Raw genomic sequence first — 48,095 nt, 5'->3', positions numbered from 1 at the left:
TGGAGCGGGAGACGAGTCTCGAACTCGCGACCTCAACCTTGGCAAGGTTGCGCTCTACCAACTGAGCTACTCCCGCATGAACCTGCGCTTTACTGCTTCACAACGCCCTGCTGACTGCTTGCCGCAAAACGCTGCTTCAAAATCTGGAGCGGGAGACGAGTCTCGAACTCGCGACCTCAACCTTGGCAAGGTTGCGCTCTACCAACTGAGCTACTCCCGCGTTTTGCTTCTACTGCTTCCTAGTGTTTCGCGCTGTTTAGTAGCGCGTGCACCGGAGAAACGAGATTATGTAGAAGCCGCCGAACCGTGTCAACTCTTTTTGTACGAGAGATTGAAAATTCTACTGACGCATCGTGCGGACACTGCGCATCAACCTCTGCGTCACGCCATCCCACCGCGCTCGCGGATCTGCGGCCACGCAAGCTTCATGTAGTACAGCATCGACCAGATCGTGAGGAATGCGGCGAGATAGATGAGCCACAAACCCCACACGCGCGTGTCGATCGACAACACGCCGAGCGATAGCGGACCATAGAACAGCAGCATCGGAATCGCTGTCATCTGGCAGGCCGTCTTGAACTTGCCGAGCGAATTCACCGCGACGCTCTTCGATGCGCCGATCTGCGCCATCCATTCACGCAGCGCCGAAATCGCGATCTCGCGGCCGACGATCACAAGCGCGATCGCCGAATCCAGGCGCGACAACTGGACCAGCACGAGCAAGGCGGCTGTCACCATCAGCTTGTCGGCGACGGGATCGAGGAACGCGCCGAACGCCGACGTCTGGTTCCACTTACGCGCGAGAAAGCCGTCGAACCAGTCGGTCAGCGCGGCGAGGATGAATATCGTCGCTGCGGCCAGATTGCGGTGCGCGGGACTTAGCATCATGTCCGGCAAATAGAACACGCCCACGACGAGCGGAATCAACACTATCCGCAGCCACGTCAGGAAGATCGGGAAATTAAACGGCATGGGCAGGCGCTACGTTCTGAGATAAGAGATGCAATTGTGCCGCTTCACCGGGCGAGCCACAAGCAAGGCTCGGGCGCACGGCGCGGCGGCGTACGCAGACACGGACGCGTTCAATGCAACTGTCGATAAATCTGCTCGGCGAGCGCGCGCGAAATGCCCTCGACGCTCGCGAGATCGTCGATACTCGCCGCCACCACGCCGCGCAAGCCGCCAAAGCGCGCCAGCAGCCGCTGACGCCGCTTCGCGCCGACGCCTTCCAGTTCTTCGAGCCGCGACGTCTGGCGCGTCTTGCCGCGCTTCGCGCGCATGCCCGTGATCGCGAAACGGTGCGCTTCGTCGCGGATCTGCGCAACCAGCATCAGCGCCGCGCTTTCCTTGCCGAGTTCGAGCGACGAGCGACCGTCCGCGAACACGAGCGTCTCGAGACCAACCTTGCGCCCTTCGCCCTTCGCGACACCGACCAGCATGCCGAGGTCCAGCCCGAGTTCGTTGAATACCTGGCGCGCGATCTCGACCTGCCCTTTGCCGCCGTCGATCAGTACGATGTTCGGCAGCTGCCCGCCCGCGGCAACGGGTTCCGCGCCTTCCGGCGCGATGGCCGGATCGGCGGCGGCTTCGGGTTGCAGCTCGGCTGCTTCGTCGTTCGCGTTTGCCGCGGCCTGCGCGACCATCTTCTCGTAGCGGCGCGTGAGCACCTGACGCATCGCCGCGTAGTCGTCGCCGGGCGTGATGCCCGTGATGTTGTAACGCCGGTACTCGGACGACTGCATCTTGTGATGGTGATAGACGACGCACGACGCCTGCGTCGCTTCGCCCATCGTATGGCTGATGTCGAAGCATTCGATGCGCAGATGCGCCAGGTCTTCGCATTCGAGCGACAACGTGTCGGCGAGCGCGCGCGTACGCGATTGCTGCGAGCCTTGCTCCGACAATAGCCGCGCGAGCGCGATCTTCGCGTTCTGCTCGGCCATCGCGAGCCAGGCGCGCTTCTGGCCTTGCGGCTGGCGCAACAGCGTGACCTTGTGCCCGGCCTGCTCGATCAGCAGATCGACGAGTTCGCGGCTCGCGGGGGCGTGGCTGACCACGAGCACGGGCGGCACGCGATTGCCCAGATAGTGCTGGGCAATAAACGCTTCGAGCACTTCCGATTCGATGCCGGGCATGCGGCGCGGCTTCTTGCCGACGGCGGTGTCGGTATCTGCATCTGCGCCGCTAGCGACTTCTAGCTCTTCGCTGCCTTCCTCCGGCGAGTTTTCGTCCGGGTCTTCGTCCGAGTCTTCACCGATACTCACGACTTCATCAGACTCCTCGCCCAGCTCCGCCTCGACGCCGATCACTGTCGCGGGCTCGGCCCGGACGATTTCATCGCCATCGTCGAGACCGCCCTCTTCGGCTGTCAACGCGCTTTCGACGTGCGTCGGAAAGTACGCCTTGTCGCCGAGATGCCGGCCGCCGCGCACCATCGCGAGGTTCACGCACACGCGCCCGCCAAGCGCGACGACGGCCAGAATATCGACGTCACTCTCGCCGCCCACTTCGATGGCCTGCTGATGCAGCACTGTCGACAGCGAACTCATCTGATTGCGCACGGCCGCTGCCTGCTCGAACTTCAGTTCGCTGGCAAACGCGTGCATCTTCTGCTCGAGTTCCTTCATCACCTCCGACTGCCGTCCGAGCAGGAAGCGCGACGCGTTCGACACATCGCGTGCATAGTCCTCTTCGCTGATCGCGGCGACGCACGGCGCCGTGCATCGTCCGATCTGATGCAGCAAACACGGCCGCGTGCGATTGTTGAACACCGAGTCCTCGCACGTGCGCAACTGGAACACGCGCTGCAGGATCTGAATGCTCTCCCGCACAGCCCACGCGCTCGGGAACGGTCCGAAATACTGATTCTTCTTGTCGACCGAACCGCGGTAGTACGCCATGCGCGGGAACTGATGACCCGTCAGCTTCAGATACGGATATGACTTGTCGTCGCGAAACAGGATGTTGTAGCGCGGCGCCAAAGCCTTGATCAGATTGTTCTCGAGCAACAGCGCTTCGGCTTCGGACCGCGTGACCGTCGTTTCGATCTTTGCGATCCGCGTGACCATCATCGCGATACGCGGTGACAGCAGCGTCTTGGTGAAGTAGCTCGACACGCGCTTCTTCAGGTCGCGCGCCTTGCCCACGTACAGCACCGCGCCCTGCGCATCGTAGTAGCGATAGACGCCCGGCATGTGCGGCAACTGGCGCAGCACCTTCTTCGGGTCGAAGTCTTCGGCGACGGCTTCGGCCGCGCCGGGTTTCACGGCGGCACCGGCTGCGGGAGAGGAATCGGATCGGGTCATGCAGAATCGGGTTGGACGCCGCATACGGACGGCGTGTCATGTGGGTGATGTGCTTTAGAATCGCCAGTTTAGAACATTCCGTCCACGCCCGAACCCAGGCGGCGCCATCATGTCTTCCGCTCCCACTCAAGCGTTGCAGCCGTCGACGATCGCGTGCGACATTTTCTGCGCAGTGATCGACAACTTCGGCGACATCGGCGTCTGCTGGCGGCTCGCGCGGCAACTCGCGAGCGAACATGGCTGGCAGGTGCGTCTGTTCGTCGACGATCTGCACGCGTTTCACAAGCTCAACGCATCCGTCGATGTGCAAAGCGCGCGGCAGACGGTGGACGGCATCGTCGTCGAGCACTGGCACGAGCCGGCGCACGCGGGCGATACGCTGCAGGTCGCCAACGTCGTGATCGAGGCGTTCGCGTGCGAACTGCCGCACGTGTACGTGGAAGCGATGGCGCGGCGCGAGCCCGTGCCCGTCTGGTTCAATCTCGAGTATCTGAGCGGCGAGGACTGGGTCGCGGATTTTCATTTGCGGCCGTCGCCGCATCCCCGTCACGCGTTGAACAAGACATTTTTCTTCCCGGGGCTCGGCGAGGGCACGGGCGGCGTGCTGAAGGAACGCGATCTCGACGCGCGCCGCGCGGCGTTCGAATCGTCAGCCGACGCGCGCGCCGCCTGGTGGCAAACGAAGACAGGCAGCGCGCCGCCGTCCAGCGAGGCCACCGTCGTCTCGCTGTTCGCGTATGAGAACCCTGCCGTCGACAGCCTGCTCGAGCAGTGGCGCGACGCCGAACGCGAAATCGTGCTGCTCGTGCCCGAAGGCCGTATTTCGGGGGCAGTCGCGCGGTTCTTCAGCCTGCCGGCGTTCGCGGCGGGCACGCATCGAGCGCGCGGCAGCCTGCGTGCGCACGCGCTCGCATTCACCGACCAGCCCGGCTATGACGAACTGCTGTGGGCGAGCGATATCAATTTCGTGCGCGGCGAGGATTCATTCGTACGCGCGCAATGGGCCGCGCGGCCGTTCGTCTGGCACATCTACCCGCAGGCCGATGACGCCCATCTGCCGAAGCTCGACGCCGCCCTCGCGCACTACGCGCACGGCCTTCCCGCCACCGCCCGCGCCGCGCTCGGCCGTTTCTGGCATGCCTGGAACGGCAACGGCACGCCCGACTGGGCCGATCTGCAACGCCACCGTCGGCTGCTCGACGCGCGCGCAGCCGACTGGGCCCGCGAACTCGCGTCGATCGGCGATCTCGCCGGAAATCTCGCCGGATTCGCAAAAAGTCAGTTAAAATAAGCGGTTATCCAACGGCCGACGACGCAAGCGCGGCACGGCGGCCAGACGGCGGCGGACCGAGAGTCTGTCTTCACGGCTGTGTCGGTCAGTGTCACACGCGTACGCGCCCGCTTCGGGTAAAAGAAGCAGACGGACGAAGCACGGAACAAGGCGTCAGGGAATATCGGCGCCGTTCCGGCAAGCACCGGCCCCGCTCACCGCGCACTCCTGCTCGATCCGCCTTCAGGCCGCTCAAAAGGGTGGTCAACCGGGGGTTGTCAAGCGCGCGTCGGCGCCGAACCCGCTTACGCCGTATGCCGTTGAGCAAAAAGTTGAAGCACCTTATTTCGTACAGGACAGTTTTATGAAGATCGCTCAAGAACTCCGCACCGGCAACGTGGTGATGATCGGCACCGACGCGATGGTCGTGCAGAAGGCCGAATACAACAAGTCGGGCCGCAATGCCGCCGTCGTCAAGATGAAGTTCAAGAACCTGCTGACGGGCGCGGGCATGGAAACCGTGTACAAGGCGGACGACAAATTCGACGTCGTCGTGCTGGACCGCAAGGAAGTCACGTACTCGTACTTCGCCGACCCGATGTACGTGTTCATGGACGCCGACTACAACCAGTACGAAGTCGAAGCCGAAATGATGGGCGACGCGCTGAACTACCTCGAAGACGGCATGGCTTGCGAAGTCGTGTTCTACAACGAGAAGGCAATCTCGGTCGAACTGCCCACCACGCTGGTCCGTGAAATCATCTACACGGAACCGGCTGTCAAGGGCGACACGTCGTCGGGCAAGGTGCTCAAGACGGCCAAGCTGAACACCGGCTTCGAACTGCAAGTGCCGCTCTTCTGCAACATCGGCGACAAGATCGAAATCGACACGCGTACCAACGAATACCGCAGCCGCGCATAAATTTGAATAGCGCCGCATTGCATTCGTCTTAAGCCCTGAGTCGACTCAGGGTTTTTGAATTTTGAAAGCGCCCTCCGGGGCGCTTTTTCTTTTTTTCGCGACCGTGTATGGTAGTGGAAAACTTTACCGGCCAGTCATGCAATTTTGCCAGGCCGGCTCGCATGGCCACTGTTTCTAGCCCACGCTGGCTCGCTTTTGCAGGCTTAGCCGGTTTGGCACGCATTCTGCTTATCGAATAGTTCAGGCCTTTTAAGGCTTTCGCGCATCGGAAAATACGGGAGGTGTGTCATGAACAACGATATCGCTGAAGGCAAGTGGAAACAGATGATCGGCAAGGCGAAAACCGCGTGGGGCGAACTTACGGACGACGAACTGACCAAGGCAGAAGGCCGCGCCGACAAGCTGGCGGGTCTGATCCAGGAGCGCTATGGCAAGACCCGCGACGAAGCCGAGCTCGAAGTGCGACGTTTTTTCGACAGCAACCGGCCCTTCTGATCGGGGTCGCGTCCAGCCCGCCACGCCTACCGGGAGCATTGGCCGCTCAAGCTCACTCATAAAGCAGCGCCCGTGCGTGCGGCACCGCCTACGGCGAGCCGCGTGCGTCGGGCATCCGTCCATCTGAAAAGTTGCGCTCGTTATGCCACATGCCCTGATTGTCGAAGACGATCCTAATAGCCTGTCAGGCCTGTCCGCGATTCTCGCCGCCGACGGTTTTTCAGTCGACACCGCGATCACGCTCTCCGAAGCACGCGCAGCCCTGACACGCTTCATCCCCGACGTCGTGCTGGTCGACCTGAATCTACCCGACGGCGGCGGCCTCGATTTGCTCCAGCATCTGCCCGCGCAGCCGCCCGGCGGCGCGTTGCCCGTGATCGTGATGACAGGCAATGCGACGGTCGAAAGCGCGATCGAAGGCTTGCGCCACGGCATCTGGGACTACCTGCTCAAGCCCGTCAACATTCCGCGCCTGCGCAGCCTGCTGGCGCGCATCCCGCGTCCCTACGAACTCACAGAGGAAGTGCAGGCGCTACGCGCCAGGCTGCGCCGCATGGGCCGGTTTGGACCGATGATCGGTCGCAGCGGCGCGATCCAGCATATCTACGATTCGATCGAACACGTTGCGCCGACGGAAGCGGCCGTGCTGATTTCGGGCGAAGCGGGCACCGGCAAGGAAGTCGCCGCGCGCACGCTGCACGAGATGAGCCGGCGCCGCAAAGGCCCGTTCGTCGTGCTCGACTGCCGCTCGGCACAAGCGGTCGCGGGCGGCCGGCCGCTCGACAGTCTGCTGTTCGGCCATGAACGCGGCGCGTTCGGCGGCGCGGAGCAACGCGAGCCCGGACTTTTCGAACAGGCGAGCGGCGGCACGCTCTTCATCGACGAAATCACGATGCTGCCGCGCGCGCAGCAGGAAGCGCTGCTGAGCGCACTCGATTCGCAAACCTTCATGCGCGTCGGCGGCACGAATCAGGTGGCGACCGACTTCCGCCTGATCGCATCGACGCGCAAGGTGCCGCGCTCGGCCGTTGCCGAGGGCACGCTGCACCAGGATCTCGGCCTGCGTCTCGAAGCGGCCGCGCTGTCGCTGCCGCCGCTGCGCGAGCGCGGCGACGATCCAGCGCTGTTCGCGCAGGCGCTCGTCGACGAGTTGAACGACGAGGCCAACGCGCGCGGCGTCGCGGATGCGACGAAGCTGGTCGGGCCGAGTTTCGTGCGCGAATGTCTTGCGTATGAATGGCCGGGTAACGTGCGCGAGTTGCAGGACCGCGTGCGGCGCGCGTATCACGCCTCCGGCGACGTGCTGGAGACGCTGCGCGCCGACGAAGGCAACGGCGCGGGCGGGCGCGATCTGAACGGCGGCCGGGTGCAGGTCACTGTCGGCACGCCGCTCGCCGACGTCGAGGAAATGCTGATTCGCGCGACACTCGATGCCGTCGGCGGGACGCGGCATCGCGCGGCGTCACTGCTCGGCATCAGTCCAAAGACGCTGTACAACAAGCTGCAGCGCATGCGCCTGAACTGAAGTCGCGCGTCACGAAAGCAAAAGGACGGGTTCCGACTGGCCCCGTCCTTTTTCATTTCGACCGCACGAGGCGAATCAGCGCGCGAACGCCTCGCGCAACAACGCCTGTGCCTGCCGATACTGCGGCTCGTCCAGCAGCGCCGTCCACGATAGCGCGTCGCCGCGCGGCCGCATCCGTTCCAGACGCTGCCTCGATTCCTCCGACGGCATGAAGCTCAGCGCGTCGAGCACCTTGCCCGCCTCGTCGGGCTGATTGCAGATCAGCACCATATCGACGCCTGCTTCGAGCGCGGCGGTCGCGGCTTGCGTCAGCGTGCCGCCCTGGCGTGCGGCTTCCATCGACAGATCGTCGCTGAAAATCGCGCCCTCGAACCCGAGCCGGGTGCGCAGGATGTCCTGAATCCACACGCGCGAAAAACCCGCCGGTTTGCTGTCGACCTTCGGATAGATCACATGCCCCGGCAGCACCGACGCGAGTGACAGCCCGAGCCAGTCATATGGCGTGACGTCTTCACCGAGAATCTCGTCGAGCGTCCGTTCGTCGACGGGCACGGTAACGTGCGAATCCGCCGAAGCAAACCCGTGCCCCGGAAAATGCTTGCCGCAGTTCGCCATGCCCGCCAGCGCGAGGCCGTGATTGAGGCTCTTCGCGAGCATCGTCACGACGCGCGGATCGCGATGGAACGCGCGGTCGCCGATCACCTGCGAGTGGCCGTAGTTCAGATCGAGCACGGGCGTGAAGCTCATGTCGATACCGCACGCGCGCAGCTCGGACGCCAGCACATAGCCGACGGCCGTCGTCACCTTGGTCGCGCGCAGCACGTCGTCGTCCCACAGCGCGCCGAGCTTGCCCATGGCGGGCAGCACCGTGAAGCCGTCGGTGCGAAAACGCTGCACGCGGCCGCCTTCGTGATCGACGGCGATCAGCAGATCGTCGCGTATGTTGCGGATCGCGTCTGTCAGCGCGACGAGTTGCGCACGGCTTTCGAAGTGGCGCGCGAACAGGATCACGCCGCCCGTCATCGGATGCGCGAGGCGGCGCTCGTCGTCGGCATTCAAGGTCTTGCCGACGACGTCGAGCATCACCGGGCCAGGAGTCAGTTTCATCGGGTTCGTGAAGGAAAAGGAAGAACGCGGTGCAGTGTTCGCGCCGCGTCGAAAGAAATCAGACGGAAGGATCAGCCGTCTCGGCAATCACGAACGACACCGCGTAATCGCGCTCGTCGGACAACGTCACCTGGGACGTGATCCCGCGCTCGGCGAGCCAGTCGGCGAGTTCACCCGACGCGACGCACATCGGACGGCCGCTCGGTTCGTTCAGCGTCTGCAACGCGCGCCATGTCATCGGCCAGCGCATGCCGAGTCCGATCGCTTTCGAGAACGCTTCCTTGACGGAGAAGCGCGTCGCGAGAAACGCGAGGCCGCGCACTTGCGAGCGTGCATTGCGGGCGTGATAGATGCGCAGTTCCTCAGGGCCGAGCACTTTCTCGGCGAAGCGGCCGTTGGTGCGCTCCATTACCGCCGCTACGCGGCTTACCTGAACGACGTCGGTGCCAATGCCGTAGATCGCCATACGTGTACCGTCGCTATCCGTTATGTATGTTGCTTGACCTGCTGAGTCAGGCACGAGCCGCGAGACGCGCGGCGACCATGATCGCCTTCATCTCGCGCACTGCATTGTCCCAGCCCGCGAAGATCGCATGCGCGACGATTGCGTGGCCGATGTTCAGTTCGACGATGCCTTCGATCGCCGCGATCTGCTGGACGTTCGTGTAATGCAGGCCATGACCCGCGTTGACCTTCAGCCCCAGCGACGCGCCGAACTCGACGCCGCGCACGATGCGCTCGTACTCGCGCTGCTGTTCGCTCGCGTCGTGCACTTCCGCGTAAGCGCCCGTGTGCAGTTCGATCACGGGCGCGCCCGCTTCGTGCGCGGCGCGAATCTGCGCTTCGTCGGCATCGATGAAGAGCGATACGCGCGAGCCCGCGTCAGCCAACTGCCTGCATGCGGCACGCACCGACTCGAAATGGCCGACCACGTCGAGGCCGCCTTCCGTCGTCAGTTCCTGACGCTTTTCCGGCACGAGACACACGTCGTGCGGCTGCACCTCGCATGCGATGTCGAGCATCTCTTGCGTCACGGCGCATTCGAGGTTCATGCGCGTCTTCAGTTGCGAGCGTAGCGCGCGCACGTCGGCATCGACGATATGACGGCGGTCTTCGCGCAGATGCAGCGTGATCGCATCGGCCCCCGCTTCTTCAGCCTGCAACGCGGCGCGGATCGGGTCGGGATAGGACGTGCCGCGCACGTTGCGCAGCGTGGCGACGTGATCGATGTTCACGCCGAGGTCGATCACAGTCGGAGAAGTCAGAAAGAAACTCATAGATTCTGCAGGTCGATCAGGATCTGGCGGGTCGCGAGCGGCGCGCCGCCGAGATAGGTGTTGAGCAAAAAGCGCATCAGCGTCTTGCTTTGCGCGACGGTCTGCGCTCGATGGTAATCGTCCTGCTCCATGTCGAGCAAGGTCTGCCCGCTGATCACGGGCCAGTTCGAAGGATACTCGCTGGATGCTTCGCGTACGCCGCGCTCGGGATCGAACACATAGCGGCCTTCAGGCACCACGGCCTTGCGCGCCACCGTGCGGTTGAGCGACATCGCGTAGCCGGTTTCGCGCAGCAGCACGCGCTCGAACGAACGCAGCACCTGCACGGGCGGCTCATCGTGCGCGAGGCGCGTCAGCGTGACGACGTAATGATGAAAGAGTTGCGGATGCGGATCTTCGCGTGCGAGAAACTTGACGAGCAATTCGTTCACGTAGAAGCCGCACAACAGCGCGTCGCCGGCGAGCGGCAACATGCCGCCGACCCACTCAGCGCCCGTCAAAGTGCGCATTTCCGACTTGCCGGACCATGCGAGCGACAACGGCTGGAAGGTCTGCAACACGCCGCGCAACGCGGAATGAGGACGCTTCGCGCCCTTCGCGACGAGCGCGACACGGCCGTGATCGCGCGACAACACGTCGACAATCAGGCTCGTCTCGCGATACGGATAGCTATGCAGCACGAACGCGGGCTGCTCGGAGATACGGAAGTCGGAAGCGGGCGCACGCGGCACGCGCGACGAACGACGCGCGGAGGTCTTGCGCAGCGCGGCTTCGGCGTGATCGCCACCTTCACCGAAGTCATCGCCGTCCTGGCGCGGCGCGCTGCGCTTCGTCGAACGTGCGGGGCGCGCCGGCTTTGCGCGTGGCGGCGGCGCGAACGAGGCCGGCTGCTCGTGGTGAGCGGAGGCGTCCTCGGGATCGGCGTCGGGGTGAGTGTCGTTCGGCGGCGTCATCCACGCGTCAGATTGGGTGTCCAGTGCGCCGTCATTCGTAACCATAGGCGCGGAGTCCGGCTTCATTGTCCGCCCAGCCACTCTTCACCTTGATGAACGTCTCGAGATACACGGGGCCGTCGAACAGCTTCTCCATGTCGAGGCGCGCCTCCGTGCTGATCTGCTTCAGCTTCGCACCCTTCTGGCCAATGATCATCGCCTTGTGCATATCGCGCTCGACCAGGATCGTCGCGAAAATGCGGCGCAGACGCCCTTCCGTCTCGAACTTGTCGATCAGCACCGTGCTCGTGTACGGCAGTTCGTCGCCCGTCCAGCGGAACACTTTCTCGCGCAGGATTTCCGCCGCGAGGAAGCGTTCGCTGCGATCGGTCAGATCGTCTTCGCCGTAGATGGGCTGGCCTTCGGGCAGATAGGGCTTGACCGTCGCCAGCAGGCGCTTGATGTCGTCAGGGTTCTTGGCTGACAGCGGCACGATTTCCTTGAACTCGCGCAGCGCGCTCATTTGCTGCATGAACGGGAACAGCGAATCCTTGTCGCTCACGCGGTCGAGCTTGTTCGCGATGAGCAGCGTCGGCGCGGATTTCGGGATCAGGTCCAGCACTTTCTGGTCGTCGGGACCGAAGCGGCCTGCTTCGATGACGAACAACACGGCGTCGACGGACGACAGCGTCGACGTCACCGCGCGATTCAGCGAGCGGTTCAGCGCGCTGCTGTGACGCGTCTGGAAGCCGGGCGTGTCGACGAACACGTACTGCGCGTCGTCGATCGTGTTGATGCCCGTGATGCGATGGCGGGTCGTCTGCGCCTTGCGCGACGTAATGCTGACCTTCTGGCCGACCAGCGCATTCATCAGCGTCGACTTGCCGACGTTCGGGCGGCCGACGATTGCGACCATGCCGCAGCGAAAACCAGTGGGAGTGGGAGCGTTCATATTCGTACTACGGCAGGTTCGTGTGGACGCGCGTCAGATCGAGTGCGTCCACGTCGTATAGCGTTCAATGACCGGTATCGGCCACGCGGGTGTGCACCGCGCCGGCGACACCGGGTTCGAGATCGCCCGCGCTCGCGCCGGGCGCGGCCTCGCGGGCGCGCGATGCGGCTTTGTCCGCGCCGCGCGTGTTGGTGTCGGGCTTGTCGGCAGGCTTTTCCGCGGGCTTGTAGGCGGGTTTGTCCGACGCCTTGTCAGCCGATTTTTCGACAGGCTTCTCAGGTGGTTTTTCCGCGGCACGCGCCGGTGGATCGAACTTGTCCTGGCTTTGGCGCTCTGCTGGACGCTCGGCGAGTTTCAGCACCGCTTCGGGCTTGTCTGCCGAACGCGCGGCGCGCTCACCCTTTTCGCCACGCTCGGATTCCTGGCTGTACTCGACATGCGCCGCGCGTATGACCGCGAGCGGCGCCGCAACCGCCGCCTGTCCGGCCGACGGTACTTCCGGCGTCACCGGCTTTGCCTCGGCCCGCGATGCCCGATCGGACCTGCGCGTATCGGGCGCACGCAGATCGAGCGCCGCCTGAACGCCCGTCACGCCCGGCACGATTTCCGTCTCGGCGTGCTTGGCCGCACGCGAACTCTTCGAGCGCTTCGGCTTGGCCACCATGGCGGGCGCCGCCGCCATCACCTCGTCGAGCGCTTTTTTCGCCGCGGCCTGCTCGGCAGCACGGCGGCTCGCGCCTGAACCGGAGACCTTCACGTCCAGCTTGGGCACCGTGCACTCGACTTCGAACTGCTGATTGTGCGCCGCACCATGGGTAGCGACGACGGTGTAAGTTGGCAGCGGAATCTTGTGCCCCTGCAGATACTCTTGCAGCAAGGTCTTCGCATCCTTGCCGAGCGTGCGCGGGTCGATGTGATCGAGAATCGGCACGTACAGGCGCTTGATGACCGTCTGTGCCGCCTCGAACCCGCTGTCGAGAAAGATCGCGCCCAGAATGGCTTCCAGGGTGTCCGCGAGAATGGATGGGCGGCGGAAACCGCCGCTGCGCAATTCGCCTTCGCCGAGCCGCAGGCTTTCGGAAATATTCAGGGCCTGAGCAATCTCGTACAACGACTGTTGCTTGACCAGATTGGCGCGAACGCGGGACAGATCACCCTCGTCCAGTTTCCCGAAACGTTGGAACAAAAGCGCAGCCACCGCGCAGTTCAGAACGGAGTCGCCGAGAAATTCCAGCCGCTCGTTATGCGTGGCACTGTGACTGCGGTGAGTTAAAGCCTGACGCAACAATTCCGCATTGCGAAATTCGTAGCGCAAACGGCTTTCCAACGGAGATAGGGGCATGTGCAGAGTATAACGCGGGCGCATCACGGGGCGGAGAGTGTCAGCCTCGCAGCCCCGGCGCCGAAAAAGCGTGTTGTAGCGACGTTACCGCGCGTTGTTAAAGTAGCGTGATAACACGTCGCGCGCGATGCGCGACATGTTGCGCGGGTTCAGTGCGCATCGTCGTGCGATGCGCGAGTGGCGATCAATGGAAGCCGCCGATGCGCTTCAAATTGCTGAAGTTCATCCAGATGAAGAACGCACGACCGACGATGTTCTTGTCCGGCGCGAAGCCCCAGTAACGGCTGTCGGCGCTGTTGTCGCGGTTGTCGCCCATCATGAAGTAGTTGCCCGGCGGCACCTTGCACGTGACACCGCGCGCGTCGTACTTGCAGTTATCGCGATAAGGGAAGTCTTCCGCGCCGACGATGAATGGCGGCACGGCCGGGTTATTGAGAATGCGGTTCTTGCGCCCATCCAGGTCTTCTTCGAATTGCTTCGCATAGCCGATGCGCTCTTCATCGAAGTAATCGGGCAGCGGTGTTTCGGGCACAGGCTTGCCGTTGATCGTGAGTTGCTTGTCTTCGTACGAGACGACGTCGCCAGGCAGGCCGATCACGCGCTTGATGTAGTCGACCGATTCGTCCTTCGGGTAGCGGAACACCACGACATCGCCACGTTGCAGCGGACGGCCTTCCGTGATTTTCGTATTCGTGATGGGCAGGCGGATGCCGTAGTCGAACTTGTTGACGAGGATGAAGTCGCCCACAAGCAGCGTCGGCACCATCGAACCCGACGGAATCTTGAACGGCTCGACGACGAACGAACGCACGACGAATACGACGAGAATCACCGGGAAAAAACTCGCCGTGTATTCGAGCCACCACGGCTGGCGCAGCTTTTCGTCACGCAGACGCGCGCGCGTGGCGGGCGCGTTCTCATCGGCGAAGCGTTCGCCTATGCGTGCCTGCTGATTGTCGAACTCGGCGACGGCTGCTTCCGCCGCCCGGCGCCGTTTTGGCAGAAAAACCAGTTTGTCCGCGACCCATGCCACGCCCGTAATGATCACGAGCACAAAAAGAATCAGCGCAAAATTCATAGGGTTCCAGTTCTTAGTCTTATTTGTCTTCGACGCGCAGAATTGCGAGGAAAGCTTCTTGCGGAATTTCGACGGAGCCCACCTGCTTCATCCGCTTCTTACCTTCCTTCTGCTTTTCCAACAACTTCTTCTTACGCGTAATATCGCCGCCGTAGCACTTTGCCAGAACGTTCTTACGAAGTGCTTTGATGTTCTCGCGCGCAATGATGTGCGCACCGATGGTCGCCTGAATGGCGACGTCATACATCTGACGCGGAATGATTTCACGCATCTTCGCAGCGACTTCGCGGCCGCGATACTGGCTCTGCGAACGGTGAACGATCACCGACAACGCGTCGACCTTGTCGCCGTTGATCAGCATGTCGACCTTCACGACGTCCGACGCGCGATACTCCTTGAACTCGTAGTCCATCGACGCGTAGCCGCGCGACACCGACTTCAGCCGGTCGAAGAAGTCGAGCACGATTTCGCCCATCGGGATTTCGTACGTCAGCTGCACCTGGCGGCCGTGGTACTGCATGTTGATCTGCGAACCGCGCTTTTGCGTGCACAGCGTGATCACCGAGCCGACATAGTCTTGCGGCATGTACAGGTTCACAGTGACGATCGGCTCGCGCACTTCTTCGATCTTCGACGGGTCCGGCATCTTCGCCGGATTCTCGACCGTCAGGATCGTACCGTCGCGCTGCACGACTTCATAGACGACGGTCGGCGCGGTTGTGATCAGGTCCATGTCGAACTCGCGCTCGAGCCGTTCCTGGACGATCTCCATGTGCAACAGACCGAGGAAGCCGCAACGGAAACCGAAGCCGAGCGCCTGAGACACTTCCGGCTCGTACATCAGCGATGCGTCGTTGAGCTTGAGCTTTTCCAGCGATTCGCGCAGTGCGTCGTACTGGTTGGCTTCAACGGGGTAGAGACCGGCGAACACCTGCGGCTTCACTTCCTTGAAGCCGGGCAGCGGTTCGGCCGCCGGACGCTTGACGATGGTGACGGTATCGCCCACCTTCGCCGCCGTCAGTTCCTTGATGCCGGCGATGATGAAACCCACCTGCCCCGCCGACAGCTCTTCCAGATTTTTCGACTTAGGCGTGAACACGCCGACGTGCTCGACGGGATATTCGGCGCCCGTCGCCATCATGCGAATCTTGTCTTTCGGACGCAGCGTGCCGTTGACGATGCGCACCAGCATCACGACGCCGACGTAGTTGTCGAACCACGAGTCGATGATCAGCGCCTGCAGCGGCTCGTCCGCGCTGCCCTTCGGCGGCGGCACTTTCGCGATCAGCGCTTCGAGCACATCCTGCACGCCCAGGCCCGTCTTGGCGCTGCAATGCGTGGCGTCGGTTGCGTCGATACCGATCACGTCTTCGATCTCGGTGATCGCGTTCTCGGGGTTCGCAGCCGGCAGGTCGATCTTGTTCAGCACGGGCACGACTTCGACGCCCAGTTCGATGGCCGTGTAGCAGTTGGCTACCGTCTGCGCCTCGACGCCCTGACTCGCGTCGACGACCAGCAGCGCGCCTTCACACGCGGACAGCGAGCGGCTGACCTCGTACGAGAAGTCGACGTGCCCTGGCGTGTCGATCATGTTCAGGTTGTACACCTTGCCGTCGCGCGCGCGGTACGACAGCGCGGCCGTTTGTGCCTTGATGGTGATGCCACGCTCGCGTTCGAGGTCCATCGAGTCGAGGACCTGCGCTTCCATCTCACGGTCCGACAGACCGCCGCAAAGCTGGATGATGCGATCGGCGAGCGTCGACTTGCCATGGTCGATGTGCGCAATGATCGAGAAGTTACGAATATGATCCATTCAGTGCCGATCAAGCGAAAAAGGCGCGCTCTGACGATAGCGGAGCACGCCTTGTAAGTAAGTGAAAAACCTATCTATTTTAGCCGAAAAGGGGGTCGGCGGGCGGGACTTACCGGCAGCGGGCGTTATTCGTGCTATCTGGGTGCCCGCTTTCGCCCTGCGGGTTCTCGAAAGCGCACGGCTGCGTTCAACGCGGCGGCGTGGCGTCATGCCCCGCCAGCGCCGCACGAACCCGCGCTTCGTCGAGATGGTAATGACACAGCTCGACACCCTCGTGAACCAGCACGGGAACCCAATCGTTGTAACGCGCTTCAAGCGAAGGATCGGCATCGATGTCGATCACTTCGAGCCGCGCGCCGAACTCGGCCAGCAAAGGCGCGAGCGCGGTGCGCATGTCGTCGCAGAGGTGGCACCATGCGCGTCCGTAGAGCGTGAGCGATGCCACCGCGCCAGCCACGTCGCCTACTTCTGCGCGCGCGGACGAACGGGCACGAATTGCGTGTTCTCGCCACGACGGACCAGCAACGCGACCATCTTCGACGGGTCGAGATGCGACGTCATTTCGTCGAACTGCTTCGCGCTCGTGATATCCGTGTCGCCGACACGCAGAATGATGTCGCCGCGCTGCAGGCCGACACGCGCGGCCGGACCGTCGACGGCGTCGACCTGCACGCCGTTGCGCAGCTTGAGCGTCTTCATCTGGTCGGCCGGAATGTCGCTGACGGCCACGCCCAGCGCGTTCGATGCGCGCGGCTTCGGCGTCGGCGCCTTCTTCGGGTCGACCTTCGCCGTCTTGTCAGGCTGCATTTCGGCCACCGTCACAGGCAGTTCGCGCGTCTGGCCCTTGCGCCACAGCGTAATCGTCGCCTTCGTGCCCGGCTTCGTGTCGCCGACCATGCGCGGCAGGTCCGTCGCCGTATCCACATTGTGGCCATTGAACTTCAGGATGATGTCGCCCGGCTGCACGCCAGCCTTGTCGGCGGGACCGCCCGGCTCGACGCTGCTGACGAGCGCACCCTGCGCTTTCGGCAGGCCGAGCGAATCGGCCACGTCCTTGGTTACTTCGCCGATCGCAACGGCAATCCGGCCGCGTGTAACCTTGCCCGCCGTTTTCAGCTGGTCGGCCACGCGCATCGCTTCGTCGATAGGAATCGCGAACGAGATGCCCATGAAGCCGCCCGTGCGGCTATAGATCTGCGAGTTGATGCCGATTACCTCGCCCTGCATGTTGATCAGCGGGCCGCCCGAGTTGCCGGGATTCACGGCGACGTCGGTCTGGATGAACGGCAGATAGTCGCCTGTATCGCGCCCCTTCGCGCTGACGATACCCGCCGTCACCGTGTTCTCGAGACCGAACGGCGAACCGATCGCGACGACCCATTCGCCGACGCGCACCTTGTTCGAGTCGCCGATCGGCACCGTGGGCAGATTCGTTGCGTTGATCTTCACGACGGCCACATCGGTGCGGTCGTCGACGCCAATCAGCTTGGCCTTGAACTCGCGCTTGTCGGTGAGCGTGACGTAAATCGTGTCCGCGTCGTCGATCACGTGCGCGTTGGTCATCACGTAGCCATCCGCCGAGAGGATGAAGCCCGAGCCGACGCCGCTGTTCTGTTCGGAATCGCTGCCGCCGCTATCCGGCGACTGGTCCTGGTCGTTGTTGCCCCCGCGTGGCGAATTCGGTGAATTCGGCGTTCCCGGCGATTGCGGGGAGTTAGGCATCGGAATGCCGAAGAAACGCCGGAAAAACTCCGACATATCGCCGTCGTCCATGCCGGGCGGCAAACCGCGCGTGCTATTGGAGACGCGCGCCGTGGTGCGGATGTTGACGACGGCCGGCCCGACCTTGTCGACCAGATCGGTGAAATCAGGCAGATTGGCAGCAGGCGCCGCCGACGCCGCATGCGGCACGAGGGGCAGGCAAGCCATCAGCGCTGCGGCCGCGAAGAATTTGCGCACCGAAAGAATCGTCATGTCGTAGGGGACCGAAGGATTACCTGGAAGGCTTGTATTCTATGGCAGCCGCAAATTGCTGCAACGTGGTCTGAGGCACTTCCCCGAGCAAGGTGATCCAGAAATCGCCGCGCCGCTTGACCAGCACGTGCGTTGCGCCGCTGCTTCCCGCGCCTTCCTTGCGGGTGCTCTTCTCGACGGGCTCGACGAAAATCGAGATCGCGGCGAGACCGTCGGAGAACACCATCTGGTCGACGGGAATGGGCGGATTGGCCGGATCGTGCGCCGCCATCGGCCGGCGCAGCTCTCGAATCTTGCGGAAACCCGCGACGGGCGACGCGATCTGCCAGCCCTGCGCTTCCATATCGACGGGCTCGACGGGCGGGCGCACCACCGTCCATCCCGATGTGTTCTTGATCCCGCTGGCTATCGACGCCTTGTCCACGGGCACGCCAATGCGAATCTGCGAAAACGACATCTGCTCGAGCACCTCACCGCTCGGGTCGAGCGTCTGCGCGCGTAACAGCAGCCCCGTTTTGGTATCGGCCCACAGCTTGTATGCGAAGCGGTTCGCGTCCTTCGGATCGAGTTCGATGACCTGGCTTTCGATGCCCGCCACGCGGTCCGTGCCCAGCATCTTCGGCTCGTAGACGGTCAGGACCTGCTCGCCGTTCGCCGACATCAGCGCCGGGAACGAGTCCTTGTTCTGCCGTTTTTCGACGACGCACAGATGCCGCTCGGGCACGAACGTATATAGCTCGTCGTTATGGCGCAATATCTTGCGAGGCTTGCCGTCGAGGCTTTCGAGCGATTCGAACTCGCCGTCGTTACGCGTCGCATAGTGGGCAATGCGCGACGACTGCACGAAGTTGCCGCGCTGATAGAGGAACGTGCCTTCGTAGTTCTGCTGCTGCGCAGCCTGATGAACACGGTTCAACAGTTCCGCCGCGCTGTGCCGGGTGGCAGAGTCGTCGGTTTGCGCGTAGGTGCGCGACGTGGCGGACAACATCACGGCTGCACAGAACAGAAATGCCGGCAGCCGTCCCCAAATAGTCGTTTTTTTCAACCGCAGACTCTGCATCAGACTAGTGGCCCTGCGTGGTCAGAGAAGCCGCGCGGAGCAACGGCATCGAACCCGATACGACGGGCTGAAGGCCGAACTGTTGATGCGCTTCCAGATATTGGTCGAGGCTCGCATCACGGATGATGTTGCCGTCCGATACATTGGCTTCAGCCGTGGTCGCGGCAGGCATCGAAGCCATCGCCACGCGCTGCACCGAGTCTGCGTGCGGCGCGACCGATGCGACCTGCGTTACGCCCGTGCCGACGCCCGAGAGCTGCGGCATCACGATCCACGTCAGCGTCGCCGCGGCAGCGGCCACTGCGAACGCCGGAACGACCCGGCGGCGCAGCGCCAGCAGACGGCGCGTGGCCGGCACCGAAACCGGCGCCAGCACATGCGCCTCGCTTTCGAAGCGGGCCGCAAAACCGTTCAGAAACGCGCTGCTCGTTGCCGGACTGACGGCCAGGTCGTCGGAACGCAATGCGTCACCGATCAGGTGATAGCACGACCATGTCGCACGATCTTCACGACCCAGCGCGGCCAGAATTGTGTTTGGATGCTCGCCGTCGAGCAGTTCGCCGTCGACAAAAGCAGACAGACGCTCGCCTTGCGAGTTCGCTTGCGCATTCGATTGCATTGGCATCGAAACCGACCCCATGATGCTCCCCATCTTTACAGACACCCGTAGTGACACCACTTAACCCAGAGACTGCGCCGCCGTCCGCGAGGCCCGCCTGGCTGCTGTATGAACAGCGGCTACCAGCGCTTGCCTTCGGGCGTGTCAAGCAGCGGACGCAATTTTGCCGCAATGGCCTCGCGAGCGCGGAAAATTCTTGATCTGACGGTGCCGATCGGGCAACCCATCATTTCAGCGATTTCCTCGTAGCTCAGACCTTCAATTTCACGAAGAGTTATGGCGGTGCGCAGCTCTTCCGGTAAAACCGCCATCGCAGCATTGACCGTCTCAGCGATCTGCTTGCTCATCAACATCGACTCGGGCGTGTTGATATCCCTTAGTTGGTCGGCATCCGAGAAAGTTTCAGCTTCTTCTGCATCTGCTTCCGTCGAAGTGGGCGCTCGCCGGCCCTGGGTCGCAAGGTAATTCTTGGCCGTGTTGACGGCAATCCGGTACAACCACGTATAGAACGCGGACTCGCCGCGGAATTGGGGCAGCGCCCGGTATGCCTTGATGAAGGCATCCTGGGCCACATCCTCGACCTCGGCGGGATCCCGCACGAGGCGCGAGATCAGGCGGATGATCTTGCGATGATACTTGGCGACCAGCAGCTCGAACGCGGCCTTGTCGCCATTCTGGACGCGCTCAACCAGCACCTGATCTATTTCTTTTTCGCTCACCTGATAAATCCGTTAACTTTTGCGCGTGTAGCGGGGCACCATTGTAGCGTCCCCCTCACTGTGGCACGTTACGGCCGTAACAGCCGTTACAGTCTTTACGTCAAGGCGTCTGGCCGCGCCGCGAGGCCGCTCAGACGCGCGCGCTATGCCGGGCCAGCACGGCGAGTTCGCGAAAAGCGCCGCGTTCGGCCGTGTCGGCCGGGATCAGAAGCCGATGCAACTTGCCGCCGTCGTCTTCCAGGCACAGCATCAGCAAGCTGTCGCTCCACTGGCTGCATCCGATGATACGGCCCTGAGCGCGTAATATTCCCGCCCGGTTCCAGACAGACAGTCCTTCCGGCCCGATTTTAATGGCAGCCGGCTGATTGCGTGCGTGACGGGCCGCCGCCGCCGCCAGAATCGCGAGCACGGCCGCTGCAGCCAGTACCAAGCTGCCGACGCCGATACGGGGGGCGACCGTCATGCAAACAGCGGATACGGCAACGGCGATAAAAAGCGTGGTCGCCAGATACAACGCGGCGGACCGCCGCAACGCTATGCGCCGCGAGGGTCCGCCGTTCACTGCGGGATCGGAAGCATGCGCCGACGTGGCCGGCCGCGACGCTATGGCCGTCAAATGCTTAGAAGCGCTTGAAAACCAGCGTGCCGTTCGTGCCGCCGAACCCGAACGAGTTCTTCAGCGCGACGTCGATCTTCATCTCCCGCGCGGTGTTCGCGCAGTAGTCGAGATCGCATTCCGGGTCCTGGTTGAAGATGTTGATGGTCGGCGGCGACACCTGGTGATGCACGGCCAGCACCGTAAACACAGACTCCAGACCGCCCGCGCCGCCCAGCAGGTGACCCGTCATCGACTTTGTCGAGTTGACGACGATCTTCTTCGAGTGATCGCCGAATGCGCGCTTGATGCCCGTGGTTTCAGCCAGGTCGCCAAGCGGCGTCGACGTGCCGTGCGCGTTCAGGTAGTGCACCGAGTCAGGGTTAACACCCGCGTTCTTCATCGCCGCGAGCATGCAGCGGCGTGCGCCGTCGCCGTCTTCCAGCGGAGCCGTCATGTGATACGCGTCGCCGCTCATGCCGTAGCCGCTGACTTCCGCGTAGATCTTCGCGCCGCGCGCCTTGGCGTGTTCGTACTCCTCGAGCACCATCACGCCCGCGCCCTCGCCGAGCACGAAACCGTCGCGGTCCTTGTCCCACGGACGGCTCGCCGTCGCCGGATCATCGTTGCGTTGCGAAAGCGCGCGCGCCGCCGCAAAGCCGCCGATGCCCAGCGGCGAAACGGTCGATTCCGCACCGCCCGCGATCATCACGTCCGCGTCGCCGTACTCGATCAGGCGCGAGGCCTCGCCGATGCAATGCAGGCCGGTCGTGCACGCCGTCACCATCGACAGGTTCGGGCCCTTGAGGCCGAATTTGATCGACAGATGGCCGGAGATCATGTTGATGATCGACGCAGGCACGAAGAACGGCGAAATGCGGCGCGGGCCGCGGTTCAGCAGTTCCGTTTGCGTGACTTCGATCATCGGCAGGCCGCCGATGCCCGAGCCGACCACCACGCCGACCCGCTCCGCGTTCGCTTCGGTGATTTCGAGGCCGCTGTCCTGCATTGCCTGGAAACCCGCAGCCACGCCGTAATGGATGAACGTATCCATGTGGCGGGCTTCCTTGGCGGGGATGTAGTCTTCGATATTGAAGCCCTTCACCTCGCCGGCAAAACGCGTGGAGAAGTTCGACGCGTCGAACTTCGTGACGTTGGCGATGCCGGACTTGCCGGCGACCAGATTGGCCCAGCCGTCGGCAACATTATTGCCAACAGGCGAAATAAGCCCCAGGCCTGTAACAACAACACGACGACGGCTCACGGTAACCCCTTTTCCATAGATGACAAAACAAAAGCCACAGCAGCGCACAGGAAAGTGCCCTGTGAGCCCTGTGGCTGTTTAACCTGACGATCGCGCTGACCAGGGCGCTGACGAATACGCTGACCGGTGCACTGGCGTTGACGCCAGAACATGCACCAGTAAGCGCAATGGCGAAAGAGCCGACCCTTGCTGCATCGACAAGTGCGCCTTGAACGACGACGTCAGGCTCGCGCGCATGCGCATTGGCATTGACGCCTGCCCTCGCTGCACCGATGGACGGCGCGACAAGGCTGCCGGCACGACGGACGCCGCGCTTTTCGCAGCAACCGAAGCAACCAGCCAGGCGCGAATGACCTTAAGCCTTGACGTTAGCGCGAGCGTAGTCGATCGCTTGCTGAACCGTCGTGATCTTCTCGGCTTCTTCATCCGGAATTTCCATGCCGAATTCGTCTTCGAGAGCCATCACCAGCTCGACCGTGTCGAGCGAGTCAGCGCCGAGGTCGTTCACGAACGATGCTTCGTTCTTGATTTCCGCTTCGGCAACACCGAGTTGTTCTGCAACGATCTTCTTGACGCGCTGTTCGATATTGTCCATTACCCCTCCAAGGGAAAAAAGTTCATAAATACAGGTGCGCGCATTTTATCAGGTTTGCATCTGTAAAAAAGCGACGCACACGGTTGCTGTAGAGCCGTTTAATCCGCACTTCGAATGGCTTCAAGGCGCGGATAGTAACCGAATTCGATTACGACATATACATGCCGCCGTTCACGTGCAACGTCGTGCCGGTGATATAACCGGCCTGCGGCGATGCGAGGAACGTCACGGCGTGTGCGATATCTTCCGGGCTGCCGAGACGGCCGAGCGGAATCTGCGCCTTCAGCGCTGTTTGCTGTTCTTCGGGCAGTGTTTTGGTCATGTCGGTGTCGATGAAACCCGGCGCGACGCAGTTCACCGTGATGCCGCGGCTGCCGATTTCACGAGCCAGCGCACGTGTCATGCCCGCCACGCCCGCCTTTGCCGCAGCATAGTTCGCCTGGCCGGCATTACCCGCCGAACCGACCACCGACGTGATATTGATGATGCGGCCGCCGCGTGCTTTCATCATCGGGCGCAGCACCGCGCGCGACAGACGGAACACGGACTTCAGGTTCGTGTCGATGACGGCGTCCCAGTCGTCGTCCTTCATGCGCATCGCGAGTTGATCTTGCGTGATGCCCGCGTTGTTCACCAGTACGTTGAGCACGCCGAATTCCTTCACCGTCCCGTCGATCAGCGCTTCGGCCGCCGCCGCGTCGTTGACGTTGAGTACTGCGCCGCGGCCGTTCAGGCCCTCGGCCTTGAAGGCGTCCGTGATTGCCGTTGCGCCGCTTTCGCTCGTTGCCGTGCCGATCACCATCGCGCCCTGACGCGCGAGTTCGATCGCGATTGCGCGGCCGATGCCACGCGAAGCGCCCGTCACGATCGCAATCTGTTTATCGAGAGTCTTTTCCATCGTTGCTTTCCACAGTGCCCTGCACATACAGGGCTGTTCGATTCTTTGCTGCTTTCAACCAGACGTTCAGGCCGCGACGACTTTTAGCACTTCGTCGAGCGAAGCGGGATCGACGATCGATGCGCCGACCAGATTGCCGTCGATACGCCTGGTCAACCCCGCGAGCACCTTGCCCGGACCGCATTCGATCACATGCGTGACGCCCTGCCTGCCGATCGACTGCACGCATTCGACCCAGCGCACCGCGCCGGCCGCCTGGCGTACCAGCGCGTCTTTGATGCCAGCCGGCTCGTTGACGATGGCCACATCGACGTTATTGACGACGGGAATGGCCGGCACCTGCACGTCGACGCTCGCCAGATACTCGCGCAACTGGTCCGATGCGGGCTTGAGCAGCGACGAATGGAACGGCGCGGACACGGGCAGCGGCAGCGCGCGCTTCGCGCCCTTCGCCTTGGCTACTTCGCACGCCTTCTCAACGGCCGCCTTGTGACCGGCAATCACGACTTGCGCGGGCGCATTGAAGTTGACGGCTTCGACGACACCCGCCACCGATGCTTCCTTGCACACTTCGCGCACGGTATCGTCGTCGAGGCCGAGAATCGCAGCCATGCCGCCCTGACCGACGGGCACCGCGTTCTGCATAGCCTGCGCGCGGAAACGCACGAGCGGCACGGCGTCGCGGAACTTCAGCGCGCCAGCGGCGACGAGCGCCGTGTATTCGCCCAGGCTGTGGCCGGCCACGATTGCAGGCGCAGGGCCGCCTGCCGCCTGCCATGCGCGAAAGATGGCGTAAGCAGCCGCCAGCATCACGGGCTGGGTGTTGGTGGTGAGATTCAGGTCGTCAGCCGGACCTTCGGCGATCAGCTTGCCGATGTCCTGATCGAGCGCGTCGGACGCTTCCTGGAGGGTTTCGCGCACGATCGCATTGTCGGCGAACGCGTTGAGCATGCCGACCGACTGCGAGCCCTGCCCGGGAAAAACGAACGCAAATTTCATATCGTCCCCAATTCGATGAGTTCAAATGTGCGTGACGCGCACACGACGTGCGCTGCCACTTGAAGCGGCGCGCGAGGCGCCGCCGCGCGCGGTCGTCAGAAACGGATGACCGACGCGCCCCATGTAAAGCCGCCGCCGACGCCTTCGATCAGCACGTTATGACCGCGCTGGATGCGTCCGTCGCGAACGGCGACGTCGAGCGCGAGCGGAATCGACGCTGCCGACGTGTTGCCGTGCTCGTGCACGGTGACGACCATCCGCTCCTGCGGCAGGCCGAGCTTGCGGCACGTGCTCTGCATGATGCGGATATTGGCCTGATGCGGAATCAGCCAGTCGACCTGCTCGGGCCGGAGGTCAGCCTTCTGCAGCGCTTCGACCGCGACTTTCTCGAGCACGTTGACGGCAAGCTTGAAGACCGCCTGGCCGTCCATGTGCAGGAACGCACTGCCTTGCACGATGCCGCCGTTCACGTTGCCCGGCGTGCAAAGGATGTTCGAATGGCTGCCGTCAGCGTGCAGCGCGCTGGACAGCACGCCCGGCTCGTCTGACGCCTGCAGCACGACCGCGCCCGCGCCATCGCCAAACAGCACGCAAGTGGTACGGTCGTTGAAATCGAGGATGCGCGAGAACGTTTCAGCACCGACCACCAGCGCAGTACGATGTTGCCCGCTTCGGATGAAGCTGTCAGCCGTCGCAACGGCATAGGCAAAACCTGAGCACACCGCCTGCACGTCGAAGGCCGCGCCGTTGTTCTTGATGCCCAGCTTGTTCTGCAGCAGGCACGCCGTGCTCGGGAATACGAAGTCCGGCGTCGATGTGGCGACGATGATGAGGTCGATGGATTGCGGATCGACGTCGGCCGCTTCGATCGCGCGTTGCGACGCGAACAGCGCGAGGTCGCTGGTCGTGACATCAGGTTCGGCGAAATGACGCGCATGGATGCCCGTGCGGGCTACGATCCATTCGTCGCTCGTCTCGACACCCTGCTTCGCGAGACGATCAGCCAGCTCCTGATTGGAAACGCGGTTGGGCGGCAGATAGCTGCCCGTGCCCAGCACGCGGGAATAGGTAGTGGATTGAGCCATTATGTCTTCGAGGATTGTGCGCTGTAGGGCTCGGCCGGCTGTCCGGATACCGGTCCCGCGACCGGACTCGCCATCTGGCTCGCGGAACCCGCGCCGCCGGCCTCTTGCTTCGCCTGTTCGAGTGAACCCGCGTTCTCCTCCATGGCGCGGGCAAGGCGTTCGAGAACGCCATTTTTGACGGCATCATACCCGCGTTTGATGGCCCACTCAAACGCGTAGGCGTCGGCGGAGCCGTGGCTCTTGATCACGAGCCCGCGCAGGCCGAGCAGCGCTGCGCCGTTGTATTGCCGGTGATCGACGCGTTTCTTGAAACGCAGCAGCACGGGCAGCGCCAGCACCGCCATCACCTTGGTCAACCACGAACGGCCGAATTCTTCCTTGATGATGTCGGACAGCATCTGTGCAAGCCCTTCCGACGTCTTCAGCGCAACGTTACCGACGAAGCCATCGCACACGATCACGTCGACGGTGCCTTTGTAGATATCGTTGCCTTCCACGTTGCCGCGGAAATTAAGCGTGCTGCTACGCAGCAGTTCGCCCGCACGCTTGATGGTGTCATTGCCCTTGATGACTTCTTCGCCGATATTCAGGAGCCCGATGCTCGGACGCTCCTTGCCTTCGACAGCGGAAACCAGCGCGTGCCCCATCTCGGCGAACTGCAGCAGATGCTGCGGCTCGCAATCGACGTTCGCGCCGAGGTCGAGCATCGTCGTGTAGCCGGTAGGATTGGGCAAGGCAAACGCGATCGCCGGACGTTCGATGCCCGGGAGCGTTTTAAGAACATAGCGGGAAACAGCCATCAGCGCGCCGGTGTTACCGGCGGAGACGCAGGCCTGCGCCTCGTCGTCCTTGACGCGGTTGAGCGCCACGCGCATCGACGAGTCTTTCTTCTTGCGAAGCGCGACTTCGACGGGATCGTCCATGGCGACGATCTCGGACGCGGCTACGACCGTGAGTGCCGGACTGTCGGACGCCTTCAGCTTCTTCAGCTGAGCACGAATCGCGCTTTCGATGCCGACGAGCATCAGGTGCGCATCGGGGTGCGAGCGAACGAAGTTGACGGCAGCGGGAACGGTCACGGACGGGCCGTGGTCGCCTCCCATGCAATCTATCGTGAGCTTTACAGTCATGGAATGCGACGAATTTCAGGCACAAAAAAGCGGCAATTGAATGCCGCCTTTTTGATGAACCGGGAAAATGTCAAGCGAGCCGATCGCCACGCGAAATACCAATGGGTCAAACCCAAAGGAGCGCGATGCTGGGCGATTAGTCGTTCTTCGTCTTGACGACTTTCTTGCCGCGATAGTAGCCGTTCGGGCTGACGTGGTGACGCAGATGCACTTCACCCGTGCTCGGCTCAACAGCCAGCGGCGCTGCGTTGAGGAAATCGTGCGAGCGGTGCATGCCGCGCTTCGACGGCGACTTCTTGTTTTGTTGAACTGCCATGATAACTCCTGAAAATTTTCCGAATTCTAACACAGCCCGGCACGGCAACCGCCATAGGCCACATGGCTAAACCATCGTGACCGGCGCGCCCTGTCGCGCTCCCATGCAACTGTTCAGTGCTTCTTGCCGCCGGATTCGCCCGATTTCAGACCTTCGAGCGCCGCAAAAGGATTGGGCCGTTTGGGCTCTTCACCCTCTTCAGCTCCTCCTTCGACGGCCTCTTCGCCTTCCAGCCCGCTGGCGCCCGAGGTGAGACTCTCGTGCACTTCGGGACAGGCATCGTGTTTCGGCACGAGCGGCAACGAAAGCAGCAATTCCTCTTCGATCAAGTCGACAAGATCGAACTGGCGTGACCCAACGATCACATCGACTTCATCCTCGTCCAGGGGAAACTCTTCAGCTTCCTCTTCGGTATTGACGATCCGGTAAGTCGCATCGACGTTGAACGCCTGCTCGTACGGAGACAGGCAACGCTGACATTCGAGCCATGCGGCGCCGTGAATCGCGAGCCTCAGATACGGCTGCGGACCCTCGGTGCCGTCGTCCTGCAATTCCGGCTGTGTCGCCCCTTCGGCTTGCCAGGTGAACGCGGTGTCGCGGTCTGGCGCTTCCTGCGGGACTTCGTTTAACATGCGCGGCAGTTGCGAGACGCGCACGGTACCCGCGGCCTGACGTCCACTGCGGGCAAATTCGAACAGGTCGAGTGCACGCGGGTCGACGAGACCAGCAGGTTTGCCAGGATGTTGAGTCATGTGCGCTCCTGCGTCGGCAAGGATTTCAGCCGGGTAAGTCGTTATGCGTCGTTTTAGTGGCGCTGGAAGACGGTCTGGATATCACCAGGATGCCCATCCGGCGCGCCATTCGGCAAAGCATACCGATGAAAAGCCCAAAATCATATCCGTTTTGTCTTTTCGAGTCAAACACTTAAGGGCGCACCCGCAAGTGTGTTCGCGCCCCGCCTTTTCACCTTCAGTTTCACCCAGAGATCAAGGTTCTTTTCCAGCATGCCGGATTCCTCCAAACGCCCGCCCCGCCTGATTCTGGCGTCCAGTTCGCCGTATCGGCGCGAACTGCTCGAACGGTTGCGCATTCCGTTCGACGTCGCCGTGCCCGCCATCGACGAGACGCCGCTCGTGGGCGAATCGCCCGAAACGACGGCATTGCGCCTCGCGCAGGCAAAAGCGCGCGCGGTCGCAGCCGCACTCAGCGCTGGCGAGCGAGCGCTCGTGATCGGCTCGGATCAGGTCGCGACCTACGACGGCCATCAGATCGGCAAGCCCGGCACGCACGAAAAAGCGCTGGCGCAACTGCAAGGCATGCGCGGCCGCGAAGTGCTTTTCCACAGCGCGCTGTGCGTGTTCGACAGCGGCTCGGGCGACGCGCAAGCCGTCGACGTGGTCACGCGCGTACGCTTTCGCGATCTGCCCGACGCCGCGCTCGACGCCTACCTGCGCGCCGAGACGCCGTACGACTGCGCGGGCAGCGCAAAAGCGGAAGGCCTCGGCATTGCGCTACTCGACGCAATTGAATCCGACGATCCGACAGCGCTGATCGGCCTGCCGCTGATCGCGCTCACACGCATGCTGCTCGCTGCGGGCTATCCGCTGCTGGAGGTGCGATGAGCGGCGTTCTCTATCTGATCCCGAACACGCTCGGCGACGGCGACGCCGCCGCGCTGGACGCCGTGCTGCCCGCACCGGTTCGCGCCCGCGCGGCCGCCCTGCACTATTACATAGGCGAAAACGCCAAAACCACGCGCGCATTCCTGAAGAAAGTCGGCACGGAACGGCCCATCCAGGAAATCGAGATTCGCGAACTGAACGTCAACACGCCAGCAGGCGAAATCGACAGGTTGCTGGCGCCCGTCCTTGCGGGAACGGATGCCGGGCTCGTGTCCGAGGCCGGCTGCCCGGCCGTCGCCGATCCGGGCGCGCTACTCGTGCGGCGCGCGCACGAGCGCGGCGTGAAGGTGGTGCCGTTCGTCGGGCCGAGCTCGATCCTGCTTGCGCTGATGGCGTCGGGATTGAACGGCCAGAGCTTTGCGTTTCACGGCTACCTGCCCGTCGACGCGAACGAGCGCGCGAAACGCCTGCGCGACCTCGAACAGCAGTCGCGCAAAGGAAAGCAGACGCAGATTTTTATCGAGACGCCATATCGGAATCGCGCGCTGCTCGACACGCTGATCGCGACCTGCGCGCCGTCGACGCTTATTTGTGTTGCCGTGGACCTGACACTGGAAAGCGAGACCATCGTGAGCCGGACAGCTGCCGACTGGAAGAAAAAACCTGCGCCCGATCTTCACAAGCGCCCAGCCATTTTTCTGATTCTGGCGGCTTGAGCGAGAGAAGACGGCGGCCAGATTGCTGGCCGCCGCCTGGAAACGCCCTCGCTTAGCGAAGGTTCAGCTTCCCGATTGCGGCCATCGCGCGCACGGCCCCGCTACCGACGGCTGCGCCGAACTTTTTCGCGACGCGGTCGGTGATGCTTTCCTTCACCGTGTAGTCGACGACATCGGGCGCCTTGATGATTTCGCGCGCGACATAGTCGGTGTCACCGAAACCGTCTGCGAGGCCTAGCTGGACGCTCTTCTCGCCCGTCCAGAACAGTCCAGAGAAGATATCCGGCGACTCCTGAAGACGTTTTCCGCGACCCTGCTTCACGGCATCGATGAATTGCGCATGGATCTCGTCCAGCATCGCTTGCGCGTGTTGATCCATCTTCGGCGTATCGGGCGAGAACGGATCGTAAAATCCCTTGTTCTCTCCGGAAGTACGCATCCGGCGTTGAATGCCGAGTTTGTCCATCAGGCCGGTAAAGCCGAATCCATCCATCAGCACGCCAATCGAGCCGACGATGCTCGCCTTGTCGACGTATATCTTGTCGGCAGCGGCAGCAGCGTAGTAACCACCCGACGCGCACATATCGCTTACGACGACGTAGAGCGGAATTGAAGGATATTTCGCGCGCAATCGGCGAATTTCACGGTAGATGATTCCAGCCTGGACGGGACTGCCACCGGGGCTGTTACAACGCAGGATCACGCCCGCCGTGCCCGTGTCATCGAATGCACTGGCCAGCGCCGCGTCGACATCTTCCGCGTTCGCGTTCGTATCGGACGATATCTCGCCGTCAAGTGTCACGAGTGCCGTATGCCGCCCCGTCGTGGCCGCAACTTTCTCGCCGCTGAAATCGAGCACGGCCCACGCAACGAGAACCAGCACGCCGAGGAACAGGAAACGAAAAAAGATCCGCCAGCGGCGCGCCGCGCGTTGCTCGTTGACGGCCGCCAGCGCAATCCGCTCGAGCGCGGCGCGCTCCCAGTTCGGCTCGTCGGCGGGCGCCCGGCGCTCGCGGCCCGCCGCGGCCGGTTCGTTCGGATCGGGAGTCAAATTATCGGACATGCATTGCCGCCGCAGAAAACGTGGTTTCGGGAAATGTAGCTGGGAATCAGGCAGGTGCTGGACGCAGATCAGCATCCGGAAGCCAGAACACCGCGCGCCCTTCGGGCGTGTCGCGCTCGTCGACGCGTACCGGGCGAAGCCTGCCGCCGCGGCACGGGCCGCCTACGCACTTGCCTGTATCCGGGGCATAAATCGCGCCATGCGTTGCGCACATCAAGTATAAGCCGGACGATTCGAAGAACTGTCCTTCGTTCCAGTCCAGTTCCATCGGCACGTGTGCGCAACGGTTCAGATAACCATACGCCACGCCGTCATAGCGGACGAAGAACACCACGGCATCGCCGCCCGCGTACGTCGCGTCGCGGCGCACGCCCGCGCCGCCGTCGACGAGTTCTTCGGATGCGCAAACGCGCACCGCCTCCTGTGCGGCGTCCGTCATGCGTGCTCCCGCAGCCAGCCCGACAATGAAGCGATGCTGTCAGCGACGAATTTCGGCTCCAGCGCTGTCAACGAATCTGCCGGGTGCGCGCCGTACGTGACGCCGATGCCCGACACGCCCGCATTGATCGCCATTTGAAGATCGTGCGTGGTATCTCCGATCATCACGGTGCGCACGGGATCCTGCCCCAGTTCGCGCGTGAGCTCCTGCAGCATGGCCGGATGCGGTTTCGAGAACGTTTCATCGGCGCAGCGCGTGCCGTCGAAAAGACTCGTGAGCCGGACCTGATCGAGCGCGCGGTTCAGCCCGACGCGACTCTTGCCGGTAGCGATCGCGAGCAGATAGCCCTGATCGCGCAGATCGGCGAGCATCTCTCGCACACCTGCAAACAGCTCGGTCGTCTGATCCTTCACCAGATAGTGGAAGCGATAGCGCTCGGCGAGGCGCGGGTAATCGGATGGGTCCAGCGTCGGCGCGGCGATCTGCAGCGCGTCGCGCAAACCCAGGCCGATCACGAAGCTCGCGGCCTCGTCAGCCGGCACGGGCAGCCCGAGATCGCGGCAGGCCGCCTGAATGCTGCGGGTGATATGGACGGTCGAATCCATCAACGTGCCGTCCCAATCGAAGACGATCAGGTCAAATTGCTCTCTAGCCATGCGATTTCGTCTCGGTTTGTGATTGTTCGTGCGTTCCCGCCCCGGCCGCCTCAGACAGTTGCGCGATGAAGCGCTTGCAGTCTGCCGGCAACGGCGCTTCGAACTGTAGCGTGTCGCCCGTCGCCGGGTGCGTCAGCTTGAGCCGGTAAGCGTGCAAGAACATCCGTTTAAGCCCCGGCTGCGCATTTGCGCGTGCGAGCGCCTTGTTCAGCGCGAAATCGCCGTATTTGGCGTCACCGACGATCGGCAGTCCCAGATGCGCCAGATGGACACGAATCTGATGGGTCCGCCCCGTTTTCAGTTCCGCTTCGAGCAGCGCGTAACCCGGCCACCGATCGACGAGATTGAAAATGGTGTGGGACGGCAGCCCGTCCGGCTGTACGCGCACGCGCCGCTCGCCATCCGGCAGCAGATATTTATGCAGCGGCTCCTTCACGGCGCGCCGGCGGCCCCAGTCGCTCGCCCATTCACCGTGCACGCACGCGTAGTAACGCTTGTCCATCCGGTTTTCGCGGATCTGTTCGTGCAAATTGACGAGCGCCGCACGCTTTTTCGCGAGCATCAGCACGCCCGACGTCTCGCGGTCCAGCCGGTGCACGAGTTCCAGAAATTTCGCCTGCGGACGCGCCGCCCGCAACTGCTCGATCACGCCGAACGCGACCCCGCTGCCGCCGTGCACGGCGACGCCAGCCGGCTTGTCGATCACCAGCATATGCTCGTCTTCGAACAGAATTTCGAAGTGCGCCGACGGCACGGGCGCGTGCACCGCCTCGTCCGCCTTCGCGACGCGGATGGGTGGTACGCGCACCAGATCGCCAAAGGCGAGACGGTACTGCGCGTCGACGCGGCCCTTGTTCACGCGCACTTCGCCGCTGCGCAGAATCCTATAAATATGACTTTTCGGCACGCCCTTACAGACGCGCAACAGGAAGTTGTCGATCCGCTGACCGGCCGCGCTGTCGTCGATTTCGATCATCGACACCTGATCGCTTGCAACGGGGCTTGTCACCGATTTCTGGGATATTTTGCCTAACTCTTTCATTCTGAATATAATTTGCCCAGCAGTCTGCGGTGGCCGACTATATAGGATCGGCGCCTTAAACCGAATCGCGGGTGGATTGCGCAGGTGCAAGCGATAAAACGTCATTTTACTTGCGCCGGGGGCTGGTTGCTCGCCCTGAAAATGAGATGCAACAAGTTGCACGCACGATGCGCGACACGGCAGGGACGGCGCCCACAGGCACGTTCGGTCACCGTCGGCACCGTCGGTAACGGAATTTTGGTCAAAAAGAATTTGACTGGCGAGCTTCGGCAAGGGCAGCTTTCATGTCCCTTAAGCGCGAAGCGGCCGGTGGCGAAAATACGGCGTGCGCCCGAGGCGTCCTGCGGAGAGTGCAGGACATGGCGACGTCAAAATGAGGCGAGACACCCCGAGCGGGACAGGCAAGCGCAGTGAGCGAGCCTGCCCGCTGCGGCAAGACCGCAGCCTTCGAACGTGTCCGGACGCGCGCCCAACTGGCGCGCCGGTGCACGTGGACGAAGGCTGATGCTAGTCGGCTGCCAGGACCCGCGGCGTGTCGGGCCATTATTTGAAGCCGTGTTCGCATGTGCCCTGCGGCTGCGCGTCCATTTATTGGAGACGGCGCCCATATCAGGCAATTCTCCCGCCATCTTTCCCGCTCCAGCGTGCTTGTGAAAACACAATAAGGCGCGGCATGCCGCTGCCCCAAGCCTTCGGCCGGGTTCTTCCCGCGCGCCGTCGGCCGGACAGGCAGAGCCGCTCTGGAGCCGTTCAATGAAACGCATGTTGTTTAATGCGACGCAGCAGGAAGAACTGCGCGTCGCCATCGTCGATGGGCAAAAACTCATCGACATCGACATCGAAACCGCCGGGCGCGAACAGCGCAAAGGCAATATCTACAAGGGGATCGTGACGCGCATCGAGCCGTCGCTCGAAGCCTGCTTCGTCAACTACGGCGAAGACCGCCATGGTTTTCTCCCGTTCAAGGAAGTCGCCCGCCAGTACTTCCGCGAAGGCATCGACATGCGCTCGGCGCGCATCCAGGATGCCCTGAAAGAAGGACAGGAACTGATCGTTCAGGTCGAAAAGGAAGAACGCGGCAACAAGGGCGCAGCCCTTACCACGTTCATCTCGCTCGCCGGCCGCTACCTCGTGCTGATGCCGAACAATCCGCGCGGCGGCGGCGTGTCGCGGCGGATCGAAGGCGACGACCGCCAGGAACTGCGCGAAACGATGTCCCAGCTGCAACTGCCCGAAGGCATGAGCATCATCGCGCGCACGGCGGGTATCGGCCGCAGCGCGGAAGAGCTGCAGTGGGACCTGAACTACCTGATGCAGCTGTGGCGCGCAATCGAAGCCGCGTCGCAAAGCGGCTCGCAGGGTCAGCCGATGCTGATCTATCTGGAATCGAGCCTCGTGATCCGCGCGATTCGCGACTACTTCCAGCCGGACATCGGCGAAATCCTCATCGACACCACGGAAATCCACGACCAGGCACGCGCCTTCATGGATATCGTGATGCCGGACAATGTCAACAAGGTGAAGCGGTATCACGACGACGTGCCGCTTTTCTCGCGCTTCCAGATCGAGCACCAGATTGAGACGGCGTACTCGCGCACGGTGCCGCTACCGTCGGGCGGCGCGATCGTGATCGACCACACGGAAGCGCTCGTCGCGATCGACGTGAACTCGGCGCGCGCCACCAAGGGCGCCGACATCGAGGAAACGGCGACCCGCACGAACCTCGAAGCCGCCGACGAAGTCGCGCGCCAGCTGCGTCTGCGCGACCTGGGCGGCCTGATCGTGATCGACTTCATCGACATGGAGTCTGCCAAGAGCCAGCGCGAAGTCGAGCAACGCCTGAAAGACGCGCTCAAGCACGACCGCGCGCGCGTTCAGATGGGCAAGATCTCGCGCTTCGGCCTGATGGAACTGTCGCGCCAGCGTCTGCGTCCGGCGCTGTCGGAAGGCAGCCACGTGACCTGCCCGCGCTGTAATGGCACGGGCCACATCCGCGATACCGAATCGTCCGCACTGCAAGTGCTGCGGATCATTCAGGAAGAAGCGATGAAGGAAAACACGGCAGCGATCCACTGCCAGGTTCCCGTCGAAGTCACGGCCTTCCTGCTCAACGAGAAGCGTTCGGAAATCAACAAGATCGAATCGCGCTTCAAGGTCAACGTCGTGCTGGTGCCGAACAAGCACCTCGACACGCCGCACTACAAGCTCGAGCGTCTGCGTCACGACGACGCACGCCTCGACGATCCGCGCGCGTCGTGGAAGATGGCCGAGGAAGCCGCCCGCGAACTGGAATCGGAAACGGGCTACAGCAAGCGCGCCGAAGAGGTGAAGCCGAAGCAGGAAGCGGCTGTGAAGGGCATCACGCCTGAAAAGCCGGCGCCGAGCGCGCCCGTGCGCACGCCGGCCCCCGCTGCCGCCACGGTCGAAGTCAAGCCTGCTACGGGCGGCTTCATCGGCTGGCTGAAGGGTCTGTTCGGCGTACAACCGGCGGCTCCCGCTCCCGCGCCAGCACCCGTCGAGAAGACGGCGAAGCCCGCACGCGGCGAACGCACCGAGCGCGGTGAGCGCACGGGCGAACGCGGCGGCGATCGTAACCGCAACCGTCGCAACGGCGCAGGTGGCCGCGATGCGGCGGGTCGTGGCGAAGGCGCGGCAACGCAAGGCCGCCAGGGTCAGCCGTCGCAACGCGGCGAACGTCAGGAACGCGAACCGCGCGAAGCACGTGAAGCACGTGAACCGCGCGCCGGCCGCGAGCCGCGCGAAGGCCGCGAGCCGCGTGAGGCACGCGAACCGCGCGAGGCACGTCCGGAGCGCGTCGAACGGGGTCAGGAGCGTGCGGAACGCGCCGAAACCGCTGAAGCAACGCGCGGCGAGCGTCAGGAACGCCCGGATCGTGGCGAGCGCCGCGAGCGTGGCGAACGCGGTGAGCGCCGCAAGCAGCAGCCCGAAGCAGCCGACGCGCTGAGCCAAAACGAGGCTCAGGCCGATGTCGCCGGACAGGCGCAAGCGAATCTGATGGGTGGCGCAGCCCCCATTGACGACGCTCGTGATGGCGAAGAGCGTCGTCGTCGCCGTCGCGGTCGCCGTGGTGGGCGTCGCGAGCGTGACGAAGAAGGCGTGAACGTGAACACGGCCGCCGACGTCGCGGAAGCGGAAGGCGAAACGGCAGTGGCAGCATCGGCGGAAGCGCCCGTGCGCGCACCGGAACACACGGGACGTCACGAGACGCAGCCGCAAGCGGTCGAAGCAGCGCAACAGCAGCCGGCACAGGAAGTGAAGCCGGTCGAGGTCGTCGTGGCAGCCGTCGCGACGGGCGCCGCCGTGGTCAGCGAGTTGCACGCATCGGCTGAAACGCCGGCGCTGGCTGTCGAAAAGGCTGCGAAGGCGGAAGCCATCGTGCCGGCCGACGAAGCGCCCGTTGCAACGCGCACGGAAGCGGCCGCCGAAACGCCGGCCGCTTTCGAGCCGCAAGCAGTTGAGCCTGTGGCAACGACGCAAGCGCCCGTTGAAGCGCCCGCGCCCGTCGAGACCATTGCGGCAGCACCCGTCGCCGAAGCGCCTGTCGTCGTCGAGTCCGTCGCGGAGCCGGTTGCAGCGGCTCCGGCCCCGGCAGCGCCTGCGGAAGCAGCGCAGCCGGCCGTCGAAGCGCCCGTTGCAACGCAGCCTGTCGTCGAGCCGGTTGTTCAGCCGGTCGCGGAACCCGTCGCGGACGTCGCGCCAGCGCAACCCGCAGCGGAACCGGTCGTAACGGAAACCGTAACGGAAGAGGTATCGGAACCCGCGCCGACCGCCGCAGCAGCCGAGCCGCAACCCGTTCGTACGAACGGCGTATCGGCCGGCCGTCAGTCGACGCAAAGCCTCGAAGCGATGCTGGAAAGTGCCGGCCTCGTCTGGGTCAACACCGACTCGGACAAGCTGCGTGTCGCGCAGGAAGCTGCCGCGCAAGCGGTGAAGCCCGCACGCGCGCCGCGCGAGCGCAAGCCGCTTCCGGCCGCCGACACGACGCCGATGCAACAGGTCGAAACCGCAAAGCAGCCGCAGTAAGCGGTCGCTAACCTCGCCCGGCTGCAACGCCGGGCATCCCGAAAAGCCCGCCTTCAAGGCGGGCTTTTTGCTGTACCCATCCAGACGGCACCGCGCGTTTCGCCCTACTGTGACGGAAAGTGCCTTCCGCTAGAATGAAGTCTGATATCCCAAATATGTAATCATGTCCCGACGCATCATTCCTGTTGCCGACGTCAGCGCCGTCCCCGACGTCGCCGGTCCTGTGCGGACCCCGCGCGGCGAGCTGACCGATACGCTGTCGCGTCCGCTGCGCGACCTGCGCATTTCGGTGACTGACCGTTGCAACTTCCGGTGCGTCTACTGCATGCCGCGCGCGGTGTTCGACAAGGACTATTCGTTCCTGCCGCACAGCGCGCTGCTGACTTTCGAGGAAATCGAGCGGATCGCAACGATTTTCGTCGCGCATGGCGTGGAGAAAATCCGTCTGACGGGCGGCGAGCCGCTGTTGCGCAAGAACCTCGAATTCCTGATCGAACGGCTCGCGCGAATGACGACGGCCGCCGGCAAGCCGCTCGACCTGACGCTCACCACCAACGGCTCGCTGCTCGCGCGCAAGGCGCGCAGCCTGAAAGACGCCGGTCTGAGCCGTGTGACTGTCAGCCTCGACGCGCTCGACGATGCGTTATTTCGCCGCATGAACGACGCCGATTTCGCCGTGCGCGACGTGCTCGACGGCATCGAAGTCGCGCGGTCGGTCGGGCTGGCGCCGCTGAAGGTCAACATGGTCGTCAAGCGCGGCACGAACGACAGCGAAATCGTGCCGATGGCGCGCCACTTCCGGGACTCCGGCGTGGTGCTGCGCTTCATCGAGTACATGGACGTCGGCACGTCGAACGGCTGGAACATGACGGAAGTGCTGCCGTCGGCAGACGTGGTCGCGCGGATCAGCGAGCACTTTCCGCTGCTGCCGCTCGAAGCGCATAGCGCCGCCGAAACCGCGCAGCGCTGGGGCTACGCGGACGGCAGCGGCGAAATCGGCGTGATTTCCAGCGTGACGCGCGCGTTTTGCGGCGACTGCACGCGCGCCCGGCTATCGACGGAAGGAAAGGTGTACCTGTGCCTGTTCGCGTCGTCGGGCCATGATCTGCGCGCGCTCGTACGCAACGGCACGAGCGACGCAGGCATCGCCACCGCGATCGCCAACATCTGGCACGCGCGCGGCGACCGCTACTCGCAACTGCGCGGCAGCGCGAGCGCTACCACCACGACGACGCGCGAAGAACGGCGTGTCGAGATGTCGTACATCGGCGGCTGAGCCAGTCTTTCCAATGTGCATCACGCGCGACCAGATCACCGGCCTGCTGCTCGCGGGCGGACGCGGCATGCGCATGGGCGGCGTCGACAAGGGCCTGCAGATGCTGCACGGCGAACCGCTCGCCCTCCACGTGATGCGGCGTCTCGCGCCGCAGGCCGGACCGCTTCTGATCAGCGCGAACCGGCACACGGAGCAATATGCGGAACTGGGCGGACCATTTCACGCAACCGTCATCTCCGACACGCTGCCCGATTTTCCCGGTCCGCTCGCCGGTCTGCTCGCCGGTTTGCGCGCGGCGTCCACGCCGTTCGTGCTGTCGGCGCCATGCGACACACCCGGTTTGCCCGCCGATCTCGCCATGCGGCTCGCCGCCGCGCTCGATCAGCAAGACGCGCAAGACGCGGGCATCGCGACCGTCACGACCGCGGACGCTCGGGGCGAGACGTCCATCCACCCGGTTTTCGCACTCGTGCGCACGTCGCTGGCCGGAGATCTCGAAGGCTTTCTGCAAGCGGGCGAGCGCAAGGTTCGCACGTGGTACGCACGCCACAGGGCGGTCGAAGTCGCCTTTCCGGACGAGCGCACGTTTTACAATATCAATTCACTGCAGGAACTCGCCGACCTCGAACGCGGTTGACCGGGTTTAACATTAGCAGCGCCATTTGCCGCGATTGCCGCCCGGCCGCCGCCGCACCGCATTCCGTCGCGACGCTCCCCTTTCATGACCACGCTGAACGAAACTTCGAGTTGCGTCGCACAGTACGACGCTCAAGCCATGCCGGTGTCCGCCGTACAGGCAATCGTGCGCGAATGGGCCACACCCGTGACGACCGTCGAGCGCGTTCAACTGCGTGACGCGCTGAACCGCGTGCTGGCGCAGGACATCGTCTCGCCCATCGACGTTCCCGCCCACGACAACTCGGCGATGGACGGCTACGCGTTCGCAGGCGCGGCGCTCGAAGTTCGAACGGGCGTGCCCGACGAAAAACGCGAACTCGTGCTGAGCGTGGCGGGCAAGGCTTTCGCCGGGCATCCGTTCGCGGGAAGCATCGAGCGCACGCAATGCGTTCGCGTGATGACGGGTGCGACGATGCCCGCGGGCTGCGACACCGTCGTTCCGCAGGAAGCCGTCACGCGCGACGGCGACACCATTCGCTTTGCAGCGTCGCCGTTGCGCACGGGCGCGAACCGGCGCCTCGCGGGCGAAGACCTCGCGCAGGGCGCGGTCGCGCTGAAGGCGGGCCGCATCGTGCGGGCGTCGGACCTTGGATTGCTCGCGTCGCTGGGCATTGGCGAGGTGTCCGTGCGCCGCCGTCTGCGTGTCGCATTCTTTTCGACGGGCGACGAACTGCGCTCGATCGGCCAACCACTCGATCCGGGCTGCGTTTACGACAGCAACCGCTATACGCTGTTCGCGATGCTCAAGCGCCTCGACGTCGATCCCATCGACCTCGGCGTGGTCCGCGACGAGCCCGCCGCGCTTGAAGAAGCATTGCGAACGGCTGCATCGAGCGCGGATGTCGTGATAACCTCCGGCGGCGTTTCGGTGGGCGAAGCCGATCTGACGAAGCAAATGCTACGCATGCTCGGCGACGTCGCGCACTGGAGTCTCGCGATGCGTCCGGGCCGGCCGCTGGCGTTTGGACGCATCTGGTCGGGCGGCAAACCCGGCGCGGGCGAACCGGCAATCTTCTTCGGCCTGCCGGGCAACCCCGTCGCGGTGATGGCAGCGTTCTATCAGATCGTGCGTGAAGTGCTGTTGCGGATGTCCGGCGCGACGACTCATCCTGTGCCGCTCATCCGCGCCGCGTGCGTCGACGCGATCCGCAAACGGCCGGGCCGTACCGAATTCCAGCGCGGCATCGCGCAGCGCGACGCGCAAGGCGCATGGCGGGTCACGCCGACGGGCTCGCAAGGCTCCGGCGTGCTCAGCTCGATGAGCGAAGCGAATTGCTTCATCGTGCTCGCCCACGACCAGGGCGATCTCGACCCAGGCGACGCCGTCGATATCATGCTGTTCGACGGCCTCATCTGAGCGCACGAGGCAGGCCAGTTTTTACGCAATCCACTACGACATACGGGTTTGACTTACATGAAAAAACAGATCTCGTTCATTGCACCGGGGCAGACGGCAAAGGCATTGATCCTCGTGTATCTGACGTTCAGCGTGCCTATCGTGCTGCTGGGCGTGCTGGTCGCCTTCATCCGCTACGGATCGGTGGAACTGAGCACCGTGTTCAGCGCGCTGCTGCTCAACGCGATTCTGGGTTTCATCCTGCTGTGGATTGCATGCCACGCGTACAACTGGGTGGCGTCGCGCTTCGGCGGCATCGAGATCCAGTTGAGCGACGTGCCGGAGGAAGCGTAATGCCGGCGGCGATCCGCGCGGCCACGCCTGACGACGTCGGCGCGATGCTCGCGTTGATGTACGAACTGGCCGAGTTCGAAAAGCTCACGCATCTGTTCATCGCGACGGAAGACGGCCTGCGCGACGCGCTGTTCGGCGCGCGCCCTTCGGCGGAGGCGATCGTCGCGGAGCGCGACGGCAAGATGATCGGCTACGCGCTGTTCTTCCATAACTACTCGACGTTCCTCGGACGGCGTGGCCTGTATCTCGAAGACCTGTACGTGCAGCCGACCGAGCGCGGCACGGGACTCGGGTCGAAGATGCTGCGTTATCTGGCGGCACTGGCTGTCGAACGGCAGTGCGGCCGCTTCGAATGGTCGGTGCTGGACTGGAATCAGCCCGCGATCGATTTTTATCAGAAGATGGGCGCGACCGTGCTACCAGACTGGCGCGTCGTGCGCATCACGGGCGACGCGCTCGATCAACTGGCGGCGAGCGCGGACTGATTGGCACGCCCGCCCGGCGCAGCGTCGCTCCCGTTCGAAGCCGCCCTTCTGGCTGGCGACACTTAACCATCGCGGTCAAGCGTTGCCAGCCTTCCCTGCGTCAAGACTCTTCCGCATCGACTCCGGACAGCGAGTCCCCGAGCAAGCCCGCCGCCCGCTCTTCGGGCAACGCCTCGACGTCGCGCAGCTTCCTGTTCATCTGACGCGTGCGCACTTCCGCCGCCTCGATCGAACGCGTGACGGTTTCGAGTTGCGACTTGGTCTTCGCCAGCACGTCGCCGAATTTGCCGAACTCCGTCTTCACCGCGCCCAGCACCTGCCACACTTCGCTCGACCGCTTTTCGATGGCGAGCGTACGGAAACCCATTTGCAGACTGTTGAGCAAGGCCGTCAATGTGGTCGGCCCGGCAATCGTCACGCGATAGTCGCGTTGCAAAAGGTCAGTGAGACCCGGGCGGCGCAGAATCTCGGCGTACAAGCCTTCCGTCGGCAGGAACAGCAGCGCGAAGTCAGTGGTATGCGGCGGCGACACGTACTTTTCCGCAATCGTCTTCGCTTCCGCGCGAATCCGCCCTTCGAGCGCGCGCGACGCGTCTTCGACTGCGACGGGGTCGCTACGCTCCTGCGCTTCGATCAGACGTTCATAGTCCTCACGCGGAAATTTCGCATCGATGGGCAACCATACGGGCGTGGCCGCCGCATCGGGTGTCGGCTGACGTCCTGGCAGTTTGATAGCGAACTCGACGCGGTCGTTGCTCTTCGGGATCGTCGCAATGTTCTTCGCGTACTGATCGGACGTCAGTATCTGTTCGAGCAACGATTCGAGCTGCACTTCGCCCCATGTGCCGCGTGTCTTAACGTTTGTCAGAACCTTCTTCAGATCTCCGACACCCGCCGCCAAAGTCTGCATTTCGCCGAGACCGCGATGCACCTGTTCGAGACGGTCGGACACCAGCTTGAACGATTCGCCAAGGCGTTGTTCAAGCGTCGCGTGCAGCTTTTCGTCGACGGTGCGGCGCATTTCTTCTAGCTTCGTCGAGTTGTTGGCCTCGATGTCTTTCAGCCGCTGCTCGATGGTCGCGCGCACTTCCGCGAAACGCCGGTCGTTCGCCTCCGTCACCTGCGCCAGTTGCTGCTGCAACGTTTCGCCGAAACGCTTCAGCGTCACGCCCTGTTCTTCGCGCGCCTGTTGCGCCTGCTGCTGCAGGCTGTGGCGCACGGCGTCGAGCTGTTGCGCGTTCGTATCCGTCAGCTTGACGAGCTGCTGCGCAAAGCCGTCGATCTTGGCGGCCTGCACAGTCGTCATGCTAGTGAACTGGGAGGCGAGCGTCTGCTGAAACTGCGAGAAGCCGCCGCTCAATTCCGTGCGCGAGACGCGCGCCGTTTCGGAAATCTCGCCGCGCAGCTCGCGTTCAAGCCGCTCGTACTCGCGCGTCTGCGCAAGCGCCGCGGCATCGAGACGCTCACCCAGTTCGTCGAATTGCGTCTGCTGATGCGCGTCACCGCTGCCGCGCATCAGCATGAACAGCGCGATCACCAGCGCGACGGCCAGTACGGCAACGGCCGCGATCAAAACCATCGTCATGAACGCGCCTTCCCGATCACATCAGGGTTGATAGGGTTCGGCGGACGCCCGGCGCGCGGACCCTCGCCCAACCCCGCGATCAGATTGTCAGCCGCGAGATTCGCCATGGCGCGGCGCGTGGCTTCCGTCGCACTCGCGATGTGCGGCGTCAGCACGACATTCGGCACGGTGAGCAGTGCCGGATTGAGCTTTGGCTCGCCCTCGAACACGTCGAGGCCCGCCGCGGCGATACGCTTCTCGCGCAACGCTTCGGCAAGCGCCGCGTCGTCGACGATGCCGCCACGCGCGATGTTGGTGAGCGTGGCCGTCGGTTTCATCAGCGCGAGTTCGGCAGCGCCGATCGTGTGATGGTTCTCAGCCGTGTACGGCAACACAAGCACGACGTGATCGGCACGGCGCAGCAGGTCCTGCTTCGACGCATACTCCGCGTTCAGTTCAGCCTCGATCCCGGGCGCGACACGCGAGCGGTTGTGATAGATCACGTTCATGTTGAAGCCGCGCGCGCGACGCGCGAGCGCCTGCCCGATGCGGCCCATGCCGATCACGCCGAGCGTCGAGCCATACAGGTCCGAGCCGAGAAAGCCGTCGTACGACCACTTTTCCCATTTGCCCGCGCGCAACCAGTGCTCCGATTCCGCGATGCGGCGCGCCGCCGCCATCATCAGCGCCCAGCCGAAATCCGCCGTCGATTCGTTGAGCACGTCGGGTGTATTCGTGCCGAGCACGTTCGCCGCGTTGAACGCGGCCATGTCGAAGTTGTTGTAACCGACCGCCATGTTCGACACCACACGCAGACGCGGCGCGGCGGCCAGCACGGACGCGTCGATCGCGTCGCCCGCCGTCAGCGCGCCGTCTTTATCGGCGAGGCGGCGTTTGAGTTCGTCGGCGGGCAGCACGTCGCCGTTATGCCAGTCCACTTCGAAATGCTGCTTGAGGCGCTCGATCACATCCGGAAAGATGGGACGCGCAACCAGAACCTTTTGCATTGCCATTCTCCGAGTATCAGTCCGTAGCGCGTCCCTTCGGCGCGCGCACGGCATCAAAAGAAAATCAACGATGTTGCGATGAACAACGGTATCAGCACGATGCCCGACCACGCGAGATAGCCGAAAAAACTGGGCATCTTCACGCCGCGCGATTCGGCGATCGCCTTGACCATGAAATTCGGCGCGTTGCCGATGTAGCTGTTCGCGCCCATGAACACCGCGCCTGCCGAAATGGCCGCGAGCGTCGATGCGCCCGTGGTCGTCAACGTCTGTGCGTCGCCGCCGGCGAGGTTGAAGAACACGAGGTACGTGGGTGCATTATCGAGGAACGACGACAACAGGCCCGTCGCCCAGAAATACATGTCGTCGCGCGGCTGGCCGGCCGTGTCGTTGACGAGATGCACGATGCCGCTGAGCGCGCCCGCTTCGCCCGCGCGCAACATCATGATGACAGGCGCGATCGTGACGAAGATTCCCGCAAACAGTTTCCCGACTTCTTCGATGGGCGCCCAGTTGAACGCGTTGCCCTCGCGCGCGGCGCGCGGCGTCACAGCCAGCGACAGCAGCGTCACCGCGATCAGCGCCACGTCGCGCACGACATTCTGCAGCTCGACATGCGTGCCCGCCACATCGAACGCGATGCCGGGCTTCCAGATGCCGCTCATCAGCACCAGCCCGATCACCAGTGCCAGCAGCACGAAATTGATCTTGCCGACGACGCCAACGGCACGCGTATCCGGCGACGGATCAACGGGCAGCACTTCTTCGCGATGCCGGAAATAGTACGCATCGAGCGCGTAGAAAATGGCAAGCAGCACGATGCAGACGAACAGCGTTGGCAGCGCGAGATGCACGGTTGTCCAGAAGAAGCCGACGCCGTTCAGAAAGCCGAGGAACAGCGGCGGATCGCCGAGCGGCGACAGCGACCCGCCCGTATTCGCGACCAGGAAGATAAAGAATACGACCACATGCACGACGTGCTTGCGGTTGTCGTTCGCGCGCAAGAGCGGCCGGATCAGCAGCATCGCCGCGCCCGTCGTGCCCATGATGCTAGCGAGCGCCGTGCCGAGCGCGAGCAACGCCGTATTCAGACGCGGCGACCCGTGCAGATTGCCCGTCACGCAGATGCCGCCCGCAACGGTATAGAGCACCGTCAACAGCACGATGAACGGCACGTACTCTTCAAGCAGCGCATGAATGAGCGTGCCGAACGCCGTCGACGCGCCGAACGCGAAAGCGAACGGCACAAGGAACACGGCGGCCCATGCCACGGAAATCTTGCCGAAGTGGTGATGCCAAAGCTTGGGCGCGACGAGCGGGAACACGGCAATCGACAGCAGGACGCCCGCGAACGGCACGCCCCACCAAACCGAGAGCGAAGCACCGTCGAGACTCGCGGCCGATGCAGCAAGCGGCCAGCAAGACAGCACGAACAACAACGCGACGCCGGCCATTCGAGAACACGCGTGCTCGACACGTCCCTGCAACGGCACAGCGTTACGCGCCACGCACGACGATCGCATGCACGCGATAAGGACCGTGCGCACCGAGCACGATGGTTTGTTCGATATCGCCTGTACGCGACGGGCCGGAGACGAAGTTGACGGCGCGCGGCAGTTCGCCGCGTTCGCTGCGGATCAGATTGAACGCTTCCTCGTGACCGGCGACGATGCGCGAGGCCGGCACGATTGCAATGTGCGTCTCCGGCAGCAAGCCCGCCGACGCATAAGTGTCCGGGCCCGACAGCAGCACCAGCGTGCCCGTTTCAGCCGTCGCGCAGAAGCAGCCCGTGATGCCGACGCGGTCTTCGTCGCGCGGCTTGCGAAACTCGACGTCGACGCCCGAGCCGCTCCAGGGCAGCGCTTCGAGCGTCTGCCATGCGATAGCCTGCGTAGGAAGGTTCAGTTCGGAAAGGTAACGGTGCGCGGCAGCGGGTGCGTCGGCGAGCGATTCGACGGTATCGACCGTGGTCGCCATTTTCTTCGCCTGCTCGATGAAATGCGCGACGAGATCGGCCGGCAGGGTTGGGCGCGGACCTTGCGGATGACTTGCGAGATACGCCTGCGCCGCCTCGCGCTCGGACGCGGCCGGCTCGGGCTCACGCCCTTGTGCCGCGCGAATGCGCGCCAGGATGTTGCGGCGGGCCGTCGATGTATCCATGTGCAATATCCTCGTGCCGGTGGTCGTGCTGAACGTGGGACATACGCGTGCGAAATGCGCCCTGCTCATTGCGCACAGTGACGGTCGAATTATACCGGCCGCCCTTCATGCCAACACCTGGCCGAACGGCATATAGCGGCACTCGTGCGAAGTGCCGACAATGCACTCACATGCTCCCGGACTGCAACGCGAAAGCGTGACGGGGCGTCACTTGCCCGCGGATTCTTCCTCAGGTTGCTCGATGCCGAACACCTGGCGCAGATAGGCAAGGTACGCCTTGTCTTCGCACATGTTCTTGCCCGGCGAATCGGACAGCTTCGCGACGGGCTGCCCGTTGCACTTGACCATCTTGATGACGATCTGCAGCGGGTTATAGCCAAGGTCGTTCGTGAGGTTCGTGCCGACGCCGAAGGCGAGCTTGCAGCGCCCACGGAAGCGCTCGTACAGCTGCAGCACCTTTGGGATGTCGAGCGCGTCGGAAAAGACCAGCACTTTCGTGCGCGGATCGCAGCGGTTCGCTTCGTAGTGCGCGAGAAGACGCTCGCCCCAGTCGAACGGGTCGCCGGAATCATGGCGCGCGCCGTCGAAGAGCTTGCAGAAGTACATGTCGAAATCACGGAGGAACGCCTGCATGCCATACACGTCCGACAACGCGATGCCCAGATCGCCGCGATACTCCTTCGCCCACATTTCAAAGCCGAAGATCTGCGAGTCGCGCAGACGCGGACCGAGCGCCTGACAGGCTTGCAGGTATTCGTGCGCCATCGTGCCGAGAGGCGTCAGGCCATGCTTCATTGCATAGAACACGTTGCTGGTGCCCGTGAACTGGTCGCGCAGACCGTCCTTGAGCGTGAGGATCACCTCTTCGTGCCAGCGCCCGGAGAAACGGCGCCGCGTGCCGTAGTCGGCGATCTTGCAGTCGGCGAACTCGGGGCGCGCACCGAGCAGCTGCATCTTGTCGCGCAGGCGCTCGCGTCCTTCGCTGTAATCGGGCTGCTGCTGCGTGTTGCGGAAGTACACTTCGTTGACGATCGCAAGCACGGGGATCTCGAAGAGGATCGTGTGCAGCCACGGCCCCTTGATGTCGATTTCGATCTCCCCGTTGCCCTTCGCCGAGGGCGTGATCGAGATGTATTTTTCGTTGAGATGGAAGAGCGCGAGAAAGTCGATGAAGTCGCTCTTGATGAAGCGCATCCGGCGCAGATAGTCGAGATCGCCTTCATTGAAGCGCAGCTTGCAGAGCTTGTGCACTTCGCTGCGAATCTCGTCGATGTACGGCACCAGGTTGACGTTCGGCGTGCGGCAGCGGAACTTGTATTCGACGTTGGCAGCCGGGAAATAATGCAGCACCACCTGCATCATCGTGAATTTGTACAGGTCGGTGTCGAGCAGCGAAGTAATGATCATGATCTTGCAAACCGGGACTGCATGAAATCGGAAGACGTCAGGCCTCGTGCGCCCTCGCCCTTTCGTGTTCGCCATGTGCGCTTCGGGCTTCGCGCAGAGTCCCGCTCGAAACGGGCCCCGCACAGACGCTGTCGCATGTTACCCGAATGCGCGCCGGCGGTTGTTTGAATGCGTCAAGGCCGGCGGGCACGGGCGGCGCAAACCGCTCGCCATAAACTAATCACCAAACGATATAAAAGGGTTGGGGCGATCGCGTATGCACTACTTGACGTTACGTTACAATACCGCTTTTGGCGTCTTGCCATCCCCCATTACCTAAAAGATATCGTTTGCAGGAGTTGCCTGAATGACTCACGTTGTGACCGAAAGCTGCATCAAGTGCCGCTATACCGACTGCGTCGATGTGTGCCCGGTGGACTGCTTTCGCGAAGGTCCCAACTTCCTCGCGATTGACCCGGATGAATGCATCGACTGCGCGGTGTGCGTTGCGGAATGCCCGGTGAACGCCATTTACGCGGAAGAAGACGTGCCCGGCGACCAGCAGCACTTCACGGAGCTCAACGCCGAGCTCGCCAAGGCATGGCCCAGCATCACCAAGACCAAGGCGCCGCTGCCCGAGGCCGACGAATTCAAGGACGTGAAGGAAAAGCTGGCGCTGCTCGAGCGTTGAGCGCCGCAAGCTGTCGTTCCAGGTCGAATCAGTCGAATTAAATTGAGATGATTCGAAGGTATTGACAGCTTCTGATACACCCCCTACAATTCCGCTTCTCTGCTTTTGTTGTTCCCCGATAGCTCAGTCGGTAGAGCGCCGGACTGTTAATCCGTAGGTCCCTGGTTCGAGCCCAGGTCGGGGAGCCAAAGAATTGCAAGAGCCCGTTAACCACAGCGGGCTTTTTTATGTAGCGACAAGTTGTATTGCTGTTCCCCGATAGCTCAGTCGGTAGAGCGCCGGACTGTTAATCCGTAGGTCCCTG

Annotated in this window: 46 protein-coding genes and 3 tRNA genes; 14 read left to right on the top strand and 35 right to left on the bottom strand. The window is 63.2% G+C overall.

Annotation, left to right across the window (positions count from 1 at the left end; genetic code table 11):
* From KFO72_RS26695 to uvrC, 4 genes are all read right to left on the bottom strand, one after another.
* Positions 1-76, bottom strand: a tRNA-Gly gene (locus KFO72_RS26695).
* A gap of 68 nt (positions 77-144) precedes the next feature.
* Positions 145-220: transfer RNA gene (locus KFO72_RS26690), tRNA-Gly, on the bottom strand.
* A gap of 161 nt (positions 221-381) precedes the next feature.
* Positions 382-972: a CDP-diacylglycerol--glycerol-3-phosphate 3-phosphatidyltransferase gene (gene pgsA / locus KFO72_RS26685; protein ID WP_035990191.1), complete on the bottom strand. Its 591-nt coding sequence runs from the start codon at positions 970-972 to the stop codon at positions 382-384.
* 110 nt (positions 973-1,082) lie between these two features.
* Positions 1,083-3,305: an excinuclease ABC subunit UvrC gene (gene uvrC / locus KFO72_RS26680; RefSeq protein ID WP_225033408.1), complete on the bottom strand. Its 2,223-nt coding sequence runs from the start codon at positions 3,303-3,305 to the stop codon at positions 1,083-1,085.
* A 109-nt stretch (positions 3,306-3,414) separates the two neighbouring features.
* Between uvrC and earP the strand changes: the two genes are divergently transcribed.
* The 4 genes from earP (at position 3,415) to KFO72_RS26660 (ending at position 7,517) form a co-directional block, all read left to right on the top strand.
* Positions 3,415-4,596, top strand: coding sequence for an elongation factor P maturation arginine rhamnosyltransferase EarP (gene earP / locus KFO72_RS26675; RefSeq protein WP_225033407.1), 1,182 nt, complete (start codon positions 3,415-3,417; stop codon positions 4,594-4,596).
* Positions 4,597-4,939: 343 nt separating this feature from the next.
* Positions 4,940-5,497, top strand: coding sequence for an elongation factor P (efp, locus tag KFO72_RS26670; RefSeq protein ID WP_035990188.1), 558 nt, complete (start codon positions 4,940-4,942; stop codon positions 5,495-5,497).
* A gap of 288 nt (positions 5,498-5,785) precedes the next feature.
* Positions 5,786-5,992, top strand: coding sequence for a CsbD family protein (locus KFO72_RS26665; RefSeq protein ID WP_007741080.1), 207 nt, complete (start codon positions 5,786-5,788; stop codon positions 5,990-5,992).
* Positions 5,993-6,134: 142 nt separating this feature from the next.
* Entirely contained in the window at positions 6,135-7,517 is a 1,383-nt protein-coding gene (locus KFO72_RS26660) for a sigma-54-dependent transcriptional regulator (RefSeq protein ID WP_054934156.1), read from the top strand.
* Between the two features lie 75 nt (positions 7,518-7,592).
* Here the strand turns inward: KFO72_RS26660 and nagZ are convergent, their stop codons facing one another.
* The 22 genes from nagZ to KFO72_RS26550 all read right to left on the bottom strand — a co-directional run bounded on the left by nagZ (position 7,593) and on the right by KFO72_RS26550 (position 28,024).
* A complete protein-coding gene (nagZ, locus tag KFO72_RS26655) occupies positions 7,593-8,624 on the bottom strand; it encodes a beta-N-acetylhexosaminidase (protein WP_054934155.1) in 1,032 nt (343 codons plus the stop codon).
* A gap of 58 nt (positions 8,625-8,682) precedes the next feature.
* Positions 8,683-9,090, bottom strand: coding sequence for a holo-ACP synthase (gene acpS, locus KFO72_RS26650; protein WP_054934154.1), 408 nt, complete (start codon positions 9,088-9,090; stop codon positions 8,683-8,685).
* Positions 9,091-9,136: 46 nt separating this feature from the next.
* Positions 9,137-9,901: a pyridoxine 5'-phosphate synthase gene (gene pdxJ, locus KFO72_RS26645; protein WP_054934153.1), complete on the bottom strand. Its 765-nt coding sequence runs from the start codon at positions 9,899-9,901 to the stop codon at positions 9,137-9,139.
* Positions 9,898-10,899 carry a DNA repair protein RecO gene (recO, locus tag KFO72_RS26640; RefSeq protein ID WP_225033406.1) on the bottom strand — a complete coding sequence of 334 codons (1,002 nt, stop codon included), beginning with the start codon at positions 10,897-10,899 and terminating at the stop codon, positions 9,898-9,900. The genes pdxJ and recO overlap by 4 nt, the downstream gene beginning before the upstream one ends.
* Complete coding sequence (gene era / locus KFO72_RS26635) at positions 10,886-11,785, bottom strand: GTPase Era (protein WP_176053932.1); 900 nt, start codon at positions 11,783-11,785, stop codon at positions 10,886-10,888. The genes recO and era overlap by 14 nt, the downstream gene beginning before the upstream one ends.
* 64 nt (positions 11,786-11,849) lie before the next feature.
* Entirely contained in the window at positions 11,850-13,127 is a 1,278-nt protein-coding gene (gene rnc, locus KFO72_RS26630; RefSeq protein WP_225033409.1) for a ribonuclease III, read from the bottom strand.
* 184 nt (positions 13,128-13,311) lie between these two features.
* Positions 13,312-14,205 carry a signal peptidase I gene (gene lepB, locus KFO72_RS26625; protein WP_054934151.1) on the bottom strand — a complete coding sequence of 298 codons (894 nt, stop codon included), beginning with the start codon at positions 14,203-14,205 and terminating at the stop codon, positions 13,312-13,314.
* Between the two features lie 19 nt (positions 14,206-14,224).
* On the bottom strand, positions 14,225-16,018 hold the full coding sequence (lepA, locus tag KFO72_RS26620) for a translation elongation factor 4 (RefSeq protein ID WP_107202406.1): 1,794 nt from the start codon (positions 16,016-16,018) through the stop codon (positions 14,225-14,227).
* A gap of 187 nt (positions 16,019-16,205) precedes the next feature.
* On the bottom strand, positions 16,206-16,475 hold the full coding sequence (locus KFO72_RS26615; RefSeq protein ID WP_054934149.1) for a glutaredoxin family protein: 270 nt from the start codon (positions 16,473-16,475) through the stop codon (positions 16,206-16,208).
* 5 nt (positions 16,476-16,480) lie between these two features.
* Positions 16,481-17,992, bottom strand: a complete 1,512-nt coding sequence (locus KFO72_RS26610) for a DegQ family serine endoprotease (RefSeq protein WP_225033405.1) — start codon at positions 17,990-17,992, stop codon at positions 16,481-16,483.
* Positions 17,993-18,011: 19 nt separating this feature from the next.
* Positions 18,012-19,052: a MucB/RseB C-terminal domain-containing protein gene (locus tag KFO72_RS26605; RefSeq protein WP_054934147.1), complete on the bottom strand. Its 1,041-nt coding sequence runs from the start codon at positions 19,050-19,052 to the stop codon at positions 18,012-18,014.
* Between the two features lie 4 nt (positions 19,053-19,056).
* The gene (locus KFO72_RS26600; RefSeq protein ID WP_060601708.1) at positions 19,057-19,692 is read right to left on the bottom strand and encodes a sigma-E factor negative regulatory protein; all 636 of its coding nucleotides are present in this window, start codon (positions 19,690-19,692) and stop codon (positions 19,057-19,059) included.
* A 98-nt stretch (positions 19,693-19,790) separates the two neighbouring features.
* Positions 19,791-20,390: an RNA polymerase sigma factor RpoE gene (gene rpoE / locus KFO72_RS26595; RefSeq protein ID WP_007734577.1), complete on the bottom strand. Its 600-nt coding sequence runs from the start codon at positions 20,388-20,390 to the stop codon at positions 19,791-19,793.
* Between the two features lie 130 nt (positions 20,391-20,520).
* Positions 20,521-20,904 (bottom strand): protein YgfX, encoded by a 384-nt coding sequence (locus KFO72_RS26590; RefSeq protein WP_225033404.1) that lies wholly within the window; start codon positions 20,902-20,904, stop codon positions 20,521-20,523.
* A 106-nt stretch (positions 20,905-21,010) separates the two neighbouring features.
* Positions 21,011-22,249: a beta-ketoacyl-ACP synthase II gene (fabF, locus tag KFO72_RS26585; RefSeq protein ID WP_035990176.1), complete on the bottom strand. Its 1,239-nt coding sequence runs from the start codon at positions 22,247-22,249 to the stop codon at positions 21,011-21,013.
* Positions 22,250-22,604: 355 nt separating this feature from the next.
* The gene (gene acpP, locus KFO72_RS26580; protein ID WP_004197638.1) at positions 22,605-22,844 is read right to left on the bottom strand and encodes an acyl carrier protein; all 240 of its coding nucleotides are present in this window, start codon (positions 22,842-22,844) and stop codon (positions 22,605-22,607) included.
* A gap of 148 nt (positions 22,845-22,992) precedes the next feature.
* The gene (fabG, locus tag KFO72_RS26575; RefSeq protein ID WP_054934184.1) at positions 22,993-23,742 is read right to left on the bottom strand and encodes a 3-oxoacyl-ACP reductase FabG; all 750 of its coding nucleotides are present in this window, start codon (positions 23,740-23,742) and stop codon (positions 22,993-22,995) included.
* Between the two features lie 66 nt (positions 23,743-23,808).
* Positions 23,809-24,741, bottom strand: coding sequence for an ACP S-malonyltransferase (gene fabD / locus KFO72_RS26570; RefSeq protein WP_225033403.1), 933 nt, complete (start codon positions 24,739-24,741; stop codon positions 23,809-23,811).
* 95 nt (positions 24,742-24,836) lie between these two features.
* The gene (locus tag KFO72_RS26565; RefSeq protein ID WP_054934144.1) at positions 24,837-25,826 is read right to left on the bottom strand and encodes a beta-ketoacyl-ACP synthase III; all 990 of its coding nucleotides are present in this window, start codon (positions 25,824-25,826) and stop codon (positions 24,837-24,839) included.
* Complete coding sequence (gene plsX, locus KFO72_RS26560; RefSeq protein ID WP_035990171.1) at positions 25,826-26,956, bottom strand: phosphate acyltransferase PlsX; 1,131 nt, start codon at positions 26,954-26,956, stop codon at positions 25,826-25,828. Before plsX ends, KFO72_RS26565 begins: the two co-directional genes overlap by 1 nt.
* Positions 26,957-27,092: 136 nt before the next feature.
* Positions 27,093-27,272 carry a 50S ribosomal protein L32 gene (rpmF, locus tag KFO72_RS26555; RefSeq protein ID WP_007741736.1) on the bottom strand — a complete coding sequence of 60 codons (180 nt, stop codon included), beginning with the start codon at positions 27,270-27,272 and terminating at the stop codon, positions 27,093-27,095.
* A gap of 113 nt (positions 27,273-27,385) precedes the next feature.
* Positions 27,386-28,024, bottom strand: a complete 639-nt coding sequence (locus tag KFO72_RS26550) for a DUF177 domain-containing protein (protein ID WP_060601714.1) — start codon at positions 28,022-28,024, stop codon at positions 27,386-27,388.
* Positions 28,025-28,276: 252 nt separating this feature from the next.
* Between KFO72_RS26550 and KFO72_RS26545 the strand changes: the two genes are divergently transcribed.
* A complete protein-coding gene (locus KFO72_RS26545) occupies positions 28,277-28,894 on the top strand; it encodes a Maf-like protein (protein WP_054934142.1) in 618 nt (205 codons plus the stop codon).
* Positions 28,891-29,610, top strand: a complete 720-nt coding sequence (locus KFO72_RS26540; protein ID WP_035990164.1) for an SAM-dependent methyltransferase — start codon at positions 28,891-28,893, stop codon at positions 29,608-29,610. Before KFO72_RS26545 ends, KFO72_RS26540 begins: the two co-directional genes overlap by 4 nt.
* Before the next feature lie 52 nt (positions 29,611-29,662).
* Here the strand turns inward: KFO72_RS26540 and KFO72_RS26535 are convergent, their stop codons facing one another.
* Genes KFO72_RS26535 through KFO72_RS26520 form a run of 4 tightly spaced genes read right to left on the bottom strand, consistent with a single transcriptional unit; the run spans position 29,663 to position 32,810 of the window.
* A complete protein-coding gene (locus KFO72_RS26535; RefSeq protein ID WP_054934140.1) occupies positions 29,663-30,673 on the bottom strand; it encodes a S49 family peptidase in 1,011 nt (336 codons plus the stop codon).
* 46 nt (positions 30,674-30,719) lie between these two features.
* Positions 30,720-31,112, bottom strand: a complete 393-nt coding sequence (locus KFO72_RS26530) for a Rieske (2Fe-2S) protein (protein WP_225033402.1) — start codon at positions 31,110-31,112, stop codon at positions 30,720-30,722.
* Positions 31,109-31,768 (bottom strand): HAD-IA family hydrolase, encoded by a 660-nt coding sequence (locus KFO72_RS26525; protein WP_035990160.1) that lies wholly within the window; start codon positions 31,766-31,768, stop codon positions 31,109-31,111. Before KFO72_RS26525 ends, KFO72_RS26530 begins: the two co-directional genes overlap by 4 nt.
* Positions 31,761-32,810, bottom strand: coding sequence for an RluA family pseudouridine synthase (locus KFO72_RS26520; protein WP_060601719.1), 1,050 nt, complete (start codon positions 32,808-32,810; stop codon positions 31,761-31,763). Before KFO72_RS26520 ends, KFO72_RS26525 begins: the two co-directional genes overlap by 8 nt.
* 753 nt (positions 32,811-33,563) lie before the next feature.
* Between KFO72_RS26520 and KFO72_RS26515 the strand changes: the two genes are divergently transcribed.
* The 6 genes from KFO72_RS26515 (at position 33,564) to KFO72_RS26490 (ending at position 40,983) form a co-directional block, all read left to right on the top strand.
* Entirely contained in the window at positions 33,564-36,854 is a 3,291-nt protein-coding gene (locus tag KFO72_RS26515; protein ID WP_225033401.1) for an Rne/Rng family ribonuclease, read from the top strand.
* A gap of 163 nt (positions 36,855-37,017) precedes the next feature.
* Positions 37,018-38,130, top strand: coding sequence for a GTP 3',8-cyclase MoaA (gene moaA / locus KFO72_RS26510; RefSeq protein WP_225033400.1), 1,113 nt, complete (start codon positions 37,018-37,020; stop codon positions 38,128-38,130).
* Positions 38,131-38,143: 13 nt separating this feature from the next.
* Positions 38,144-38,767 (top strand): molybdenum cofactor guanylyltransferase MobA, encoded by a 624-nt coding sequence (gene mobA / locus KFO72_RS26505; protein ID WP_225033399.1) that lies wholly within the window; start codon positions 38,144-38,146, stop codon positions 38,765-38,767.
* A gap of 84 nt (positions 38,768-38,851) precedes the next feature.
* Positions 38,852-40,165, top strand: a complete 1,314-nt coding sequence (glp, locus tag KFO72_RS26500; protein ID WP_225033398.1) for a gephyrin-like molybdotransferase Glp — start codon at positions 38,852-38,854, stop codon at positions 40,163-40,165.
* 57 nt (positions 40,166-40,222) lie between these two features.
* Positions 40,223-40,498: a hypothetical protein gene (locus tag KFO72_RS26495; protein ID WP_007741774.1), complete on the top strand. Its 276-nt coding sequence runs from the start codon at positions 40,223-40,225 to the stop codon at positions 40,496-40,498.
* Positions 40,498-40,983 carry a GNAT family N-acetyltransferase gene (locus tag KFO72_RS26490; protein WP_054934133.1) on the top strand — a complete coding sequence of 162 codons (486 nt, stop codon included), beginning with the start codon at positions 40,498-40,500 and terminating at the stop codon, positions 40,981-40,983. Before KFO72_RS26495 ends, KFO72_RS26490 begins: the two co-directional genes overlap by 1 nt.
* Positions 40,984-41,083: 100 nt before the next feature.
* Here KFO72_RS26490 and KFO72_RS26485 read toward each other — a convergent pair whose 3' ends face one another.
* The 5 genes from KFO72_RS26485 to pncB form a co-directional block, all read right to left on the bottom strand.
* Positions 41,084-42,568: a DNA recombination protein RmuC gene (locus KFO72_RS26485; RefSeq protein WP_225033397.1), complete on the bottom strand. Its 1,485-nt coding sequence runs from the start codon at positions 42,566-42,568 to the stop codon at positions 41,084-41,086.
* Positions 42,565-43,554 carry a 2-hydroxyacid dehydrogenase gene (locus KFO72_RS26480; RefSeq protein WP_107202424.1) on the bottom strand — a complete coding sequence of 330 codons (990 nt, stop codon included), beginning with the start codon at positions 43,552-43,554 and terminating at the stop codon, positions 42,565-42,567. The genes KFO72_RS26485 and KFO72_RS26480 overlap by 4 nt, the downstream gene beginning before the upstream one ends.
* Positions 43,555-43,607: 53 nt before the next feature.
* A complete protein-coding gene (locus KFO72_RS26475) occupies positions 43,608-45,008 on the bottom strand; it encodes a sodium:proton antiporter (protein WP_176053944.1) in 1,401 nt (466 codons plus the stop codon).
* 43 nt (positions 45,009-45,051) lie between these two features.
* Positions 45,052-45,714 (bottom strand): LutC/YkgG family protein, encoded by a 663-nt coding sequence (locus tag KFO72_RS26470; RefSeq protein WP_225033396.1) that lies wholly within the window; start codon positions 45,712-45,714, stop codon positions 45,052-45,054.
* A gap of 207 nt (positions 45,715-45,921) precedes the next feature.
* Complete coding sequence (pncB, locus tag KFO72_RS26465; protein WP_054934130.1) at positions 45,922-47,121, bottom strand: nicotinate phosphoribosyltransferase; 1,200 nt, start codon at positions 47,119-47,121, stop codon at positions 45,922-45,924.
* Between the two features lie 346 nt (positions 47,122-47,467).
* Between pncB and fdxA the strand changes: the two genes are divergently transcribed.
* Complete coding sequence (gene fdxA / locus KFO72_RS26460) at positions 47,468-47,791, top strand: ferredoxin FdxA (RefSeq protein WP_035990147.1); 324 nt, start codon at positions 47,468-47,470, stop codon at positions 47,789-47,791.
* Between the two features lie 112 nt (positions 47,792-47,903).
* Positions 47,904-47,979, top strand: a tRNA-Asn gene (locus tag KFO72_RS26455).
* The last annotated feature ends 116 nt before the right edge of the window (positions 47,980-48,095 follow it).

The sequence above is a fragment of the Paraburkholderia sp. XV genome (assembly GCF_020177535.1).
GTDB classification, from domain to species: Bacteria; Pseudomonadota; Gammaproteobacteria; order Burkholderiales; family Burkholderiaceae; genus Paraburkholderia; species Paraburkholderia caribensis.
The sequence above is the reverse complement of the archived record's forward strand: the minus strand, read 5'-3'. Positions and strand labels throughout refer to the sequence as shown.

Coding starts and splice junctions, on each gene's coding strand:
- fabG (WP_054934184.1), bottom strand. CDS start 23,742: ATGGAAAAGACTCTCGATAAACAGATTGCGATCGTGACGGGCGCTTCG.
- nagZ (WP_054934155.1), bottom strand. CDS start 8,624: ATGAAACTGACTCCTGGCCCGGTGATGCTCGACGTCGTCGGCAAGACC.
- KFO72_RS26540 (WP_035990164.1), top strand. CDS start 28,891: ATGAGCGGCGTTCTCTATCTGATCCCGAACACGCTCGGCGACGGCGAC.
- KFO72_RS26475 (WP_176053944.1), bottom strand. CDS start 45,008: ATGGCCGGCGTCGCGTTGTTGTTCGTGCTGTCTTGCTGGCCGCTTGCT.
- KFO72_RS26565 (WP_054934144.1), bottom strand. CDS start 25,826: ATGGCTCAATCCACTACCTATTCCCGCGTGCTGGGCACGGGCAGCTAT.
- KFO72_RS26495 (WP_007741774.1), top strand. CDS start 40,223: ATGAAAAAACAGATCTCGTTCATTGCACCGGGGCAGACGGCAAAGGCA.
- KFO72_RS26535 (WP_054934140.1), bottom strand. CDS start 30,673: ATGTCCGATAATTTGACTCCCGATCCGAACGAACCGGCCGCGGCGGGC.
- acpS (WP_054934154.1), bottom strand. CDS start 9,090: ATGGCGATCTACGGCATTGGCACCGACGTCGTTCAGGTAAGCCGCGTA.
- efp (WP_035990188.1), top strand. CDS start 4,940: ATGAAGATCGCTCAAGAACTCCGCACCGGCAACGTGGTGATGATCGGC.
- lepB (WP_054934151.1), bottom strand. CDS start 14,205: ATGAATTTTGCGCTGATTCTTTTTGTGCTCGTGATCATTACGGGCGTG.
- KFO72_RS26515 (WP_225033401.1), top strand. CDS start 33,564: ATGAAACGCATGTTGTTTAATGCGACGCAGCAGGAAGAACTGCGCGTC.
- rnc (WP_225033409.1), bottom strand. CDS start 13,127: ATGCCCCTATCTCCGTTGGAAAGCCGTTTGCGCTACGAATTTCGCAAT.
- KFO72_RS26660 (WP_054934156.1), top strand. CDS start 6,135: ATGCCACATGCCCTGATTGTCGAAGACGATCCTAATAGCCTGTCAGGC.
- KFO72_RS26665 (WP_007741080.1), top strand. CDS start 5,786: ATGAACAACGATATCGCTGAAGGCAAGTGGAAACAGATGATCGGCAAG.
- acpP (WP_004197638.1), bottom strand. CDS start 22,844: ATGGACAATATCGAACAGCGCGTCAAGAAGATCGTTGCAGAACAACTC.
- era (WP_176053932.1), bottom strand. CDS start 11,785: ATGAACGCTCCCACTCCCACTGGTTTTCGCTGCGGCATGGTCGCAATC.
- fdxA (WP_035990147.1), top strand. CDS start 47,468: ATGACTCACGTTGTGACCGAAAGCTGCATCAAGTGCCGCTATACCGAC.
- plsX (WP_035990171.1), bottom strand. CDS start 26,956: ATGACTGTAAAGCTCACGATAGATTGCATGGGAGGCGACCACGGCCCG.
- pdxJ (WP_054934153.1), bottom strand. CDS start 9,901: ATGAGTTTCTTTCTGACTTCTCCGACTGTGATCGACCTCGGCGTGAAC.
- pncB (WP_054934130.1), bottom strand. CDS start 47,121: ATGATCATTACTTCGCTGCTCGACACCGACCTGTACAAATTCACGATG.
- KFO72_RS26520 (WP_060601719.1), bottom strand. CDS start 32,810: ATGAAAGAGTTAGGCAAAATATCCCAGAAATCGGTGACAAGCCCCGTT.
- KFO72_RS26485 (WP_225033397.1), bottom strand. CDS start 42,568: ATGACGATGGTTTTGATCGCGGCCGTTGCCGTACTGGCCGTCGCGCTG.
- KFO72_RS26600 (WP_060601708.1), bottom strand. CDS start 19,692: ATGGGGTCGGTTTCGATGCCAATGCAATCGAATGCGCAAGCGAACTCG.
- pgsA (WP_035990191.1), bottom strand. CDS start 972: ATGCCGTTTAATTTCCCGATCTTCCTGACGTGGCTGCGGATAGTGTTG.
- KFO72_RS26530 (WP_225033402.1), bottom strand. CDS start 31,112: ATGACGGACGCCGCACAGGAGGCGGTGCGCGTTTGCGCATCCGAAGAA.
- recO (WP_225033406.1), bottom strand. CDS start 10,899: ATGGTTACGAATGACGGCGCACTGGACACCCAATCTGACGCGTGGATG.
- KFO72_RS26605 (WP_054934147.1), bottom strand. CDS start 19,052: ATGCAGAGTCTGCGGTTGAAAAAAACGACTATTTGGGGACGGCTGCCG.
- rpmF (WP_007741736.1), bottom strand. CDS start 27,272: ATGGCAGTTCAACAAAACAAGAAGTCGCCGTCGAAGCGCGGCATGCAC.
- KFO72_RS26550 (WP_060601714.1), bottom strand. CDS start 28,024: ATGACTCAACATCCTGGCAAACCTGCTGGTCTCGTCGACCCGCGTGCA.
- glp (WP_225033398.1), top strand. CDS start 38,852: ATGACCACGCTGAACGAAACTTCGAGTTGCGTCGCACAGTACGACGCT.
- fabD (WP_225033403.1), bottom strand. CDS start 24,741: ATGAAATTTGCGTTCGTTTTTCCCGGGCAGGGCTCGCAGTCGGTCGGC.
- lepA (WP_107202406.1), bottom strand. CDS start 16,018: ATGGATCATATTCGTAACTTCTCGATCATTGCGCACATCGACCATGGC.
- mobA (WP_225033399.1), top strand. CDS start 38,144: ATGTGCATCACGCGCGACCAGATCACCGGCCTGCTGCTCGCGGGCGGA.
- KFO72_RS26480 (WP_107202424.1), bottom strand. CDS start 43,554: ATGCAAAAGGTTCTGGTTGCGCGTCCCATCTTTCCGGATGTGATCGAG.
- KFO72_RS26525 (WP_035990160.1), bottom strand. CDS start 31,768: ATGGCTAGAGAGCAATTTGACCTGATCGTCTTCGATTGGGACGGCACG.
- KFO72_RS26610 (WP_225033405.1), bottom strand. CDS start 17,992: ATGACGATTCTTTCGGTGCGCAAATTCTTCGCGGCCGCAGCGCTGATG.
- KFO72_RS26470 (WP_225033396.1), bottom strand. CDS start 45,714: ATGGATACATCGACGGCCCGCCGCAACATCCTGGCGCGCATTCGCGCG.
- uvrC (WP_225033408.1), bottom strand. CDS start 3,305: ATGACCCGATCCGATTCCTCTCCCGCAGCCGGTGCCGCCGTGAAACCC.
- KFO72_RS26490 (WP_054934133.1), top strand. CDS start 40,498: ATGCCGGCGGCGATCCGCGCGGCCACGCCTGACGACGTCGGCGCGATG.
- KFO72_RS26545 (WP_054934142.1), top strand. CDS start 28,277: ATGCCGGATTCCTCCAAACGCCCGCCCCGCCTGATTCTGGCGTCCAGT.
- earP (WP_225033407.1), top strand. CDS start 3,415: ATGTCTTCCGCTCCCACTCAAGCGTTGCAGCCGTCGACGATCGCGTGC.
- moaA (WP_225033400.1), top strand. CDS start 37,018: ATGTCCCGACGCATCATTCCTGTTGCCGACGTCAGCGCCGTCCCCGAC.